Raw genomic sequence first — 56,796 nt, 5'->3', positions numbered from 1 at the left:
GTGATCGCGCCCTCCTGCACACCCCAGTTCTCGGTGATGGTCTTGTACTGCCCGTTCTTGATCAGATGGTTGAGTGCCGACTGGAGCGCCTTCGCCAGCGGCGAATTCTTCGGAACGGCCCAGCCGTAGGGGGCGGAGTCGAACACCGAACCCGCGGCCTCGATCTTGCCGTCACTCTTCTTGATCGCGTACGCCGTCACCGGGGAATCGGCGGACATCGCGTCGACCTGCCCGAGAACCAGCGCGTTGGTCGCGGCGCTCTGCTCGTCGAACGGTTTGATATCGATCGCGGGCTTACCCGCGGCGACGCAGGCATCGCTCTTGGCGGGCACCTCTTCGGTGTGCTCGATGGTGGTGGCCTGCACCGCGACCTTCTTGCCGCAGGCGTTGCCCGGGTCGACCGGCTTGCCGATCTGCTGCGCCCACTGGACGCCCGCCTTGAAGTAGTCGGTGAAATCGACCTGCTGTTGACGTTCCTTGGTATCGGTGATCGACGACATGCCGACGTCGTAGGTGCCCGCCTGGATCGCCGGGATGATCTTCTCGAACGCGGATTCGACGTATTCGACCTTCACGCCGAGGACGGAGCCGACGGCGTCCAGGAGGTCGACGTCGAATCCGACGATCTTGCCGTCGGCGTCCTTGTACTCGTTGGGCTGATACGGGACGTTCACGCCGACGACGAGTTTGCCGGACTGCGTGATCTTCTCGGGAAGTGTCGCCGCGATCGCGTCGACCTTGTCCACCGACACCTTCGGAACGGCCGGGCCGGATTCCTCGGTGTTGTTGCTACAGCCCGTCAGTATCAGCGCACCGCCCGCCACGACGCATACGGCCCGTAGGGCGCCCCTGCCAAGAACCGTTCGAACAGACACAGCAGCCCTCCACATTTCGGATAAGGGAAACCCGGGTGTCACCACCCGTTTCCGGAAATGTAGGCGACCGGATCGCTTCGCGCTGGACACTGGGCCCACAGCGTCACGAACTCGTTGCATGTCGTCGAGCGGCCGAAACACCGCACCCGCGCCGCCCCACCCCCGAACCTCACAGCCTGACCAGCGCGTTTGTGATATTCGATGCCCGAACCCGCGTCCGTGGCGTGCGCCGCGCCCCCTGAACGAGTTTTCCGGATAGTAACCGGACCGGTCTTCGATATCGGCCGCCGATCGCCGATCGGCGCGGCACGCCGAAGCGGTTTTCGGACAGGAAACGCCGTGCGATCCCGAAGATGAGCACCTATCGACGGCTCACGGGACAAAATGCTTCCGATGGTCACACGGCCCGAATCCGATCCCGCCGAGCAGCTGGACTGCTTGGTGGAATTGACGTGGCCCGCGAGCAGGCATCTGTGGTGGCGGGCGCGTCACAGCGGCACCGGCGCTCAGATCGCGGCAGCCCTCGACGAACTCGCGGTGCGCGTCGGCATCGACCCGCTGGCCCGCACGCTGCTGCTGCTCGAACGGGCGGGTATCGGATACAGCCTCGCGGTATGGGCGCAGGCGTGCGTCATCGAACACCGCGCCGATACCGTCGATCTGGCGGACCTGCCCGCCGCGCTGCGCGCGCACGCCGATTCGATTCGCGCCCGCGTGCACTGACATTCGATGCTCGACGACGGGTACCGGCCAGAGACCGGGACGTGGCTCCCGAGGCAGGTGCGGTAGGTGCCGATACATGACCGTCACCGTCGGTCGAGGATCACCCGAACGGATTTCCTCGTACACGAGCGAGAACCGCTTGCTGACCGTTGCGGAAGCACCGAGGTGACAGGCTCGGTGTCGTTGATCGTCGGCGGCAAGTCGCCGGGGGCCGGGTGGGTGCTCCCGAGGATCCGGAAAATGGCGATGCTCACCTACGGCAAGCCGGGTGAGCATCTCGAGAGATAGTAGCCCGCCGGGGTTTCGGGCAGTAGCGAATTTCCGAAACCCGGAGACGCCGAGATTCCCGGCGAAAACGCCTTCGCGCCGCCGTCTCGCTCGTGCGGAACAGCGATACCCGGTTCCGGCCCCGCCTCGGGTCCGGGTCCGATTTGCCGGATGCATCGAAATTGCATCGAATAGCGACTACCGTGGATGGTGCGGCGCCGGGATGCGTCGGCGCGGCACACCGATATCCGCATGATCGAGTTCCCGTGATCGCCGTGGGCGAGCGGTCCGCATCGGCCGATCCGTCGACCGGCGGGGTCGCGGGCAGGAGTTGCGATGAAGACTTCCCTCACCCGCCGAGGAGCTGCCGCGTTACTCGCCGCCGCCCCCGCGGCAATCGGCCTGTGTCTACTCGGCACCGCGACCGCGAACGCGGAGACCACGGCATGTCCGGCTCCCGGCACGAGCGCCACCGCGGCCGACGCCGACGGGGCCAGCTGTTCGGCCACCAGCGCGGGCGGCGCCGCGGCCGCGTACGGATTGGGCGGCGACGCCTCGGCCGACGCGGGCCCGACGAGCCTGTCGCTGGCTATCGCCCAGAACGGCGGCGTCGCGACATCGACGTCGACGATGCTGTCCGGCCCCGCGGCGATCGCGCTCGGCCCCGGCGCGACGGTGACGACGGCCGGCGTACGGCCCGGACTCGCCATCGGTATCGCGGGACCGGGCGCGACGGTGACGGTCCCCGGCACGGCCGCGCCGACCTGCACCGGCGGTGTGGGATTCGCCGGAGATTTCCAAACCTTGCAGGGCTGCCTGTCGGTCAGGTAGATACCGAAAGTCTTTGGTGACGTGGTTATTTCACGCAGCTGGTGCATCAAGTGACAGACGCGTCGCGCGACGAAAGCACCGACGCCTGCCTATCGGAAACCTGGCGGTCGCGGACGCACGACCGCCGCACTCCCTCCTCGGTGGCCGACGAACCGGATGACCGGTTCGTCGGCCGAGCGGGAACTCGACGTGTGCACCGAACCCGGTACGGCTTGGACCCGGCCCAGCGGTGCCGCAACACGAGCGCATCCCGAACACCCCGGCACGGCCCGGCGGACCAGCCGCCGAGGACTTCTCGCGGGACAGTAGGGGTACGTGGGTCGGCCGCTGCTCGAAGAAGCGCGCATGGTCCGACTGTGTCCTCGTCGGTCCGGTAGCGCCGAAGTACAACGTCGAGGCCGCGTGGGCCAACTGTTCAGAATCCGCCCGGCAGGTGCGGGCGTGTCCACGACCGCGGGTGCCCACGCCTCATATGACGCAATTTCGATGCACACCCCGGTAGCGACCACGTCCCGCCCTGCGGCGGGACGACTACTGGACGGGCGGCATCACCGGCGTGTTGTCGGTATACCCCTGGACCGCGCCGACGACGGCGCCCGCCGCCGCGCCGACGAGCATGAACGGCGCCGCGACCATGCCGTATCCGATGGCGGCGCCGACGGGTGTCAGCACGAACCATCCGGCGGGCGCGAACACGGTGCCCGCGATGAAACCGGAGACGGCGCCGATGACCGCGCCCGGCGCGGCGATCGGGCTGGCCAATGTCGAACCGACCGACGCGCCGATGGCCGCCGAACCGAGGACGTTCGCGGCGATGCGGTCCGACCGGCCGGGGTCGAAACCGGCCGAGTCGAGCACCTGGGCGAGCCCCGCCTCGGCGCCCGCCGCGGCGTCGTTGACCTGACCTATGGGCTCGGCGGGAATCCAGTCCGGCACACCGACCTGCATGGTCCCGATGCGGACCTGGCCTTGCGGCGCTTCGATCGGAGCGACGGGGGGCGCCATGGCGAAGATATCGGGGACGCGCAACTGGCCCGGGTCGACGTGGACCATCTCGAACGCGGACGGACCCTGCCGTTTGTGGGTGAGGTCGTTGCGCGCGGTCTGCGCGTCGAGCACCTGTTCGGCGACCGCGGTGTACGAGCCGTCCCGGGCGGAGGCCGATTCGTCACCAGATGTCAGGTAGGAGGTGCCCGCGCCCGGTCCCTCGATCGGCGCGGCCGTCGCCACGGAATGTGCGAGCACCGGCGCCACGCCGGCGAACGCCACGACCGCCGCACGAGCGGCCAATGTCCGGCGGGCCGCCGTGTCACGATTTCCCTGCATTACTCAACCTCTCTGATACATCGAAAAAATGGATCTGGTGGGTCGATATCCATGCATCCTCACCCCGTGCCACTCCGAACCGCCCTGTGCGGCACTGCGAAACGCTTCGGAATTCGGTAGCAAACCACCGGCTCCGACGAGGTAGGTCGATCGAACGCTGAAAGTGCGAGGGCGAATCACCGTTGCCACCCGATATCAGCGCGATCATGCTACCGACAGAGAGGGTTGGCGGACAGACTAATTCGCCGGTTGGAGATAATAGTTCTGCGCCCATTTGCTCGAACCGGCGGGAGCGTTGAGCGTGCTGAGCAACTCTACCGCCGCCACCACCATAACCGGACCACCGACGGCGATCGTTCCGAGTATTCCGCCGAGTCCCGCTCCCGCCGCCGCGCCCGCCAGGCATCCGAATCCGAACAGCGGCATGCCGAAGATACATCCGACGACGAGTCCGGCCGCACTGCCGACCATCGCGCCGATCGCGGTGGCGAGACCGAACCGGGTTGAGAACTCGTTCAACGCGGCGTTGTCCTCGAGCGGGGAAGCGACGGGTTCGACAACGGGCGTGGTGGAGGGCTTCGGCGCGCCGGGGACCAACCGCAATTCGGTTCCATTCGCACCCAGCGCCGGTTCGGCCGTCACCTCCCTGTCCCCCATCGTGAATCGCGTCGGCACGCGGACGACCGGCGCGCCGGTGCGATCGAGCACCGTGAAGGCGCGGTGGTCGTCTTCGATGACGAAGGTCCCGCCCGTAAGTGTGGTTTTCACAAGGTGATCCGACGAAGTGATCTTGTATTCGATGTCACGGTCGACGGATTCTTCCGCGTGCGCGGTCACCGGTACGACCACCGCGACCACAGCGCAAGCGACCGACGCGATACGCGAGATTTCGATCACGAAGTATCCTTCTCGATTTCGTGGTTGCGGCCCGAGACATCGGGCCGACGCAGTCCACGGCCGGGTTCGGCCGCTCCGAGCGACGACAAAACCACAGCAGTTATCGAGTGAACGGCTCGTCGGGGAGAAATAGGTGATCGGCCCGAGCAAACGTCGGGAAACGCGGACACTCACGTACCGAAAGTTGGCTTACCCCAAGTTATACGGCCGAACAGAAATCGGTGATACGACGCGAATCGGATGTGGATCCCCCTGCTACCTCGTGAAATGCCCGACTACGACACGTCGGTCAGGCGGGCCGTGTGCCGGAGCGTCGGCAGGTCGGCGTCGCCCGGCCGGATCCGCTCGGCCAGATCGGCGAGCATGGACAACGACGGTGAAGACAGGTCGATGGCCGCGAGCAGCAGCCGCCGCAGCGGGTAGTGCGAGACGGTCGCGACGGCACTGACATCGGTGCGCCGCTCCCCCCGGCGAATTCCGGTGCGGAGCCAGTGCGCGTCGGCGTCGAAGAATTCGGCGAGCGCCTCGACCAGTTCGGGCCGCGGATGGCGGCGGTGCCCGCGACGCAGCATCGATACGTAGGACGCGGAGGTCACCTGCCCCTTGTGCGCCAGCGCTTCGACCAGCGAACGATATTGGAGCGGGCGGCCGTGCCCCGACTCCCAGGCGGTGATCAGCCCGTCGAGACGGGCGGCGAATTCGGCGTCCTCCTGCGACGTGGCGCGTTCGCTCGCCTGCTGCTGGACGTACATGGGCGGCAGATCGGCCCAGGCTACCTGTTCACTTCTCATGCCGTACCTCCGTGAAGTTGCGGGAACACCTCCGCGATATCGCCTCGCGGATCGGTCGTCGCCGAGGCGGACGGGAGGAGGTTCCCGTTTTCGTATGCACGATCGCTCTGACTCTTCGACAGTGGCGCCGCACCGTTACACAGCGGCCACCACGACCACGGCTCTCGGTTGCCAGTGGATCGCACACGGAGGTGCCATCGCACGCGCCGCCATATCCGTCGGTCATAGCCGTGGACTCTAGCGAGCAGATCCATGCAGATCACGGATTTACCGGATTGATATCAATCAAATTTTTCGGCACACTGTTTCCGGTAGCCGATGCTTTGCGTCATGCCAACCGGTCGGTTATCAGCAACCGTTTCCGCGGATCCGCGAGGGACCGATCGAATCAGCCCTCAGGTCCACGACGACCGGACCGAACAGACTCGAATCCTGAAAATCGCGACTCGCACAAGGCGATTGCCCGCTGCACTCCCCCATTCGCTCCCCGGGCGTAACACCGCGCCCCACCTCGATCGACGTCTTGACGAGCACTCGTTCCACGATCACCGCCGATATTCGAGAGGGACGGCACACCGATTGCGATACCGACGGAATCCGAGCGCCACCGCGTTCCGGTGCCGGGATAAGCGGCACCGCTCGCGCATGGCGTACCTTCAACGCTGCACCGCGGGATTCGATCGACACTCGGAACTGTTGTCCGAGGAGATGTCACCGACAGGGCGGGTCACCTGAGCAATCCGTGACCGTGAGCCACGCGAACTACCCCCGAACACAGATAGACCGCTCCGATTTCCGAAGTCATGTCTCTGTACACGTCAGGAGTATTCATGCAGGGCACGGTGAAATGGTTCGACGAGACCAAGCATTTCGGCTTCATCGCCGCCGCGGACGGCAGCGCCGATCTGCTCGTCGAGAGCAAGGACATCCCCGACGAGTTCCGTCATCTGATCGAGGAGGGCTGCCCCGTCGATTTCCGGGTCGTCGTCGGCATGAAGGGCCCGCAGGCACAGCAGGTCCAGCCGAGCGGCGTGCGATTCCAGTCGACACCCACACCGCTGGTCACCGATACCGACGAAGCCGCGGCAGCGCAGGCGCGGTGCGCGTGAGCGCGCGCCCGTGCGCACCGGCGTGCCCGATCCGGTGACACTCCCGGGAACGGCTGGTCTCGATGTGGCGACCAGCCCCGCACCGGATTCCGAACCCGTCGATCGACGACTGGCGCTCATCGAGCGGAAGTTGATCGAGCAGTGGGAAGCGGCGCCGTTTCCCCGGCTCGCGGAAACCCCCGCCGACAACGGTGTCGGCGACCGCACCGCGGACGACCCGTACTGGCGGTTCCTGCGCCTGATGCCGCGCGCGGGTGTCGAACCGGGCGATCGCTGGGCCGTCGCGTTCAGTGATTCCGTGCGCGACCTGCTGGTACGCACCTACGCGTCGTCGATACCCTCCCCCGCCGACATCTCCTGGATCCGCGAGATATCGGCCGGGCACGATCTGCTCGAGATCGGCGCGGGCAGCGGCTACTGGGCGTGGCAACTGCGTCAGGCCGGAGCCGACGTGATCGCGGTGGACAACAAATCCGCGACGTGGGACCACATGTGGACCGATGTCGCGTTCGGCAATACCGCCGACGCCTGCCTGCACGCCCAGCGCGCGCTGCTGCTCGTCCATCCGCCGCGCGAGTCGGCCATGGCCCAGACCGCGCTGGACTTCTACGACGGCGATCTGCTGATCTACGCCGGGGACGAGACCACCGCCGCCTCCCGGGGCTTCCATGCCACGCTCACGCAGAAGTGGACCGAGATCGGCGCCGCTCCCCACCATCCGACCTATGTCGGCGTTCCCTGCCGACTGCGGGCGTTCCGACGCCGCTGAGGGTGTCAACCGGCCTTGTTCGACGCGTTCTCGTCGATCAGGTCGTGCAGCTCCGCGAGACTCCACGGCGGGGATTCCGCGTGGTCGCGGTAGCCGAGCACGGCGGTCTTGGGGCGTTTGAATCGCCCGATGAAACCGCCCGCGCCGATGAAGATCCTGCCGGTGACATCGGCCGCCTTCTCCGAGGCCAGGTAGAGGTAGAGCTGCGCGACGTGTTCTGCGGGCGGAGCATCGAGCGCGCCGCCCATCGCGACCTCGTCGAGTATGCCTCGGCGATACAGGTCCAGGATCCGCGCCTCGTAGGCGAGTCCGGACGACAGACGGGTCTTCGCGCCGGGACACACGATATTGGCCCGGATGCCGTACTCGCGCAGTTCGGCGGCCATCGCCAGGGTCAGGCTGGTCACCGCGCCCTTACCCGCCGCGTACCCGGTCCCGCCGTAGTCGCCGAGATAGGCGAACGAACTCGTGTTGATGATCGATCCTCGCCCCTGCTCGACCATGCGCGGCGCGGCGGCACGGCAGGTGTTGAACACCGTCGTCAGATGCGAATCGAGCAGCGCGCGCCATTCCCATGGTTTGACGGTGAGTATCGAGGACGCGGGCGGTTCGGCCGCTCCCGCGCAATTGACCAGGATGTCGATGGCGCCGAAGGTGGCGGCGCAGGTGCTCACCAGTTTGTCCGCGACGACCTCGTCGGCCGCCGAGCCCGCGACACCGACGACGCGGTTGCCCGACATGCGGATCGCGTTGGCCGCGCGTTCGACGGCGGCCTCGTTACGTCCGTTGACGACCACCCCCGCGCCCTGTTTGGCAAGTGCGGCGGCGACGGCGAACCCGATGCCGCTACTGCCGCCCACTACCACTGCCCCGCGCCCCCACAGCACACCTTGACCAGTCATTCGATCGTTCCACTCGATTCACACGGCAGCGTTCGGACAGCGGGGGTATGAACGGCTTTCGCCGACGATCCCGGCATGAACACTGTTCCAGACAGTTGTCCAGACACTATCACTCCGATGAGTTCGTGTCAGCCGTATCCCCTGGACCGGAAACAATTCGCGGGATCCCGCTCGGCTGTCGACCGAACAGGGGCGCCGGCCCTGTCGCCGAGTCAGAAACCCGAATCGACACCGGCGAAGAGAATCTCGAAGACCAGCGGGGTCTTCGGGCTGTTCACCGTCGGCGGCACGTACGGGGCGCCCTGATTCGTATCGGTGACCAGGTAGTCGGAATGGCTGCCGCGCACCGGATCCACGACGCCGTCGCAGTGCGGACCGCCGGTCGCGTTCACCTTGGGCAGGTCGTTCGGGTACTTGTACGACGGAGCGGGGAACATGAAATTGGTGTTGAACGCGGCACCCGGTTGCAGACCGCCGACGAAACCCTCGGCGTCCGGCATGACCTGCGCGATTCCGACGATGACGCACGTGAGCACCGGCGAGTAGGCGTCGAGCAGCGCGGCGGTCGGACGCAGCAGATCCAGCGCCGTGCTCGAGGAGCGCTCGTTCTCCGCGAGGACGCTCCCGCCGGTGTCGGCCAGTCCGATCAGATCGAGCAACAGCGCGTCCAGCCGCTGCTGGTTCTCGGCCACGGTCGCGCTCGTATACGTCGCGTTGTCGACCGTGCGCAGCAGATCGGTCGCGGCGTCGGCGTAGAGATCGCCGACCTGCCCGGTCGCGGCCAGATCCCGTTGCAACGCGGGCAGACTCGGATTGATCTCGCGCAGCACCGAATCCGCTCTGGTCAGCAATTCGCCGAGGGTGTCGCCCCGCCCTTCGAGCGCGGTGCCGAGGGCCGCGAGCGTGGCGTTGAGCCGACCGGGCTCGACCTGGGCGAGGACCGCCGACAATCGCTCGAACAGGGTGTTCCACTCCACCGTCACGGACTCGGCCCGCACCAGTGCACCCGGTCGCAGCGAGGCCGACGTAGGCGCGGGCGGCGCGACGAAATTGACATACTTCGCGCCGAACACGGTGGTGGAGCGAATCTCGACCAGCGCGTTGGCCGGCACCCTGCGCAACGCGTCGGGATCGATCGCCAGTCGCAGCGCGACCCGATCGGCCCGGTAGTCGATCGAGGCGACCCGGCCGATCTCGACACCGCGCATACGTACCTTCGCGTCCGGGTCGAGCACGAGACCGCTACGCGGCGCCTCGACCGTCACCGCGACCGTCGAGGTGAAACCGCCCGCGAAGGAGACCATCGCCAGCACCGCCACGGTGACGATGGTGAGGATCATCGCCAACCCGGCGAGTTTGAGCCGTAGTGCCGACCACAGCCATCGCGCCCACCCCTGCCGAGGCGGTGTCGACGGACGCGGACGCTCGACCTGCGTGTCGGACGCGATGTGCTGTTGTGAATTCACTGCTCACCTCTTGGAGAACGACGCGCGACGGGCTGTTTCGCGCACGCCTTCGGTTCGTTGGGGGGACCATCGATCCGTAGCGGGATCTCCCACGGTTCCCTTGCCCGCGCCCAGCCAGCCATAGTACTGTCCAGACACGTGTCCATCATATGTATGGACAGCAAGCTTGGGGAAGGAATCCAATGACTCTGCTGAAACCGAAGCGGGTGTCCGGAGGCGAGCACGAACACGGCCACCTCGAGGAATTTCGGGTCGACCCCATCGCCCTGATGCGTCGCGTCCGCGAGGAATGCGGCGACGTCGGATCCTTCGAACTCGCCGGTCGCCACGTGATCATGCTGTCCGGCGCGGAAGCCAACGAATTCTTCTTCCGGGCCGGCGACGAGGATATGGACCAGGGCGCGGCCTACCCCTTCATGAAACCCATCTTCGGCGAGGGCGTCATCTTCGACGCGCCACCGGAGCGGCGCAAGGAAATGCTGCACAACCAGGCACTACGCGCCGAACACATGCGCGGGCACGCCGCGACCATCGCCCGCGAGGTCGACCAGATGCTGGCGGGCTGGGATGACGAGGGCGAGATCGATCTGCTCGACTTCTTCGCCGAACTCACCATCTACACGTCCTCGGCGTGCCTGATCGGTACCAAGTTCCGCAACGAACTCGACGACCGGTTCGCGCACCTCTACCACGACCTCGAGCGCGGCACCGACGCACTCGCCTACGTCGATCCGTACGCGCCGATCGAGAGTTTCCGCCGCCGCGACGAGGCGCGCGTGGAACTGGTCGCGCTGGTCCAGGGCATCATGGACGCACGCAAGGCCAAGCCGCCCGCGACCAAGGCCGATCGCGACATGCTCGACGTGCTCGTGTCGGTGCCGGACGAGGACGGCAATCCGCGTTTCAGCGCCAGCGAGATCACCGGCATCTTCATCTCGATGATGTTCGCCGGGCATCACACCACCTCCGGGACCGCGGCGTGGTCGATCATCGAACTGCTGCGCCATCCCGAAGTGCTGGAGTCGGTGGTCACCGAACTCGACGAGCTCTACGCCGACGGCTCCGAGGTGAGTTTCAACGCGCTGCGCCAGATCCCGCAGCTGGAGGCGGTGCTGAAGGAGACCTTGCGCCTGCATCCGCCGCTGATCATCCTGATGCGCATCGCCCAGGGCGAATTCGACGTCTGCGGGCATCGGATCGCCCCCGGCGACATGGTCGCGGCCACCCCCGCGATCTCCAACCGGATCGCCGAGGACTTCCCCGAACCCGACCGCTTCGATCCGAGCCGCTACATCGATCCGAACCAGGCCGATCTGATCAACCGGTGGACCTGGATTCCGTTCGGCGCGGGCCGCCATCGGTGCGTCGGCGCGGCCTTCGCGCTCATGCAGCTCAAGGCGATCTTCTCGATTCTGTTGCGGGACTGGGAGTTCGAGATGACACAGCCGTCGGAGAGCTACCGCAACGATCACAGCAAGATGGTGGTGCAGTTGCAGAAGCCGTGCACGGTCCGTTACCGCCGCCGACGACGCACCGAGGAAGCCTGACCGATGTGCGACCGCGCGTCGCGGTCAGCGCCGACAGCGGTGATCGCCCTCCGAGAATTCTCGGAGGGCGACCCGCTCGGGTGACGATTCAGAGCAGCACCACCGAACGCAGCACGTCACCGTTATGCATCCGGGTGAAGGCGTTCTCGACCTGGTCGAGGCCGATGGTCTCGGTGACGAAGGCGTCCAGCGGCAGTCGGCCCTGGAGGAACAGGTCGATGAGCATCGGGAAATCCCGCGACGGCAGGCAGTCGCCGTACCACGACGATTTCAACGCGCCGCCGCGCTCGAACAGGTGCAACAGCGGCAGTTCCAGCGACATCTCCGGCGTCGGCACTCCGACCAGGACCACCGTGCCCGCGAGATCGCGCGCGTAGAACGACTGGGTGTAGGTTTCGGGCCTGCCCACCGCGTCGATCACGACATCGGCACCGAAACCGCCGGTCAGCGCCTGAATAGCGGCCACTACGTCCCCCGAGCCCGCGTGCACCGTATCGGTCGCGCCGAGTCCCTCGGCGGTCACCAGTTTTCGCTCGTCGAGGTCGACGGCGATGATCTTCGCCGCACCCGCGAGCGACGCGCCGAGGACCGCGGCCGCGCCGACACCGCCGCAGCCGATGACGGCCACCGAATCGCCACGCGAGACATTGCCGGTATTGAGCGCCGCGCCGAGCCCGGCCATGACACCGCAGCCGAGCAGACCCGCGACCTGCGGCGGAGCCGCCGGGTCGACCTTGGTGCACTGCCCGGCGGCCACCAGGGTCTTCTCGGCGAACGCCCCGATGCCGAGCGCGGGACTCAACGGCGTGCCGTCGGCGAGTGTCATCACGCCGGTGGCGTTGGCCGTGTCGAAGCAGTACCACGGGCGACCGCGCTTGCAGGCCCGGCATTGCCCGCAGACCGCGCGCCAGTTGAGGATCACGTAATCGCCCCGGGCCACCTCGGTGACACCGGGACCGACCGCGGACACGATTCCGGCCGCCTCGTGACCGAGCAGGTACGGGTAGTCCGTGCCGATCCCGCCCTCGCGGTAGTGCAGGTCGGTGTGGCAGACCCCGCACGCCTCGATATCGACGACGACCTCACCCGGCCCCGGATCCGGTACGAGAATCGTTTCGACGGAGACGGGTTCGCCCTTTCCCCGGGCTACCACTCCGCGCACTTCGTAGGTCATGTAGAGCCTTTCGTCTCGACGGCGGATCGGACGGGGTCACGCCGGGAGCGGTGCAACCCGGCCGCGGCACGCCCGGCCACCGGCGGCAGATCCAGATAGGTGCGCAGGCCGGGTTCGGCCGCGACGACGTAGGGAATCGCGTTGACGCAATGCATCGCGGTGGCGACGATGCCGGGATCGGTCGCGGTCGGATCGGACACGTGCCCGTGCATTCCGGTGAATGTCGTCGTCGATCCGGGATCGCCGACGATCTCGATCTCGTAGCGCTGGCCCGCCGGGCCGAAACTCCAGGGCGGATCGAGATGCTCCTCCCCCATGAACCAGTTCACCGCGGCGGTGATCACCGGTGTTCCGTCGACGGTGCCCTGCCAGCGGTAGCGTTGGGCCGCGACGTGACCGGGCGCTATCTCCCCGATCGGCGAGTCGATCGGTGCGGTGGCGACGGCGATGTCGTGCGTGACGGTCAGATCCGGATCGAGGTCGAACCCGAGTTCGTCGGCGATCATCCAGACCGATTGGCTGTAGCCGCCCGCGAGCATCTGGACCATCGGACTCGCCGCGGCCTTGTCGGGCGTCGCGCCGAACAGCATCCAGTCCCGCACCACCTCGGGCGCGGCGTAGGTGCGGATATCGGAGAACTCCTCGGCGCGCACCGCCGTCACCGAGCCGGACAGCGCCGAGATCACCAGCGGCAGCCGCTCGGTGATACCGCCAGGATGAATTCCGGTGCCGTGCAGCGTGACTCCCGCCTCACGACACAGCGAGTCGTACCGTTCGCGCTCCTTGGCGCGCGGATAGAACCAGCCGAGCGGGGTGACGACGTTCTTGCCCGAGGACAGGATCGCCCGCAGTACCGCGGGATCGGCCATGAAGGGGCTGTACAGCACACAGTCGGCGTCGATGGCGAGCAGTGCGTCGATATCGGTGGTCGCCCGGACTCCGATCGGCGCGCGGCCGATCAGTTCACCCAGATCGCGGCCGTCCTTGTGCGGGCTGTGCACCCACGCACCGACCAGTTCGAGGTCGGGGTGGTCGAGGACGGCGCCGATCGCGGCCTGCCCGAGGCCGCCGGTCGCCCATTGGATCACCCGTGGCATCAGTCCTCCCGGTGATCCGGCGGACGAGCGGCGACGTGGTTCCTGGCCCATCCGTAGTCGGGTTTGCCGCTGGGTGAGCGCACGATGGTTTCGGTGACCCAGATCTGTTTGGGCACTTTGTATCCGGCCAGATAGCGGCGCACGTGCGCGAGCACGGCCGCGAATTCGACGGGTTCGGCGCCGACCGGCGAGACCACCGCGGCGACCTGCTGCCCCCACCGCTCGTGCGCGACGCCGACGACCACGGCGTCGTAGATCGCGTCGTGCGATTTCACGACGCCCTCGACCTCTTCGACGAACACTTTCTCGCCGCCGGTGTTGATCACCATATTGCCGCGACCGAGCAGGGTGATCGAGCCGTCGAGTTCGGAGCGGGCCCGATCGTCGGTCACCACGATGCGCGCGCCGTCGACGGTTTTGAACAGGCGGTCGGTCTTGACGGGGTCCTTGTAGTACCCGATGGGTACCGCGCCCTTCTTGGCCAGCCAGCCCTCGGCACCCGGCTCGACCGGCACACCGTCGGCGTCGACGACCACGGCTCCGCGGCCGGTCTGCACACGCGGACCGCGCGCGGGATCGTCGTCCTTCTGGGCGAATCCGATTCCGCCGAAACCGGTTTCGGACGAGCCGATGGAATCGGAGACCACCGAGGACGGGAACTGTTCGAGCAGCGCGTTCTTCACCGGCTGCGACAGCAGTGCCGCGCCGGAGGCGATCGCGAGCAGCGAGGAGGTGTCGACCGGTTCCGCCGCGTAGCTGTCGAGCAACGGACGGGCCATCGCGTCGCCGGTGATCACCAGAACGTGCGCCCGATGGGTCGCCACCGCCTTCCAGACCGCTCCCGGCTCGAACCTCGGCGACAGGATCACCGCGTTGCCCGACCACAGCGCCGCGAAGGTCGGCATCATGGCCGCGGCGTGGATCAGCGGCGGCAGGACGAACCAGGTACTCGGGTCGCCCTGCGCACCGGTGCGCGACTGCTGGTATTCGTCGGCGACGGGTTCACCGGAGTAGAAGTCGATACCGCCGCCGAGTACCCGCCACATGTCCTCCTGACGCCACATCACGCCCTTGGGCATTCCGGTGGTGCCGCCGGTGTACATCATGAAGAGGTCGTCGCCGCCGCGGTCGATCACCGGACGCGCGGGTGACCCCGTCGCGATGACGGTCTCGTAATGCGCGACACCGGATTCCGCGTCGGGCACGCCCGCGCCGGAATCGTCGTCGACCTGGATCACGTAGCGCAGCAGTGGCGCCGCCGACCGCGCCTGCCCGACCGCCTCGCGGTAGCGGGCGTGATGGACGAGCACCGCGATATCGGAGTTCTCGTACAGGTAGGACAACTCCGCCGCGCCGTAGCGGTAGTTGACGTTGATGGGGACCGCCGCGAGTTTGAAGCAGGCGATCAGGGTTTCGATGGTCTCCACGCTGTTGTGCATCTGGAATCCGACGTGGGTGCCGTTGCCGACACCCACGCTCGCGAGGTGGTGTGCCAGCCGGTTGGCCCTGGCGTCCAGATCCGCGAAGGTGACCCGACGATCCTCGTGGATCAGCGCGATCCGCTCGGGCATCGCGTCGACGGCGTGTTCGAACAGATCGGCGAAATTCTCGGCCATATCACTTCATCTCCGGTCACACGACCGTCAGGGGCAGCGGGATACCACGATCGGTGAAGGCGAAATCGGCGCCGGTACTGAACCGGGTGATCGCCACCTCCGACGCCTCGCGGAAGGTTTTGTCGCCGAGGGTGATCTCGACGGTGAAACCGTCCGGTGACGCCGAGATGACCCGCGGCGTGAATCGCGGGTTCACCCCGCGCACCATCGCCTCGAGCGGGCCCGGGTGGTCCGGGGTGAGCATGGCGGGCCAGGTGCCGTCACGATGGGCGCCGGTGTCGTTCGGCACATGCAGTTGCACCGCACCGGGCGTATCGGTGATCTCGATTCCCGTGTAGGACAGCGGATTCAACGCCGGATGCAGGCGCAGCACCTGGACCAGCGCCGCGACGTCGTCACCGAGACGCAGGCTGTTGCGGATGCGTTCGGAGGCCAGTCCCGCGATGCCGGTGAACTGCTTGCGGCCGATCTCGGCGGCGGCATCCGCGTCGGCACGCGAGCGGACCGCGATCATGAACCCGAGCGTGAGCAGGTGCTGTTGCAAGCAGACCTCTTCGGCCATGCGTACCAGGGCGGACTGTGAGAAATCCGGGAAACGCAGATCGCTCAGCAGCGGGCCCGAGTAATCGGACATGCCCTCCGACGTGGGGTCGACGGCAGGCAATTCCACCCCGGCCGCGACCGACCCGGCGACCAGTTCCGAGTTGGGCGGAACCGGCGGCGGCACATGCGAATCGGAGATGATGACGGTCCACGCGCAGACCGGGCGCCGATCGGCGGGCCGACGCGGCGGCCGGTGGATCGGGCGGACCTGCGCGTACGGGTTGGTGGCGAGCGCGGTGGCGTCGAAAGTCGGATCCTCGATGTCGTGACACATCGAGACGACGAACTCCTCGCCCATCGGTTCCACATCGGCGAGCGCGCCGCAGTGATCGAGCCAGAATTCGCCGTGATCGTGATCGTCTACGCGGTAGCGGAAATCCATGAACTGCGGCGGGGCGCCGATATCGAGCTGGAGCCCCTTGAAGATGGTTTCCACACTGTCGCCGGTGAATTTCAGCGCCCGCTGCATGCGACGGGTGTAGACGGGGCTGGCGGTCTGCCATTCCTCGATCGCGATCTGGGCCATCCCCTCGCGACCGAACGCGCCGATCGAATGCGCCATGCCGGAGCGGTCGATGAGATGTCCGCACAGCAGCAGTTCGGGCACGAGAATCGCCAGGTCGGCCCGGGACAGGCCCTGGTATCTGCTGGTCGGCACGTTGTTCACCACAGCGCGACCGGCGCTTCACCGATGCGGTACCAGCCCGGCAGTCGCTTGGTCGACACCGAGCGCTCGATGCGCTTGTGCATCCCCGGTGACAGCGCGTTCGCCGTGATCATCTCCATGAACAGGGCGGAGACATTGCCGAAGTCGAAGAAGTCGCGCTGCCACGACCATTGGAAATCGCCGCCGTAGCGGAACCAGCTGCCCCCGATCCCGTCGACGGTGTAATTGCGCCCGTCGGGCCGCCGCGCGTCGGCGACCTGCTTCCACAGGCCGATCACGTTGCCGCTGCGCTCGTCGACGACGAAGTCCTGGTACGGGTAGGTCCAGCCCTCGAGTCCGTCCATTTCCTGACCGAGGGCGATATCGCGGATCTCGTCGCGGCCTACCGCCATGAACTCCTGGGTGGGACCGTAGTTCCAGCCGTAGGTGGCGTCGACGGTGTACATCTGCGCCAGCGGCTTCCAGTCACCTTTCTCCTCGCAGCGCTGATTCTCGGTGATCCAGCGCTGGATCATCTCGTCGAGTTCCGCGCGGTCGAAATCGGGCATCAGTCGGTACCTTTCGGGGAGGAGACGTCGCCGTCGTCGGCGAGTGAGAGAGCTTGGGTGGGGCAGTAACGGACGGCGTTCCCGACATCGGCGCTCAGCTCGGAACCCGGTGTGGCGTCGAGGATTTCGACGTGGCCGCGCTTGGGCACGGCGAAGACGGTCGGGGCTTCGGCTTGGCAGACCGCGTGGCCCTGGCACAGATCGGTGTCCACGGAGATCTTCACGACGGGGTCCCCACCGCTTCGGCGGGCGCGGGCGGTGTGACCCGTTCGCGCAGCGGAGCTTCCGGCTGGACTTCGACCAGGGCCATGTGCACGCCGCGCGCGGCGGTGACCACGGCGACGACGGCGGCCGCCATATCCGCGGCCCGCAGCAGATACGGGTGGCGCGCGAAACCCCAGTGCACCCAGTCCTCGAGCAGTGGACCGACGACTTCGGCGTCGGCCTGCATGCCCATGCCGGTCTGGGTGGGGCCCGGACGCACCAGCGAGGCGCGTATTCCGGTGCCTTCCAACTCCATCCGCAATTGCAGGCCCATGGACTCGACGGCCGCCTTGGACGAACTGTAGGCGCCGGTGCGCGGACGCGGGGTCGGGGCGCAGTCCGAGCTGATCAGCACGACGTCACCGCGTCTGCGCTCGAGCATGCCCGGCAGCACGCGGTGCGTCATCCGGTGCGCGCCGACCAGGTGCACCTGCACCTGGTGCAGGAACCGCTCGGGATCCATCGCCTCGATCAGCGAGAATTCGATATCGCCCGCGCCCGAGACCAAAATCTCGGTGGGTCCGTTCGCCGCTTCGGCGGCGGTGACGAACGCGTCGACGGATTCGCCGCTGGTGACATCGAGTCGGTGCGCGAACGCCTGGCCGCCGTCGGCCCTGATCCCCTCGGCGATCTGTTCGCAGACCTCCACCCGGCGCGCGCCGAGCGCGACGGGATGGCCGAGCGCGGCCAGCGCGACGGCGGTCGCGGCGCCGATGCCGGAGGACGCGCCCGCGACGAGGACCGGCCTGCGCGCGGGATGGGGTTCGAAACGTGGCATTACCCGGCCTCCATGGTGTACGGATCCTCGTGACAGAGGTGGTCGTGCGGGTCGACTATCGACGGCTCCGAGGAGTCGGCTGTCATCGCGCGCACCCCGATTCAGATAACACGTTCCCTACCGCGGACGTCCCGAAGAAACGCCCCAGAGACACGTAGCTGGACATGTGTCTGGACGGTATCACCGACCATGATCCAGGACAACGGGGATCAGTGGAGAATTTCCACGACCCGTCCGAATTCATCATGGAACAGGCACGGCCCTCGCGGACGAGAATTCACGGTGCCGCCCATGCCGATACGCTGCGCAACAAGAACATGTTCTTGCATACCCCTAAACGTCCGGACTATATTCCGTACACCTGTCCAGACACTGTGGGAGTAGTTCATGAGCCTTCTGACCGCCGATAGTTCGCAGCTCCTCATCGGAGGTGAGCTGCGGCCCGGGGGCGGCGGCACCTTCGAGACAGTGAATCCGGCCACCGAGGAAGTCCTCGGCCATGCCGCCGACGCCGACAGCGCCGACCTCGACGCGGCCATCGGCGCCGCCCGCACCGCGTTCGACGACACCGACTGGTCGCGCGACCACGCCTTCCGCGCCCACTGCCTGCGCCAACTGCGCACCGCGTTGCAGGCCAATGCCGAGGCGTTACGCGAGATCACCATCGCCGAGGTGGGCGCGCCGCTCATGCTGACGCGCGGCCCCCAGCTCGAAGGTCCGGTCGACGATCTCGAATACGCCGCCGGACTCGCCGAAAGCTACGCGTGGGAGACCGATCTGGGCACCGCGTCGCCGATGGGCATCAAGAGTTCGCGGGTGCTGCGACGCGAGGCGATCGGCGTCGTCGGCGCGATCACGCCGTGGAATTTCCCGCACCAGATCAACTTCGCCAAACTCGGCCCCGCCCTGGCAGCGGGCAATACCGTCGTCCTGAAACCCGCACCCGACACCCCGTGGTGCGCGACCTCGGTCGGCGCGATCATCGCCGAGTACACCGATATCCCGCCGGGCGTGGTCAACATCATCACCTCCTCGGCCCACGAGATCGGCAGCGCGCTGACCAGCGACCCACGGGTCGACATGATCAGCTTCACCGGCTCGACCGCCACCGGCCGCGCGGTCATGACCAACGCCGCCGCCACGCTCAAGAAGACCTTCCTCGAACTCGGCGGCAAATCCGCGTTCGTCATCCTCGACGACGCCGATATCGCCGCGGCCGCGGGATTCGCCGCCTTCTCGGTCTGCGTGCACGCCGGACAGGGGTGCGCGCTCACCACCCGTCTGCTGGTCCCCAGGGCCTCCTACGAACAGGCCATCGAGGCCGCCGCCGCGACCATGGGCGGCATCCGGCCGGGCGACCCCACAAAACCGGGCACCATCTGCGGACCGCTCATCTCCTCGGCCCAGCGCGCCCGCGTGGAGCACTACCTGTCGCTGGCCCGCGCCGAAGGCGGACGCATCGTGGTCGGCGGCGGGCGGCCCGCCGCACTCGACCGCGGCTTCTTCATCGAGCCCACCCTCATCGCCGATCTCGACAACGGGTCCACCGTGGCGCGCGAGGAGATCTTCGGGCCGGTGCTGGTCGTCATCCCGCACGACGGCGACGACGACGCCATCCGCATCGCCAACGACTCCCCCTACGGGCTGTCCGGTTCGGTGTGGGGTACCGATCCCGCGCGAATCGACCACGTGACCAGCCGCATCCGCACCGGAACCCTCGGCGTCAACGGCGGCATCTGGTATTCCGCCGACGCGCCGTTCGGCGGCTACAAACAGTCGGGCAACGGGCGTGAGATGGGTGTCGCCGGTTTCGAGGAGTACCTCGAAACCAAACTCATCGCCACCGCCGGATGAATCGCCACCGCCGGATGATCCGGCACTTCGCCACAGCCGGGTAACCGGCTCATCGCCGGGGTTCGTCCCGGTACGACCCATTCGTTCGCATCACCGATCAGCAGGAGCTGGTACATGTCTCGTTTCACCGGAAAATCCGTCATAGTCACCGGCGCGGCCCAGGGCATCGGGGCCGCCTACGCCGCTGCGCTGGCCGCCGAGGGCGCCAAGGTCGTCGTCGCGGATCTCAACGCCGAAGTCGGCACGGCCACCGCGGAGAAGATCGTCGCCTCGGGCGGCACCGCGGTCTTCGCACGGGTCGATGTCGCCGATCCCGAATCCGCGGTCGCGCTCGCCGAATTCACCGTCGCCGAATTCGGCGGCATCGACCATCTGGTCAACAACGCGGCCATCTACGGGGATATGAAACTCGATCTCCTGCTCACCGTGCCGTGGGACTACTACAAGAAGTTCATGAGCGTGAACATGGACGGCGCGCTGAACGTGACCCGCGCGGTCTGGCCGCATATGCGGAAGAAGGGCGGGTCGATCGTGAACCAGTCCTCCACCGCCGCCTGGCTGTACTCGGGCTTCTACGGACTGGCCAAGGTGGGCGTCAACGGGCTCACCCAACAGCTGGCCACCGAACTCGGCGGCAACAACATCCGGGTCAACGCCATCGCGCCGGGCCCCATCGACACCGACGCCACCAAGAACGTCACCCCGGGATCCATCGTCGACGACATGGTCAAACGCCTGCCGCTCAAGCGCATGGGCACACCGGACGACCTGATCGGCGCCTGCCTGTTCCTGCTGTCCGACGACGCGGGCTGGGTCACCGGCCAGATCTTCAATATCGACGGCGGACAGATCTTCCGCTCATGACCGACAACACGCCCCCAGAGATCTCCGAGGTCCGCAAGCGCGGACTCGCCAAGATGTCCCAGGTCTACGGCTGGGAATTCCGGGACGGGCCCGGCGAGCATTTCGCGGTCACCGCCGATCATCTCTTCGCCGACATCTGGTCGCGTCCCGCGCTGTCGGTGCGTGACCGTCGCCTGCTGCTGCTCGGCGCGCTCGCCGCGCAGGGGCTTTTCGATGTCGCCGATATCCAGGTGGGCGCGGCCTATCGCAACGGCGAACTCGACGAGACGCAATTGCGCGAGGCCGCCCTGTTCCTGTGCCATTACGTCGGCTGGCCGCAGGGCACCGCGCTCGACGGTGTCGTCGGCTCGATCGTCGGCAAGGAGAAGAAGAAGGTGCGCACCGGCGATCGGCTGCGCTACGGCATCGTGCTGTTCACCAGCGACCGCGGCATCACCCCGGCCGCGGCCGCCCGCGCGGCCGAGCAGACCGGTTTCCATTCCTTCTACGTCCCCGAGCACACCCATATCCCGGTGCGCCGCGACGCCGCCCACCCCCAGACCGGCGACGCGAGCCTGCCGGACGACAGGTATATGCGCACCCTCGATCCGTGGGTCGCGCTGTCGATGGCGGCGGCGGTGACCGATCGCATCGAACTCGCGACGGCGGTGGCGCTGCCGGTCGAACACGATCCGATCACCCTGGCCAAGACCATCGCCTCGCTCGATCACCTGTCCGGCGGTCGCGTCGTCCTCGGCGCGGGATTCGGGTGGAATACCGACGAGCTCACCGACCACGGTGTTCCGCCGGGTAAGCGTCGCACGGTGCTGCGCGAATACCTGGAGGCCATGCGCGCGCTGTGGAGCGAGGACGAGGCCAGCTATTCCGGGGAGTATGTCCAGTTCGGCCTCAGCTGGGCGTGGCCGAAGCCGCCGCAACGGTCGGTGCCGGTCCTGATCGGCGCGGCGGGGACCGAGCGCACCTTCCAGTGGATCGCCGAATCGGCGGACGGCTGGATCACCACGCCGGGCGAAACCGATGTCACAGCTCGACTCGAATCGTTGCAGCGTATCTGGCGTGAGGCCGGTCGGAAGGGGCGTCCGCGCGTGGTCGCGCTGGATCTCAAACCGGATAAAGCGCGCCTGTCGGAGTGGGCGGAGGCCGGGGTCACCGACGTACTGTATGGCTTGCCGGACAAATCCGATTCCGAAGTGCGGGCATACCTGGATCGGCTGTCGGGCAAACTGCCCGATATCGAGTTGCCCGCCGACGGAGGAACCCCCTAGTGCGCATTGCTTTGTTGTCCTACCGCAGCAAAGCCCACTGCGGCGGCCAGGGTGTCTACATCCGCAGGCTGAGCACCGGGCTGGTCGAACTCGGTCACGAGGTCGAGGTCTTCTCGGGTCCGCCCTATCCCGAGGATCTCGACGATCGGGTGCGGCTGACCCGGGTACCGAGCCTGGATCTCTACCGCGATCCCGACCCGTTCCGCACACCGCGCCCGAGCGAGATCCACGACCGGATCGATCTGCTGGAACTGGCGACCATGTGGACGGCGGGCTTCCCCGAACCGCGCACGTTCAGCCTGCGGGCCGCCAGGCTGCTGCGCGCGCGGGCCGGGGAGTTCGACGTCGTCCACGACAACCAGTGCCTCGGCTCGGGACTGCTCGACATCCAACAGCTGCTGCCACTGGTCGCGACCATCCATCACCCGATCACCAAGGATCGCGAGGTCGATCTGGCCGCCGCGATCTGGCGTAAGAAACCGCTCGTGCGCCGCTGGTACGGCTTCCTGGGGATGCAGCGGCGGGTGGCGACCCGGATTCCGGATCTGCTGACCGTCTCGTCGTCGTCGGCGGCCGATATCGTCGCCGATTTCGAGATCGCGCCCGAGCAGTTGAAGGTGGTGCCGCTCGGTGTGGACACCGAACTGTTCACCCCGGGCGCCGGGCCGCGCCATCCCGGGCGGATCGTCGCGGTGGCCAGCGCCGACAAACCGCTCAAGGGGATCAACCATCTCCTCCAGGCGCTGGCACGGCTGCGGGTGACCCACACGGTGGAACTGCAATTGGTCGCCAAACTGGAACCGAACGGGGCCACCGAGAAGGCGATCGCCGAACTCGGTCTCTCCGATATCGTCACCGTCCGCAGCGGGCTCACCGATCTCGAACTGGCCGAACTGCTCCGGTCCGCCGAAATCGCCTGTATCCCTTCGCTGTACGAGGGGTTCTCGCTGCCCGCGGTGGAGGCGATGGCCAGCGGGACACCGCTGGTCGTCAGCCGGACCGGCGCGCTGCCCGAGGTCGTCGGCGAACCGGGGGTGTGCGCCGAACTCATCGAGCCGGGCGACCACCTCGAACTGGCCCGCGCGCTCGGCGGACTGCTCGACACCCCGCAGCAGCGGGCCCGCATGGGGATCGCCTGCCGCGAGCGCGCGGTGTCGGTCTTCAGCTGGGAATCGGTGGCCGCCCAGACCGCGCAGGTCTACCAGCGGGCCATCGACCGTCGTTCGGCCCGCTCCGACGACACCGCAGGAGGACAGTCGTGCTGACCGTCGATTTCGATCGTCTGGGCATCGGCCCAGGGACCCGCGTCATCGACGTCGGCTGCGGCGCGGGCCGTCACTCCTTCGAGGCCTACCGCCGCGGGGCCGACATCGTCGCCTTCGACCAGGACGCCGAGGAACTGTCCGGGGTCGATCTGATGCTGCGGGCCATGGCCGAGGCCGAGGAGGTCCCGGCGGGAGCGGCGGCGCGGACGGTGTGCGGCGACGCGCTGGCCCTGCCGTTCGCCGACGGGGAATTCGACTGCGTCATCGCCTCGGAGATCCTCGAGCACATCCCCGAGGACGACGCGGCCATCGCCGAACTCATCCGCGTGCTCCGCCCCGGCGGCACGCTCGTGGTGACGGTGCCGCGCTGGCTGCCCGAACGGGTCTGCTGGGCGCTGTCGACCGAATACCACAGCAACGAGGGCGGTCACGTCCGCATCTATCGCGCCGACGAACTGCGCGCCAAGATCGGCGGGCGCGGTGTGCGTTTCGCCCATCGCCACCACGCGCACGCGCTGCACGCGCCGTACTGGTGGCTCAAATGCGCTGTGGGCGTGCGCAAGGACGACCACGTGCTGGTCCGCGCCTATCACCGACTGCTGGTCTGGGACATGATGGGCAGGCCGCGCACCACCCGGCTGGCGGAGAAATTGCTCGACCCACTGGTCGGCAAGAGCGTCGCGCTGTATTTCAGCAAACCGGTGGTCGACCGTGTCGCGGCGTGAACTGCCGTTCGTCCCCGGGGTGCTGAGCAGGCGGCAGAGTCTGCGGACCGGTGAATCCATCGCCGCCGAACAGGAACCCTCCGGCGCCATCCCGTGGTTCGGCGGCGGGCATACCGATCCGTGGGATCACATCGAATCGGCGATGGCGCTCAGTGCGACCGGACTCCTCGACGAGGCGAAAGCCGCCTACCGGTGGTCGGCCTCGACGCAGCGGCCCGATGGTTCCTGGCCGAGGCAGTTCCGGCTCGGGGTCATCGAGGACGCCGGTACCGAGAGCAATTTCTGCGCCTATATCGCGACCGGTGTCTGGCATCACCTGCTGTGCACGGGCGATACCGACTTCGCGCGCGAGATGTGGCCGACGGTGCGCGCCGCCATCGATTACGTCCTGGAACTCCAGGGTGAACACGGCCAGATCTATTGGGCGCGTGACGACAACGGAATCTTCGACGAGGCGCTGCTGACCGGATGTTCGAGCATGCACCACAGCATCGGCTGCGCGTCGGCGCTGGCCGGGGCGCTCGGCATCGAACGCCCCGACTGGGAATCGGCCCGCGCGCGACTGGGTTCGGTGATCCGGCAGCGCCCGGAGGTCTTCGCGGTCAAGGATCGCTACTCGATGGACTGGTACTACCCGATCCTCGGCGGGGCGATCACCGGTGACGCCGGTCGGGCCAGGATCGCGGCGCGGTGGCGGGATTTCGTTGTCGGCAATATCGGCATCCGCTGCGTCTCGGATCGGCCGTGGGTGACCGGGGCCGAAACCTGCGAACTGGTCATGGCGCTGGACTGCCTCGACGAGCGCGCACGCGCGCTGGATCTGTTCGCCGCCATGCAGCATCTGCGCGAAGCCGACGGTTCCTATTGGACCGGACTCGTGTTCGCCGACGGTAAACGCTGGCCGGAGGAGCGCACGACGTGGACCGGCGCCGCGGTCGTACTCGCCGCCGACGCCCTGTCGCGCGCTACGCCGGGCAACGGGATATTCCGCGACGCCGTCTTCCGGGACGCGGTCGCCGGGGTCGCGTCGACGGGCGCCGGATACGTCATCGCCTGAATCCGGCGCCCCGCTGGTTCAGGCCGGCGCGGGCGTCGCGATCCGTTCGAGAACGCGCAGCGAACCCGTGCGGGACATTTCGCGGAATTCGCCGCTGTCCAGCGCGCGCCGGTAGATGCCGTAGGGCGCCTGACCACCGTCGTTCGGGTCCGGGAAGACATCGTGGATGGCCAGGGCCGAGCCGAGGGCGACCCATTTCGCCCAGCCCTCGTAGTCACGTTGCGCGGCGATCTCGGTGTGGCCGCCGTCGATGAACAACAGCGAGATCGGCGCCCGCCAGATCGGGGCGACGCGCACGGATTCGCCGACGATCGCGATCACGGTGTCGTCGAGTCCGGCGCGGACCATGGTCCTGCGGAATTCGGTGACGGTGTCGAAGCGTCCGGTCACCTCGTCGACCAGCGCGGTGTCGTGGTATTCCCAGCCCGGCTGGTGTTCCTCGGAACCGCGGTGATGGTCGATCGTGAACACCTGCGCATTTCGTGAACGCGCGGCGGCGCCGAGCCATATGGCGGATTTACCGCAATATGTGCCGATTTCCACGATCGTCCCGTCTGCCGAATATCGCAGGGCCGCCTCGTAGAGTGCTTTGCCCTCCTCGAAAGGCATGAAGCCGGGAACATCCGCCGCCAGATCGGCCCACTGTGAAATATCCGACGATCGAACAGAACTCGACACCATGTCATCGACCTAACCCTAGGTCCCTGAGCACGGCATTCGCGAAATGTCGAACCGCGTCATCAGGGAAAATACGAGCGGAGCGTATTGCTCCCGACCAGGCATAACAGTATCATCCAGACACATGTCCAGAGGCGATTCCAAGACTGTCGAAGCCACCCGTAGGCGCTTGACGGGAAAGCAGGCCGACACCGTCGAAAAACTGACCAAGGCCGCGGTGGAGGTCCTGTCACGCGAGGGTTTCGCCGGCATGACCATTCGCATGGTCGCCACCGCGGCCGGGGTGGGCACGGCCACCGCGTACACCTACTTCTCGTCGAAGGAACATCTCGTCGCGGAGATATTCTGGCGCCGTCTGCGCACCACGGATTCGCCCGCTTCCGACGATGCCGACCCGACGGTGCGCGTGGTGGCGGAACTGCGCAGCATCGCCCTGCTCGTCGCCGACGAACAGGAATTGTCCGGCGCGGTGAACAGCGCCCTGCTCGGTCGCGATCCCGATGTCGAACATCTGCGCGTGCGCATAGGGGCGGAAATTCGCAAGCGTATTTCCCGCGCACTCGGAGAGGATCCCGATCCGGAAGTCGTCGAATCGCTGGAATTACTGTATGCGGGCGCGCTGGTCAGAGCGGGCATGGGTTACGAATCGTATTCGGATATCGCGGACCGCCTGGAGCGTTCCGCGTTGCTCCTGCTGAAATGAATGTCAGGTCGTGGCGGGGTCGGCGGACAGCGCGGGAAGTATGTAGCGGCGCACATGCCGCCGCACCGACCCGGCGTCGTCCGGATCGATGGCGGTGCTCGGCATCGTGCCGAGGCTGATCAGCAGCCGCGCGACCCATTCCGACACCTCCGCGAGGTCGTGCCCGGGATGGATCTCGCCGCGCGCCGCCGCGGCCTCGACGTAGGGACGCCAGAACGAGGCCAGGTCGGGGACGAAACCCGAGACGCCCGCACCGGCGCAGACCGCGAATTCCCCCGGTTCGTCCAGGCGCAATCGCATGAGCAGGGCGCCGGGGTCGTCGTAGGCGCCGCGGCCGATCCGCACACCGGCCGTGACCTGTTCACCGAAGGTGTCGAACGTGTCCAGCTCGGCGCGGGCGTCGGTCCAGAAGGCATCGGTCAGCCGGACGATCGCCGCGCCGAGCAGGGCCGTCTTGTCGGGGAAATGCCGGTAGAGCCAGGCACGCGAGACCCCCGCGGCCTCGGCGACCTCGCTGACCGTCGTCGCCCGGATCCCCTTGGTCGCCAACAACTTCTGCGCGGCGTCGAGCAGCCGATCCACCACCGTCGCCGTCGGTGCTTCGGTCACGCGCCTCGCTCTCCGGTTTCGGCGTTCCCGAGGGAACGACATCGAGTTTCCCGAAAACCCTAGCAAGTTGTGGACAGATCTGAGAATGTGACTACTAGTAGACACTCTTCAAATTCTGTCTACTACTCGGCTCGGAAGGATCGGGATATGTATCAACCGCGGACCGCGGTCATCGGCGCCGGTATCAGCGGACTCACCGCGGGAAAGATGCTCAACGACTACGGCGTCCCGTACGTGTGTTTCGAGTCGTCGGACCGGGTGGGCGGCAACTGGGCCTTCGGCAATCCGAACGGGCACAGCAGCGCCTACCGATCGCTGCATATCGACACGTCCAAACATCAACTGTCGTTCCGGGACTTCCCGATGCCCGAGAAGTTCCCCGACTTCCCACACCACACCCAGATCAAGCAGTACCTCGACGACTACTCCACCGCGTTCGGCCTCGGCGAGCACATCCAGTTCGAGAACGGTGTCGAACACGCCCGCCGCCTGCCCGACGGCGGTTGGGAGCTGCGCACCCAGCGCACCGGAACCCAGTACTTCGATCTGCTCGTCGTCGCGAACGGCCACCACTGGGATCCGCGCTACCCCAGCTTCCCCGGCGAATTCACCGGAACCACCATGCACGCGCACCACTACATCGATCCACGCACGCCGATGGACTTCACCGGAAAGCGGATCCTGGTGGTCGGCCTCGGCAACAGCGCGGCCGATATCGCCGTGGAACTGTCCTCGAAGGCGCTACAGAACACGCTGAGCCTGTCCACCCGCTCCGGCGCGTGGATCGTGCCCAAATACATCGCGGGCAAGCCTGCGGACAAGTACTTCCGCACCAGCCCGTACATCCCCTATTCGTGGCAGCGCAAGTTCATCCAGCTGGCAAGTCCGCTGACCTCGGGCAAGCCGGAGAACTACGGCCTGCCGACGCCCAATCACAAACTCTTCGAAGCACATCCGACCCAGTCGGTCGAACTGCCGCTACGCCTCGGATCCGGCGACGTGCTCCCGAAACCCGATATCGCGCGTTTCGACGGGCAGACCGTGCATTTCACCGACGGCACCGCCGACGATTTCGACGTCATCATCTACGCCACCGGCTACAACATCACCTTCCCGTTCTTCGATCCCGAATTCCTCAGCGCGCCCGACAATCGGATCGACCTGTACAAGCGGATGTTCGTGCCGGGTATCGAGGACCTGGTCTTCGCCGGGTTCGCCCAGTCGACGCCCACGCTGTTCCCGTTCGTCGAATGCCAGGCGCGGCTGATCGGCGCCTACGCGGTCGGCCGGTACCGGCTGCCCGAACCGGAGCGGATGCGCGAGGTGATCGTCTCCGATCAGCAGCACTACACCGGGCATATGCTCGACCGCCCGCGCCACACCCAGCAGGTCGACTATTTCCTCTACGAACACGATATGCGAACACGCGAACTGCACGCGGGCGCGCAGAGATCCCGTGTCCTCGGGCCGCCGAAGTGGGCAGCTGTGAGCGACACGGTGACGAACACGGGAGTGCGACAGTGACGAAGGACTACCGAGAAGTCTCGTTCGACTCACACGGAACCAGGTGCGACGCCTGGCTTTTCGGTGCGGACGGCGCCGACCGTCGCCCCGTGGTCGTCATGGCGCACGGTTTCGGCGGCACCAAGGATTCCGGTCTCGCGCCGTTCGCCCGACGGCTCGCGGCAGCGGGTGTCGCGGTATTCGCCTTCGACTACCGCGGTTTCGGCGCCTCGGAGGGCGAACCGCGACAACGGGTCTCGATGACGGCGCAGGTTCAGGACTACCACGCCGCCATCGTCGCGGCCGCGCGGCAACCGGGCGTCGACCCGAAGCGCGTTGTGCTGTGGGGCATCTCGCAGTCCGGCGGCCACGCGCTGACGGTGGCGGCGGACCGATCCGATATCCACGGCGTCATCGCGATGGTGCCGCTGGTCGACGGACTCGCCGCGGGCCGCACCGCGCTGACCCAGATCGGCGCCGCCGCGATGGCCCGATCCACGGTGACCGGGGTGCGCAGCGCGCTGGCCGGGCGGTTCGGCCGCACCCCGACCATGATGCCGCTGGTCGGCCGACCGGGCGAACACGCCGCGCTCACCGCCGACGGCTACTACGAGAGCTACCTCGCCCTGGCGGGTCCGACCTGGCGCAACGAGGTCGACGCCGCGGTCGGACTCGAACTGGGCGGATACCGGGCCGATCGCAAGGCCGACCGCATCACCGCCCCGGTTCTCGTGCAGATCGCCGATTTCGACCGCGCCGCACCACCGCATTCCGCGGCGAAGGCGGCCTTCAAGGCGAAGGCCGAAGTCAGGCACTACCCGTGCGACCACTTCGACCTCTTCTCGGGCAATCCGTATTTCGATGCCGCGGTCGACCATCAGGTGCGCTTCCTGCGCCGTCATCTGCGGCTGGACACAGCCGTTCCAGCGATCGAGGAGTCGGTATGAACGCCATTGACGGAAGCGCGGACAAGCGCTCGGCGCTGGTGATCGGCGGCGCGTCGGGCATCGGTTTCGCCACCGCGCGCACCCTGGCGGCGGAGGGTTATCGGGTGGTGATCGCCGATGTGAACGAGGCGGGCGCTCGGGACGCGGCCACCCGGCTGGGCGGCGAGGTGACCGCGATCGCCATGGACGTCACCGACGAGGCATCGGTGCAGCGAGGATTCGAGGCCGAACAGGGCATGCACGCCGTGGTCGACTGCGCCGGACTCTCCATGCCGGGCACACTCACCGAACTCGAACTCGCGCACTGGCGCACCACCATCGACGTCTGTCTGACCGGTACCTTCCTCGTCCTCAAACACGCGGGCAGGCAGATGGCCGACGGCGGCAGCATCATCTGTATCGCCTCGCTCAACGCACGCCAGCCCGGCACCGGCATGGCCGCCTACTGCGCCGCCAAGGCGGGCGTGCTGATGCTGGTCGAGGTCGCCGCACTCGAACTCGCCGAACGCGGTATCCGCGTCAACGCGATCTCCCCCGGCCTGGTCGACACCCCGCTGGTCGCGGGGGCCGCGCTGGTGCCGGGCCTGATCGAGGAATACCTGGAGAACACCCCCCTCGGCCGCAGCGGACAACCCGAGGAGATCGCCGACGCGGTGGCCTTCCTCGCGTCGAGCCGAGCGTCCTGGATGACCGGGTCAACCATCGATCTGAACGGCGGCGCGCACCTGCGCAGATACCCCGACGTCGTCGGCCGGGTGAAGGCGATGATGGAGCAGGCCACGCCATAACGGCAGAAGATACCCACCGATGTCCGGCGGCTGACCCGCGGTTCCGAGGACGGTGACTACTGTGTTCGTGGAATATCCCACGACATCGAGGAGAGTCATGTCCGACGACGGCAGTGTCGATCCGACGGCCGGGCCGGTGGTGGTCGAGGTGGGCGAGGTGGTGACGGCGATCGTTCGGGGTGAGGTGGCGGTGAGCGGGCTGCGGGACTTCTTCGACTCGTCGTTCCAGGTGCTGCCGCAGGTCATCGGCGAGCAGGGGGCGACGATCGTCGGGCCCGCGTACGCGCTGTTCCGGTCCATCTCCGAGGAATCGTGGGATCTCGATGTGGGCTTCGCCGTGGATCGGGAGTTGCGGCCGCAGGGTGAGGTCGTCGCGGATCGACTGCCCGCGGGGCGGGTCGCGCGGGTGGTGCACGTCGGTGGCTTCGACGGACTCGGTGACGCGTGGGATCGGCTGGGTTCGTGGATCGAGGAACAGGGCGCCAATGCCGGGCCGGTGCGGTGGGAGGTCTACCACACGCGGCCCGCCCCCGATATGGATCCTTCGCTGTTGCGCACGGAACTGAACTGGCTGATCAGTCCCTCCTGAGGCGACGGGTCAGTGCGGGACGGGTTCGCCGACCTCGTAGGTGGTCGACCGGGATTCGCGTCGCCAGAGCGTTCCTCCCTCGCCCGCGGTCGCGCCTTGTTGGACGAGTGCGCGTTTGAGGATTTTGTTGGTGGCCGTGGTGGGTAGGTCGGTGGCCAGGCGGACGAATCGCGGCCAGGCCTTGGGTGAGAGGTCGGCTTGCTCGCCGAGGAAGGCGGTCAACTCGCCGGGTGTGAGAGAAGCGTTGTCGCGCAGGACGATCGCGGCCATGACCGCGTCGCCGACGTGTTCGTCGGGTACGGCGTAGACCGCGACTCGACTGACGGCGTCGAGGCGTTGCAGGATCCGTTCGATGGGTCCTGCGGCGAGGTTCTCTCCGTCCACGCGCATCCAGTCCGCGGTGCGTCCGGCGAGGTAGATGTATCCGGCGGTGTCCTTGTAGGCCAGATCACCGGACCAATACAGGCCACCGCGGGTGCGTTCGGCGGTGGCGGCCTCGTCACCGTAGTAGCCCATGAACAGGCCGGTGCCGTCGACGTTGACGAGTTCGCCGATGGACTCGTCGGGATTGGTCAACGCGCCGTGTGTGTCGAAGACCGCGGGCGGGCACTCGGTGACGGTGTGCGAGTTGTACACGGCCACACCGGGATAGCCTTTCCCGATCGACCCGGCCGGGGTGCCGGGTTCTCTGGTGATGATGATCGCCAGTTCGGTCGAGCCGAATCCGTCCCATACCGTGCACCCGAAACGGCGGGTGAATTCGTCGATGTCGCGGTCGGTGGCCTCGTTGCCGAACGCCACCCGCAGTGGGTTGTCGGCGTCGTCGGGTCGCTGGGCGGTGGCGAGGATGTAGGCCAGGGGTTTGCCGACGTAGTTCATGTAGGTCGCGCCGTAGCGGCGGATGTCGTCGAGGAAGGTCGAGGCCGAGAATTTGGCCGGTGCCATCGCCGCGCCGCTGACCAGCGCGACGCAGTAGCCGCCCAGGATCGCCGCGGAATGGAACAGCGGCATCGACAGGTAACAGACGTCCTCGGCGCCGATTCCGAATCGGTCGACCAGCGGCGGGCCCGCGAAGGGCACCATCATGTGCGCCAACCGCACCGGTTTCGGGTTCCCGCTCGTGCCCGAGGTGAAGATCAGCATGAACGGGTCCGTCGCGCCCGGCACACTGTGCGGGGTCAATTCCCCCGCACCGGCCAGCGATTCGGTCCACTCCGGGGAAGACAGGTCCAACACGGTGACACCGTCGAGGTTCAGCCCCTCGAGCAGCCCACGATGCTCGGCGTCGGTCAGCAGGATCTGCACATCGGCGCGCCGGATATCGTCGGCCAGGGCCGCACCCCGACGGGTGTTGTTGACCCCGACCGTGACATACCCACCCAACGCCCCGGCCGCGAGGCTGGTCAGCATGTCCGGGGTATTGCCCAGCAGCACACCCACGTGCATCGGGCGCGTGGGATCGGCGACCGACAGGATCGCGGCAGCCCGCCCACGCGCCTCGGCGATGTGCTCACGCCAGGTCCAGGTCCGTCCGGAATAGGTGATCGCGAGGCAATCGTCGTCGGCTCGCGCGAGCAGAAGTTCGGTGACCGTTGCAGCCATGGGCACAATCTAGAACGGGTTCCAGGAATCTGTATACAGATTCGAAAAATTGTCTACTGCCCCGCGTGACGGTCACTTCCCGGGCGCGTCGCCGTAGACCACCAACCAGATCGCCCGGCCCAACGCGGCGGCCAGCGCCTCGTCGGCGATTCCCGAGGACGGCGCGAACGCGACGGTGATCGACCGCTCCACCATCGACGTCAACACGATCGCGGTCGCCGCCGGATCGACCGAGGCATGGATCAGGCCACGTTCGCGATCCGATTCCAGGCGCGCGCGAACCATGTCGACGAAAGTGGCGACCCGCTCCCGCCAGTACGCGCCGACGTCACGGTCGTAGGCGGCCACCTCGCTCAGCGCGAGCAGCAGATACCGATGCTGCCGAAAGCCCGCGATCATCGCGCCGATCGCCGCGACGACCCCGGATTCGTGGTCGGCGTGCTCGGTCTCCCACCACTGCTCCGCGGCGGCGAACAGATCCGCGGTGGCCAGGTCCGCCATGCGGATCAACAGTTGACTCTTGTCGGGAAAGTACCGGTAGAAGGTCGATCTGGCGGCCTGCGACGCGACCGCGATCTTCTGCACCGCGATCTCGGTGTAGGGCGTGCCGTCCGCGAGCAATTCCTCGACGGCGCGCAGCACGCGCTGCTCGAAATCGGCTCGGCGATCGTCGGACTGCTTGCGCGACGCCCGTGGCACGCGGGTCAGCGACGACATTCGCAGTCCACTGGCCACCGCCCGGCCGCTGCGCGCGGCGATCGTCCGATCGAAGGGTCCATGGGGCCCATTGTGCCGTGACCGTTTCGTCGTTGACATTCGACAGCCTTCGAAACACCATGTATCGGACATAGTGTCCGATACAAGTTTCAACGAGGCGATGACGATGAACGACTCCCCCGTTACCCGCGCCGAGGACACCGATGTCGTCGTGGTCGGCGCGCGCTGCGCCGGATCAGCCACTGCGATCGCGCTTGCCCGCGCGGGCCGTCGCGTAATCGCCCTGGACAGCGCCGTTTTCCCGTCCGACACGCTGTCGACGCATCTGCTGTGGCCCGCCGGGGTCGCCGAACTCCAGCGACTCGGCGCGCTCGGGCGAGTCGAGGACGCGGGCGCGCCGCACCTCACGCGGGCACACGCGGACGGAGCGGGCCACGTGATATCGACAGCGTTCACCCCCGTAGACGGAATCGGCTACGCGATGTGCGTCCGTCGCGTTCGCCTCGACGCCGCGCTGGTCGCGACCGCCCGCGCGGCGGATGTCGACATCCGTGAGAAATGCCTTGTCCTGGAACTCATCTGGGAGCGCGGACGCTGCCGTGGGGTCCGCTATCGCGACCCCGAAGGCGAGATACGCGAGGTGCGCGCCGCTCTCGTCGTCGGCGCCGACGGACGGCGCAGCACGGTGGCGCGACTGGTCGGCACGCGAGAACCGTTCGCGGACAAGCCCAGTGGGCGCGACTGCTATTTCGCCTACTGGCGCGACAGCGAGAACGCGCAACGCCACATCGCGGCACAGTGGCGCGCGGGCACCGATCTCGGCACCGCGTTCCCCTGCGACGACGGCCTGGTCCTGAGCCTGGTCCAGCCGCCCGCCGAGCCGGGGCCGCTGCGGCCTGGCGACGCCGAGCGGCGCTACGAGCAGGCCATCGCACGACTCCCCGGCCTGACCGCACGTCTGCGCGGCGCGACACGCGTCGGCCGCGTGCGTTCGGCGACGAATCTGTCCTCGTACTTCCGTCGTTCCGCCGGTCCCGGATGGGCATTGGCGGGCGACGCCGGACATTTCAAGGATCCGATCACCGCGCAGGGCATCCGCGACGCGCTGCGCTACGGGCGGATTCTGGGCGAACGGGTCGCGCCGGTGCTCGGAGATCCCGTCGCACTGGACCGCGCGCTGCGCGAATGGGAACGGCTGCGCGTGCGCGAATGCGAAGGCCTCTACCAGTGGACGAATCGGCTCGCGCGCGGAGAAGCCATGCGGCCCTGGGAGATCGAGCTGTACCGCACGGCCGCCGGGGATCCGAGGTTCGCCTCGGCGGTGACCGACCTGTTCTCCCGCATCACCGAACCCGGCGACCTGTTCACTCCCTACCAGGCCCTGTCGATCTCGACACGTGCCCTGTGGCACTCGCGGGCACATCCGGTCGCGGTGGTTCGCGACGCCGCGCGCGAGGTCCGCGATATCGCCGCCGACCGGTTGGAGTCGTGGCGCACGCTGCGCGCCGAGCACCTACCCCGGCCGCGGCCCGATACGCGGACGACCTCCCCTACCTCCAGCGCCCGACCGGTCACCAGTTGCCCAGGAGATCACCATGTTTGAACCCCAGCCGAATCCGACAGCGTTCGGACGACGAGATCTGCTGCGCGGCGCGTTGGCGGGCGCGGCGCTGACCGGCGCGGCACTGTCCGCGACACCGCTGTTCGGCGCACCCGCAGGCGCGAGCGAACCACGACGCACCCCCGCACTACACACCGGCGGGCGGACCGTCGCGATTCTGGGCGGCGGCATGGCCGGGCTCAGCGCCGCGCACGAACTCGTCGAACGCGGTTACGAGGTGACCGTCTACGAGCCGGACTACCTCGGCGGCAAGGCGCGCAGCATGGGCGTTCCGAACACGGCGGCGGGCGGCAGGCTCGACCTGCCGGGCGAACACGGATTCCGCTTCTTTCCCGGTTGCTACCAACATGTTCCGGATACGATGGCGCGAATCCCGTTCCCCGGCAATCGCAACGGGGTCGCCGACAATCTCGTGCGCGTCGAGGGGGCGGTGGCCGGATTCCGTGGCAGGCCACCGATCTTCGCGCCGGTGGAAGCGGGATCACTGGACCAGTTGACACCGGAACTGTTGCAGAACAGCATCATCGGCGCGTTCAGCTTCATCCCGGAGTTACCGCCCGCCGAGCTCGCGTTCTTCGCCAAACAGATGATGGTGTGGTTCACCTCGAGTCCCGAACGCCGTTTCGGGCAGTGGGAGTACGTCACCTGGGAGCAGATCATGCACGCGAACGGCAAGTCGCGCGCGTATCAGGACTACCTGGTCAACGCGCTGACCCGCATCACGGTCGCCGCGAAACCGCATCTCAGCTCCGCGCGCACCATCGGCACGATCGGCGAGGCGCTCGTGCTCGCGGCGACGGGACTCATCCCCCAGTTCTCCGGCGGTGTCGACCGCATCCTCAACCGCCCCACCAACGAGGCCTGGATCGATCCGTGGGTGGACTATCTCGGCGGGCGCGGGGTCCGATTCGTCCTCGGACAGCGGGCGACGGCACTACGGCTGCGTGACGGCGTGATCGGTTCGGCCACGGTCGTGGATTCGCGTGGGGTCACCTCCACGGTCACCGCGGACTGGTTCGTCTGCGCGATTCCGGTGGACCGGGCCGTGGACCTGCTCGGCGACGAGATCATCGACGCCGACCCGCGACTGGCGGGTATGCGCGAACTCCAGACCGATTGGATGGTCGGGATCCAGTACTACCTGACCTCGCCGACCGAGATCCCCGAAGGCCATATCGCCGCGCTCGGCACGCCGTGGGCACTGACCGCGTTACGGCAGGCCCCCATGTGGGTCGGCGATTTCGCGGCGCGCTACGGCGACGGCTCGGTCCGCGAATGCCTGTCGGTCGACATCTCCGACTGGGATTCGCCGGGTATCCTGTACGGCCGGTCCGCGAAACAGTGCACCGCGACCGAGGTCGCCGCCGAGGTCTGGGCACAGCTGTCGGAATGGCTCAACACCGGAACCGATTGGCTGCGGCGCGAGGACATCCATTCCTGGCATATCGATCCCGGTATCACCTGGTCCGGCGGGACGACGCACAACGCGACGCCGCTGCTGGTGAATACGGTCGGGTCCTACGATCACCGCCCCGACGCCCACTGCGCGATCCCGAATCTGTTCTTCGGCGGCGATCACGTCCGCAGTCATATCGACCTGGCGACGATGGAGAGCGCCAACGAATCGGGACGGGCGGCGGCCAACGCGATACTCGACGCCGCCGACGATCCGGCCGAGCGCGCGGCGATCTTCCCGCTCGTGGCGTTGCCGATATTCGAACCAGCCAAACGGATCGACGCCGATCGGTTCCGGGCCGGGCTTCCCCACCTCTTGGAGGGTTGAGCCCGGCCTGTCGGGATCCGGGTCGGATCTAGCTCGCGGGAAGGAGCGCGGCGAGCCTGCGGATATCGCGCGCGGTGGCGCGGGCCGTCCAGATGGTCTCGGTGTGGGCGGCGGCGTCGACGACGAGTCCCGCCGCCCGCATGGCGCACGAGGTGAACGCGCGGGCCGCCACGCTCACCCGATGCCGCGTGGTCTCGGTGGCGTCGTCGAATTCCACCGGCAGTTCGTCACCCCAGAACATGGTCCTGGTCGCGCCGCGTTGCATACAGTCGAGCACCCCGTCACGCACCCGGTCGTCGAAGCTGTAACTGCTGGTCGCGACGGCGATGGTGTCCGCGTGCAGTTCGTGCAGCGGAGCGTCGAGCACCTGGTCGAGATCGACCACGAGCAGGCCGAGGATCTCCAGCGAGCGGATATCACGGTGGTCGGCGACGGCGACGGTGACTTCCCATCCCGCGGTGGTCATATCGAACATCCACCCGCCCAGATCGCGCACGGCATCGGCCGCGGCGGGGGCGATGACGACGAGTCTGCGGCGCAGCGGACGGCGGTCGATGTCGGCCCGCCAGTCGGCAACGGATCGGAAGCCGATGCGGCGATCGACGGATTCTGCGATGTGTCGAGCCATAATTCTCATTCCGTTCTCGTGCGATCACGACAGACCTGCCACCGAAGCGCTCCACGCGCGGCGACCGTCGTACGGCATCGAGGCAGCACGAAGTCGGTGCCGCGGTCGCGGCGGGGTTCGGATGTCAGGCCGAGGGACATACGCGCGATGCTGAGGACTGGGGGTGCATCGGCTTCCTCGGACGCCTGTCGAAGCCAACAGTAACTGGGTTATCGGCTCTGATCCAGTCGTCGCGCACATCACATGTGTGATACATGTCACACATAGCGGAGAGATAGCAGAACGAGGTCAGTGATTGTACGGGGACGAGTAGTTGGGGTCGATCTCGTGGGTCCGGCTTCCCGAACGTGCCGCGGTCGCGTCGACCGTATTGTCGTTGGTCAGGCGAAACACCGCCCGTTCCAGGGTCGGCAGGATCTCGGTGATCTCGATCTGCTTGTCGACGAATCGGCCGATCAGCGCGAAGGACATATTTGCCAGCACGAGGCCGACATCCTCCGCGTAACGCGGATCAGCGGCCTCGAATAGCGGTATCGCGATCGGCATGACCGCGCTCACACCCTGGTTGTCCAAGCCGTCGCCACCCGCCCCGTGGCGCGCGCGGTAGTACGCCTCCAGCATCTTGGGGTTGCCCTCCCACGGGGAGAAGATGTAGGTCAGCAAGCGCATCATGCCGTCGTAGAGCGACTCGTTCGGACCGGGCGGCTTCACCGCCGAATACGCGTTGACGGCCATCCAGCGCCCGACGGCGGCCACGAGCAACGCGTCCCTCGTGGCGAAATGCTTGTAGACCGTCGCCAACGACATGTGGGCCCGCTTGGCCACCTCTCTCAGCTGGACGGCGTCGTAACCGTCCGACTCGAGCAGTTCGATCACCACGGCGATGATCTGCTCGCATGTCGCCTCGTCCCGTTGCCGACTCACGCATTCACCCTAAACGGCAGGTCACAGTAACTGCATTACTCTGGGCGAATTCGGTCGGCCGAATTCGCACCCCACGCCCACATCACGCCGATCCGGTCAGAACCGCGCGCAGTCGCAGCGTGTCGGCTTCGCTCCAGCCCGCGGGCGCGAGGATGGCGGCCCAGGAATCGGCGATCGCGGCGTGGAAGGTGTGGCCGTGGCCGTCCGGGACATCGACCGATACCGACATATCGGCGGATACCTGAAGGAAGGTCACGACGGGGTACCAGCGCGTCGCGGGCAGGACGTCGTCGCCGCGTGGTTCGCGCAGCCAATCCGGTTCGCGGAACAGCAGTTCCGGTGTCCACCAGGTGATCGGATCGGAGGCGTGTTGGAGATAGACCACGCGCGGCGACGGCCACTGCGACGCGGGCCGCCCCAGATCGGGTGCGCGCGCGACGAAGCGCACGATGCGCCCGTCCCGATAGATCGGGAGCCATTCGGGTGAACCCGAGTCGCGGCGCGCGGTGACGTCACGCCACACCTCGTTGCTCGCGGTGGGACCGACGAACAACACGCCGTCGGTGCGCACGGCCATGTCCTGGACACCGGAGAAGGCGGCCTCACCGCCGAACGAGCCGAGACTCTCACCGAAGACGACCAGTTTCGGCCTGGCGTCCACCGCGAGCGTCGACCATCGCGCGTAGACCGCCTCGAACAACGCGCGACCGGCCCGGCGCGCGCGTTCCTTGTCGACGACGAAGGAGATCCAACTCGGCAGGTACGAGTACTGCATACTCACCAGCGCGGAATCGCCGTTGTAGAGGTATTCCACTGCCGCGGCGGTTCTTTCGTTGATCCAGCCGGTGCCCGTCGTCGTCGCGACGCCGAGCACGGCCCGCTGGAATCCGCCCGCGCGCTCCAACTCGGCGACCGCGAGAGCGGCCTCCTCCTCCGGTGTCGGCGCCGACGCCAACCCGGTGTAGACGCGCACCGGCGTGCTCGCGGGTCGGCCGCTGAAGGTGGCCAACTGCGCGGCGGTGGGCCCGCCCGCGACGAAGATGCGGCCCTGCCGTCCGAGCGATTCCCAGGTCACCAGCGACCCGGGTCCACCGGAACGCTCCGGCCCCTCCGGTGCGTCGATCTCGACGCCGATCTCGTTGTTCACGTTCTTGAACAGGTCGTTGAGCAGCGTCATCCCCGCGTCGGCGACGACACCGTTCAGAATGCCGACCGTCCCGACCACCACGACCAGGCACGCGGCCACCACCGCGACCCGATCCGGCAGCACCCGGCCGAGCACACCCGCGATCGCGCGCGCCACCCACACCACCGCCCTCGCGGTCAGCAGCAATGCCGCGAAGATGATCACCGCGACGATCACGATGGTCGGATAGGCGCGCCAGGACAGACCGTCGACCTCCATGAGGGTGCGTAGATCCCGCTGCCAGCGGGCGAACCACACGAAAACTCCCACCGAACCCGCCACCGCGAGCACCGCCAGTCCCGACCACACCGCCCCGTTGGGGCACGGGGGTCGGCGGCGCACCATCCAGAACGCCACGGCCGCGAGCAGTGTCCCGAGGCCGTAGCCGACGAACGCCGCGGCGCCCGACACGATGCCCTGGAACAGCGGTCCGCGTGGCAGCAGTGACGGCGTCAGCGAGATCCACGCCACGAGCAGGGCCAGCACCATTCCGGTGAACGACAGGCCGTGCGGATCCCGTGGTGGCCGGGCGGCCTCGGACTCCGGTTCGGTCGGCGAATTCCGCACGCTCGGTCCTGAATCCATTCGCATTCCTTTGCGATTCGACCGGTCTCCCGCGCGACCGGCACGTCAGCGGGATATTCGCCACAGATCCGCGAGCAGGTTGCCACATGGTCGCCGCTGCGGACCGCCCGCGCAAGCACCCCCGCCGGTGTCGTCACCGCGTGGTGCCCGGCCATCCTCGTGGTGCGTCGGCGACACACCGGGTATCCGCCCTACCATCGTTGTTCGAACGCGAAGGAGTAGATATGCCCGAGGGCAGCGCACACGCCGGGTCGGTTTTCGACGCTTTCGTCGCGGGTGCCGACTACCCGGTCCTCGTGGTGACCACCCGCAAAGGGCCACTGCGCGCCGGATGCCTGGTGGGGTTCGCCACCCAGGTGAGTATCGACCCGCCCCGTTTCCTCGTCGCCCTTTCCAAGAAGAACCACACCTACACCCTCGCCCGCGAGGCCCATCACCTCGCGGTTCACCTGCTCGACAGCCGACAGACCTCGCTGGCGACCCTGTTCGGCGCCGAAACGGGTGACGACATCGACAAATTCGCGCACTGCGACTGGCACCCCGGCCCCGCCACCCTGCCGATCCTCGACGCCGCCGCGGGCTGGTTCTGCGGACGGATCCTCGACAAACACGATCTCGGCGACCACGTCGGCTTCGTCCTCGCGCCGGAAGCCGGTTCCGCTCCGGCACCCGATATCACCGCCCTACGTTACGACCGGGTGGCCGCGCTCGAGCCCGGTCACGAAGCCTGATCCGGTCCGCCGGGGTCGGCGGTCGCGGTGCTCGGATGTTTGCCCGCCCCGAACCGGGCTATGCGGTAGGAGACCGGTCGACACCCAGACCGGTTCGCCTCAGGAAAGGGGATCTTCGTGAGCACCACCGACAAGGCGAAGAACAAGGCCGACGACATCGCCGGTCAGGCCAAGGAGAAGTTGGGCCAGGTCACCGGCGACGACGAGAAGCGCAACGAAGGCAAGGCCGACCAGGCCAAGTCGAATCTGAAGGACGCGGGCGAGAAGGTCAAGGACGCGTTCCGCCACTGATCCACCGAAGACATCGCGGGCGCGCGGGTACAGGTCATCCGGACCTGCGCCCGCGCGTCGTTCGTTTGGCTCGGGCACGTTCCCGGTCATCGACGCGCTGATGGAGGAGGTGCGAGATGCCGAAGGAATGTGCGCAAGGGTCACGGACGAAAGGGGTGCGAACCGGATCGGTTCGCACCCCTTGTCGCGGGTATCGCGGTCAGTTGTCCTTCTGCTTGGCGGCCTGCCGCGCCTCGTTCAGGTCGGCGGCGGCACGCGCGGACTCCGCTTCGGCTTCCTTGCGGGCCGCCTCGCGCTGCGACGCGGCCTTGTCCTGCTGGGCCGAACCCTCGTCCTTCAGATCGCGGTCGCCGGTGACGGCGCCCGCCGCCTCCTTGGCCCGACCCTTGATGTCCTCGATGACACCTTCGACGGCCTCTCGGGGCCCACTCGCATGTTCGGACACATCTACCTCCGGGTCTCGGAACGGCTTACTCCGGTCGCATACCCGGTGGGCCGGGTTCAAACATGGGCCGTCACGGCACCGCACCGCCGAAATCGGCCCCTACCTGCACCGACAGCTTCGCCCACGGTGAGGACCACCACCTTCGGGCCAGGGTGCGGCCGGGAACACAGCCGCCGGGTGACCACGGTCAACGGCGGTGCACTCTGGCGCAGACCTGTTCGGTGAATTCGCTCGTCGACGCCGACCCGCCGAGGTCGGCGGTGGCGATCCCCGCCTCGAACGCCGAGGCGACGGCATGCCGGATACGGTCACCCGCGTACCCGTAGAGCGCGTCGCCGTCACGGGTGCCGAGCCAATGCAGCAGCATCGCCGCCGACAGTTGCAACGCGACCGGGTTGGCGCGATTGTGCCCGGCGAGCCCGGGGGCGGCCCCGTGCACGGCCTGGGCCATCGCCCTGGTCGCCGAGCAGTTGAGCGAGGCCGCCATGCCGAGCGATCCGCTCAGTTCCCCCGCCAGGTCGGAGAGGATGTCGCCGAAGAGGTTCTCGGTGACGATCACATCGAAATCGCCGGGTGCGCGCACCAGATGCGCGGCGGTCGCGTCGACATGTTCCTCGAGTACCTCCACCCCCGGGTAGGCGTGTCCGACCTCGAAACACACGTCGCGGAACAGTCCCATGGTCATCGGCAGCACATTGGCCTTGTGCACGATGGTGACCCGTTCGCGCCGGGTGGCGGCGAGCCGGAACGCCTCGTGCGCGATCAACTCGCAGGCGCGGCGGGTCACCACGCCGACGGCCATCGCGACATCCGGGGTCGGCCGGAACTCCCCCGATCCGGCGTACATATTGCGATCGGCGTAGAAACCTTCGCTGTTCTCCCGCACGATCACCAGATCGATATCGGGCGCGAGCGCTCGCACGCCGGTGAACGCCCTGGCCGGGCGGATATTCGCGTAGAGGCCGAAATGTTTGCGAATGGCCCCGCCCGGTGCGACACCGCGCCGGTGTTCGTCCGGGTAGGAGACATTGTCGTGCGGTCCGAGAATCCAGGCGTCGAGATCCTCCAGTGCCCGCAGCGTCCGCTCGGGGACCGGATCGCCGTATTCGGCGATCGCGGCGTGGCCGACCAGCAGCGGCACCCATTCGATCGCGGGCGCGCCGACCGCGACCAGCGCCTCGTCCACCGCCGACCGGGCGGCGCGCACCACCTCCGGGCCGATACCGTCCCCCTCGATCAGGCCGAGTCGTAGCGGTTCACTCACATGGTTCACCCGGTCATCCTGCCGCCGGGGCGCGTATGCGATTCGAACCGCCCCGCTGACACGCCGGGAGCGCTAGTTTCGGAAGACGATGGTGCAATCGGTCGAACTGCTACTGGACGACGCGGCCGACGCCGAGATCCGGCGGCAGTGGGAATCACTGGCACAGGCGGGCGTCACCGGCCCGTCCGCGCATCGCCGCGCCACCGATAGACCGCATATCACCGTGGCGGTGGCGCACGAGATCTGGCCGCGTATCGACCGCGCGCTCGAACGCTGCGACTTCGCACCGATCCCGGTGCGCCTCGGCGGATTGCTGATCTTCGGGAAGCGGCGCCCGATCCTGGTCCGCCACGTCGTGCCGACCGAATCGTTGCTCGCGCTGCACCGCCTGATCCACCGGACGGTCGCGCCGTGTCCCGGGGTGCCCGCGAATGTGCGGCCCGACGAATGGACCCCGCACGTCACCCTCGCGCGCCGGGTTCCGGTCACGGGACTGGGCGAGGCGATCGACGCCGTCGCCCACGATCGTGATTTCCCGGCGACCGTGGTGGGTATTCGGCGTTGGGACGGTGAGCAACGGCGGGCATGGCTCGTCGCCGACGCGACGGGCCGTACCGGACCGAGCACGCGCGAGGACGTGGAAGATAAACAGTGAGCCGGGCGTTGGAATCTGGCGACACACGAAACGAGAGGACGTCATGGCCACCCAGACGCTGACCCAAAAGAACTTCGATGAGGTAGTCACCGGAAACGACGTGGTACTCGTCGATTTCTGGGCATCGTGGTGCGGTCCGTGTAAGAGCTTCGCACCCACCTTCGAGGCTTCCTCCGACCAGCATCCCGATGTCGTGCACGGCAAGGTGGACACCGAGGCGGAGCAGAGCCTGGCCGCCGCCGCGAATATCCGCTCCATCCCGACCATCATGGCCTTCCGCGAGGGCGTGCTCGTCTTCGCGCAGCCGGGCGCTCTTCCACCGGCGGCGCTGGAGGATCTGGTCACCCAGGTCAAGGCACTCGACATGGACGATGTGCGCAAGCAACTCGCCGAGCAGCAGGCGACCGCCGAGTAATCGGCGTCCGAACAGCCCGACGGGCCCGTGAAGCAGATGCTTCGCGGGCCCGTCGGCGTAGGTGACTCCATGTTCGACCGCCCGGGAGAACCGGGGCGGACGGACGGGACTAGGAGCGGTTGTCGAGGCGGTTGATGCTCGAAATCATCGCCCGCACAGTGGATTCCCCGCTGTCGTCGGCGAGGGCGGCGCCCCAGCCGCGCTTGCCGTCGAACTCGCACCGCACGAACGTCGCGGTGCCGTCGGCGGTACGGCGCTGATGGAATTGCAGGATCTCGACCGGGTAGCCCTCGTCGTAGAGCGCCGAGGTCAGTGCGGCGACCGGACTGCCCGTCGTCGCGACCGATCGGAGGTGATCGTCGAATTCCAGGGTCGCGGTACATTCCGAGCCGTGGCCCGCGCCCGCCCAATCGGAGAGCCGGACCGGCCCGGACTGCACGCAGTACCGGTCGAAGAATTCCGCCGAGGTCAGCTCTGTGGTTTCCGCGCGCAGCCCCTTGGGGGCGGCGGCGATGAACGTGGTCGTATCGAGAGTCAGGATCGTCATTGCAGTAGAGGTCTTCCCGAAGAATGTCGGTGTAAGGGGACCAGCATCAACAATCAACGGCCCGCAGCGAGGGGGCCGGTCCGAATCAGACCCCGCTGCGGCGGGCTACTACGAGAAGTCGCGCCTGCGCCACCTTCGCGGTTAGCGAAGGCACCACGCGGTCGCGGTCTGCGACAGTCAGCGCGGTGCTGCGGCTCTGGGCGGGATTCGGCACGCGTCCGAGAATAGGCATATCGCAGCGCGATAGCAACCTTATTCGATACCCGTTTTCCGCTACTCGCGCGTACCATCGCCGCAGCTCACGCTGTACGCCGTTCGATCGTCGCCGCGACAGCCCACTCGAGTACCGTGGATCACATGGGTCTCCTCGTGGCCATGACCATTCCCGGCCTCGCCTGCCTGCTCATCGCGCTGGCATTCGCCGAGGTGCTCTGGAATCGCCTCACCGGCAGTCGCGTGCTGCCCTGGTCCCGGCGCGCGGGCCGCCCGGTGGCCGCGGCGGGCTTCGAAGAGGTCACCGCGCTGTTCCAGGGGTCCAAGCACCACGAGTTCGAACAGCGACAGACGGCGTTGATGCACCGCGAGGATCTCTCCGACGGCGCGCCGCCGCGTGACGAGATCGACCTGGGCGTCGGAGCGGCGCGATTGCTGCGCCGCTCCGAATAACGCTGCCGCGCCGGGCGAGTCGCGCTTCGAGCGCCTCGCACCACCGACGACGGTCAGCGGGTTCCTGCGGTCGAGCCGAGACATCGTCGCACCGGACAGGCCACCGCCGGGGCCGCGCTCACACGTGGCTCAGCCCGCGACCGACGTCGCCAACACTTTCGGCGGCTTCACCTCGCCGTCGGCGGTGCGGTGCAGGCCGCGACGGTCGTAGGTCAGCGTCGCCGCCACCCCGAGCACCAGCCCGACCGCGAGACCGACGGCGGTCATCCAGACCCCGTGGGACAGACCGGCTTCCGCGTCGCCGTCGAAGAACATGATGGCGCGCACGGCCAGGTAGATCTGATGCATCGGTTCGAAGCGCGCGAGGACGGCGACATAGCCGGGCACCGCCTCCAGCGGTACCGTCGCCGCCGACGACGGCAATCCGAGCACCACGAACAACACCAGATTGACCAGCAGTCCCGCGGTACCGAAGGTGGCGAGTACCGCCAGCGCCGTGACGCCGACCGCGAGGATGGCCAGCGTGCCGTAGAGCCACAGCAGCAGCGGGCCGGGCACCGGCACGTCCAGCAGTCGCGCGACACCGAGGAATATCGCCGACAGCAGCGGCGCGGCGAGGCCGACGACGGCCCATTTGATCAGCAGCGTCCGGAACCGGCTGATACCGGTGGCGGGTTGGTGCACGAACCACGGACCGTATTCGGTCGGGATGAATCCGAGGAGCGAGTCGACCAGGGTGTGGATGATCATGGCGCCGGTGAATCCGGCCAGGAGCAGGATCAGCGTGTAGAAGAACGCGACCAATCCCTGTCCGGCGCCGTCGTCGAGCGGACGGTAGGGCGCTTCGATCACGTCGATCGGATCGGCGATCATCAGCCGCGCCGCGCCGCTGATCGGGTCGCCCGCTGGAGCGGCGGGACCGGCCGCGAGCGTGGCCTCGACCCGCTCGGTGAGACTCTTGCCCACGGTGTCGTCGACCTGCCCGAGGGCGGTGTCGGCGATGCGCTGCATGATCCCCGTGGTGTACGGACCGACGCGGGGATTGGTGTGCACCGTGATGACCGGACGTTCCATCACACCCGGTACGACCGCGCCCGCACCGAGGATGACCAGGCGTTTGGTGAAATCCGACGGGATCACGATGGCCCCGTACACCCGGCCCGACTTCAATTGCGCTCGGGCTTCGGAGATTCCGAGGACGCGCAGATCGACCTTGTCGGCGGGAACGCGTTCGACCAGCGCCGCGGCGATCTGGTCGCCGAAGTTCTCCCGCGCGCCGTCGACCGTCTCACCGACGTCCTGATTCACCAGCGCGACCGGGAAGTCGTGCAGATTCTTCTCCGTATTGCTTGCATAGCCGAGGTACATGGTGGCGAGCAGCGCCGCGAAGACCGCGAGCAGCGCGATCGGGGCGGTGAAGATCCGGACCGTCATGAACCTGAATGTAGGCAGTGCCTACAAAGTAGTCAACGCCTACATCTTGTTATCCTGCACTCACGATGTCACTGACCCGTGCCCGCTCCTATCACCACGGCGACCTGCGCGCCGAGCTACTGCAACGCGCGGAGACCACGCTGCGCGAATCCGGTGTCGACAGGCTGTCGCTGCGACAACTCGCCCGCGACGTCGGCGTCAGCCATGCCGCCCCGACCCGGCATTTCCGGGACAAGCAGGCGTTGCTCGACGCGCTCGCCGTCGCCGGATTCGAACGGCTCGGCGCGTCCTTCGACGCGCTCACCCCCGCCGAATCGTTCGCCGAGCCGATGCGCGCGATGGCGCTGACCTACCTCCGGTTCGCCACCGAGAACTCCGCGCTGCTCGCGCTCATGTTCGCCCGCAGGCACAGCCCGGTCGCCGGTGACGAGATGTCACGGGCCGTCGACCACGCCTTCGCGCGGCCGGTCTCCCTGATCGCGAACGCCCAGACCCGCGGCGAGATCATCCCCGGCGACCCGCGGCGCATCGCGCTCACCGCCGTCGCGGCCCTCCAGGGTCTGGCCACCTTCCTCGGTTCCGGACTGGTGTTCCCGGAAGCCGCGGACGCCTGGCTCGACGACACGGTCACCCATGTCATGCTCGGCCTGCGCCCGCGGCCGTAGCGACCGCTAGACGGTCACCTCGTTCAGCTTGCCGGTGGCGACGTCGAAGACGAACCCGCGAATGGAATCCTTGTGCGGGATGAACGCGCTGTCGACGATCCGCGCGATCGATTGGCGCACATCGGTTTCCAGATCGGAGAAGGCCTCGGCGGCCCATTCGGGTTTGATACCGGTCTCGGCCTGGATGGCGGCCTTGAAATCATCGTCGGTGAAGGTGAGCATGCCGCAGTCGGTGTGGTGGATCAGGATGATCTCCCTGGTGCCGAGCAGGCGCTGACTGATGGCGAGCGAGCGGATCTCGTCGGCGGTGATCACGCCGCCGGCGTTGCGGATCACGTGGGCCTCGCCCTCGGCGAGTCCGAGCACCCCGTAGACGTTGATTCTGGCATCCATGCAGGCGACGACGGCTACCCCCTTCGACGGCGGCAACGGCAGCGGTCCGGCGAAGGTGCTCGCGTATTCCGCGTTGTTCTCCAGGTACTGATCGGTGACGGTCATGTCGTTTCATCCCTCGGCGATCGGTATGCGTGCATGCGAATTCGGTGATCCGAACGCTAGTGCAGCAATGTGCGAGCTATATGATTCGACTCACGGTAATTTCTTTGGTGGACAGTCCGATCCACCGATTTTCCCCAGCATCGCTCCGGTAAATTCCGGCCGAATCCACCGACGGCGACCCTCGCCGCGGTGGATTCGTTGCCATACAGCTATTTTCACGCGCCCGACCGTCAGTGGGCGGCGGAATCCCAGCTGCGGCCGGTCCCGACGGAGACGTCGAGCGGCACCGAGAGGGCGATGGCCGAGGACATGCGTTCCCTGGCGAGGGTTTCCAGCGCCTCCCGTTCCCCGTCGGCGACCTCGAAGACGAGTTCGTCGTGGATCTGGAGCAGCATGCGCGAACGCAGACCGGCCTCGCGCACGGCACGGTGCACGTCGATCATCGCCACCTTGATGATGTCGGCGGCGGTGCCCTGGATGGGCGCGTTCAGCGCCATGCGCTCGGCCGCCTCGCGGCGCTGCCTGTTGCTCGAGTCCAGATCGGGCAGGTAGCGGCGGCGACCGAAGAGGGTTTGGGTGTAGCCGACCTTGCGCGCCTGTTCGACGACTTCGTAGAGGTAGTCGCGAATCCGGCCGAAACGATCGAAGTAGACGTCCATCTGCTCCTTCGCCTCACCGGTGCTGATCTTCAGCTGTGCCGCGAGACCGTAGGAACTCAGTCCGTAGGCCAGACCGTAGGACATCGCCTTGATTCGGCGGCGCACTTCGGGGGTGACCTCGGAGATCGGGATGTCGAAGGCCTTGGACGCGACGAAAGTATGCAGGTCCTCGCCGGAATTGAAGGCTTCGATCAAACCCTCGTCGCCGGAGAGGTGCGCCATGATCCGCATTTCGATCTGGCTGTAGTCGGCGGTCATCAGTTCCGAGTAGCCGGGACCGACGACGAAGGTGTCGCGGATCTCGCGCCCGGTGTCGGTGCGGATGGGGATGTTCTGCAGATTCGGCTCGGTGGAGGAGAGCCTGCCGGTCGCCGCGATGGTCTGGTTGAACGTGGTGTGGACGCGGCCGTCGTCGGCGACCGATTTCAGCAGCCCGTCCACGGTGACCTTGAGGCGGGTGGCGTCGCGGTGTTCGAGCAGGTGCGCCAGGAACGGGTGCTCGGTCTTCTCGAACAGCGATTCCAGGGCGTCGGCGTCGGTGGTGTAACCGGTCTTGGTGCGCTTGGTCTTGGGCATGTCGAGTTCGTCGAACAGCACCACCTGCAACTGCTTCGGCGAGCCGAGATTGATCTGCTTGCCGATCACCCCGTACGCGGCGTTCGCGGCATCGGCGACCTTGTCGGCGAACCGGCGCTGCAAGGATTCCAGCTGCGCGACATCGACCGCGATACCCGCGTCCTCCAGTTCGGCGAGCACGCCGAGCAGCGGCAGTTCCATCTCCGCGAGCAGGGGGGTGGATTCGATCGTGTCGAGTTCGGTGTCGAGCGCCCCGGCCAGATCGAGAACGGCTCTGGCACGCAACATCTCGGTCTGCGCGAGTTGCGCGTCGACGCTGTCCTCGTCGTCGAGCAACGACAACTGCTGGGTCTCGTCGGTTTCCGCGCGCAGTTCCCGGTGCAGGTAGCGCAGCGAGAGATCGTCGAGATTGAAGGTGCGCTGTCCCGGCCGCACCAGGTAGGCGGCCAGCGCGGTGTCACTGGTCAGGCCGTGCAGCGACCAGCCGCGACCGCGCAGCGCGTGCACGGCGGATTTGGCCTCGTGCAACGCCTTGGGCACCGCGGCGTCGGCCAGCCACGCGCCGAGCGCGGCCTCGTCCTCGGGCGTCAGCACCGTGACGTCGATATAGCCGCTCTCGCCGTCGCCCGCCGCGATCGCGAGCGCCTTCACATCACCGTCGACCGGCGTGCCCGTGCCGACCACCGACACACCGTGTCGGGTCCCCGCGACGGCGTGCTCGGCCAGCCAGTCCGCGACGGCGCCCACTTCGAGTGCGCCACCGCTGATATCGAATCCGGCCTCGGCCTCGGGCTCCGGCGGCGCCAGGGTCTCGAAGAGACGATCGCGCAGCACCCGGAATTCCAGATCGTCGAACAGCTGGTGGATCTTGTTGCGATCCCACGGCTGCTGGGCCAGCTGCTCGGGGGTGTAGGGCAGCGGCACATCCTTCACCATCTCGGTGAGCTGACGGTTGAGCACCACGCTGCTGAGATTGGCGCGCAGCGAGTCGCCGACCTTGCCCTTGACCTCGTCGACCTTGTCGACCAGCGTCGCCAGATCGCCGAATTCGCGCACCCACTTCGCCGCGGTCTTCTCCCCCACCCCGGGAATGCCGGGCAGGTTGTCACTCGGATCGCCGCGCAGCGCCGCGTAATCGGGGTACTGGGTCGGGGTGAGACCGTATTTGGTCATCACCTCGTCCGGGGTGAACCTGGTCAGATCCGAGACGCCCTTGCGCGGGTAGAGCACCGTGACATCGTCGTTGACCAACTGGATGGCGTCGCGATCGCCGGTGACGATGAGGATGCGGAAACCCTCCGACAGCGCCTGGGTGGTGAGTGTGGCGATCACGTCGTCGGCCTCGTAACCGTCGATCGCCATCACCGGAATCCCCATCGCGCCGAGGACATCCTTGGTGAGTTCGACCTGGCCGCGGAATTCGTCGGGCGTCTGGCTGCGATTGGCCTTGTATTCCGGATACGCCTCGGTGCGGAACGTCTTGCGCGAGACGTCGAACGCGGCGGCGACGTGCGTCGGTTTCTCGTCGCGCAGCAGGTTGATCAACATCGCGGTGAATCCGTAGACGGCGTTGGTGGTCTGCCCGGTCACCGTTTTGAAGTTCTCCGCCGGTAGCGCGAAGAACGCGCGGTAGGCGATCGAATGCCCGTCCAGCAGGAGCAGAGTCGGCCGGTCCGCACCGGCGGAGTCGCTGGAACCGGAGCCGGTGGCTGGACGCTGCGCAGTCGTGGGTGAACTCACGCCCCCGAGTCTAGGGACCGGCACCGACAAGGCACTACGCCGACACCCGGGCGGGCCGCGCACCGCTCAGTCGACGTTCACCTGGGCGGCGTACCAGGTGTTGCACTCCCAGGTGTCGCCCTTGTCCGACCCCCACTTCCACCAGCCCCAGGCATTGGCGTCGGTGCCGTACCCACGCGGTTCGCCCGGCCGGTCACCGACGGAGCGGTTGACGCGGGCGGCCTCCTCCCAGGTCTGTTCGTCGATATCGCCGCGATCGAAACCGGTGCCGAGGAACATTCCGGAGAAACATCCCGCCTGCAACTCCCAGCGCCTGCCCTGTTCCTGGCCCGCCGACGAATTCCAGCCGAGCGCGGCACGCTTGTCGGTGTAGGCGTGGGTGAGCCCGATGATGGTCTGGATGTGGTGGCCGTATTCGCGCGCGACGACCGCCAGTTGCGCGCCACGGCGTGAGCCGACGGCCAGCGGGCGCACCGTGTCGAACGGCAGCAGAATGGTCTCGTCGGTCGCGCAATAGGAACCCCCGCGGATCTCGGAGGCGTTCGGCGCGCACGGACTGCTGACCGATCCGGCCTGTTGCGGCGCGAGGAGTCGCGGGGTGCGGAACGGCAGGCCCGCCCCGCGTAGCGTCGGCTCCCAGGCCGCGTCGAGGCAGCCGATCGCCGCTTTGTAGAAATCCTGCGCGGCCAGCGCGTCGTCACGCCAGCGCGGCAGCGCGCAGTCGATCCGCTCCAGCCCGATGTGCTGCGCGAAGAGCGGATGATCGACCAGCGCCGAGACCGCTCGGCTCGACGCGAGCGGCGGGACGCCCACCCGCGACACACCGGCCAGCGGACCGGACGCGATCGGCGGGGCGCCGTCGCGCGCCGGATTCGGATCCTCGGTCACCGTGCCCTGGAATCCGGGCACCCCCTCGACCGCGGCGGCATGGTGCGTACTGCGCGGATCCTTGGGCTCGAGCGTTCTTCCCGCGGCGACCAGCGCCGCCGCGGCCAGAATTCCGACCACTCCGAATGCCACCAGGATCGGGAATCGTCGACGACGCCGCATCCGCAGCCATCGAGTCGTCAGCGGCGTGTTCATGACTATTCCCTGACCCAGCTTCGTCGACGCATCGTGTTCCATCATGTCGTGCGGGGTCCGGCACGGTTTCGCGTGCCGGACCCGACCACTCAGCCGACGCCGAGATAGGCCGATTTCACCGCCGAATCGGTGAGCAGTTCACCGCCGGTACCGGTTTTGGTCACCTCACCGGTTTCCAGGATGTAGGCGCGATCGCTGCGGGCGAGGGCCTGCTGCGCGTTCTGCTCGACCAGTAGCACCGTGGTGCCCCGCTGGTTGATCTCGCTGATGATCCGGAAGATCTGCTGAATCACCATGGGCGCCAACCCCATCGACGGTTCGTCGAGCAGCAGCAGGCGCGGACGCGCCATCAGCGACCGGCCGATGGCCAGCATCTGCTGCTCGCCGCCGGACAGCGTGCCGCCGACCTGTTTGCGCCGCTCCGAGAGCCGAGGGAACAGTTCGAAAACCCAGTCCAAGGTGTTGGAGTACTCGGCTTTCTGTTTGAATCCCCGGCCATAGCAGCCCATGTCGAGATTCTCCTGCACCGTCATGCCGGGGAAAACACCCCGGCCTTCCGGCGCCTGGATCAATCCGCCGATCACCCGTTCGTGGGCCTTCAGCTTGGTGATGTCGCGGCCCTCGAACAGGATCCGCCCCTTGGTCAGCGGCAGCAGGCCCGACAGCGCGCGCATGGTCGTGGTCTTGCCCGCGCCGTTCGCCCCGAGCAGGGTGACCAGCTCACCTTCGGCCACCTTCAGCGAAATCCCGTGCAGTGCCTGGATTCTGCCGTAGTTGACGACCATGTCCTCGACTTCGAGCAGCGGGGGCGCCGCGCTGAAGTCGCGGGTGGCGCCGGTGACCGGCTGCTCGCCGGTCGACACCGGCGGCGGACCCTGGCCCGGCTGCACGATCGGCAGTTTCTGCGTCGGCTGATCGACGGTGAAGAACCCACCGGCCTGCGGTTCGGGCGCGGTGTCCTCGGGTTCGCCGCTCGGCGTGGCGATCTCGATCCCGGCGTCGGCCGCCGCCTGCTCGACCTCGTCGTCGGGCACACCGAGGTAGGCCGCGATCACCGAGGGATCCTCGCGGATATCGGCGGGCAGTCCGTCGGCGATCTTGCGGCCGAATTCCAGGACGACGATGCGGTCGGTCACGCCCATGACCAGACGCATATCGTGCTCGATGAGCAGCACCGTGAACCCGTCGTCGCGGATCTTGCGGATCAGATCCATCAGCGCCGCCTTCTCGCTGGGATTGAATCCCGCGGCGGGTTCGTCCAGGCACAGCAGCTTCGGCTCGGTGGCCAGCGCGCGGGCGATCTCGAGTCTGCGCTGATCACCGTAGGACAGATTGCGCGCCTTCTCCACGGCATGCGGTGCGATACCGACGAATTCGAGCAGTGCCATACCGCGCTCGATGGCGTCGTGTTCCTCGCGGCGGTGCCGCCGGGTACGGAACACGGCACCGGGCACCGAGGTCTTGTGCCTGGCGTCGGTGCCGACGACCACGTTCTCCAGCGCCGTCATCTCACCGAAGAGCCGGATGTTCTGGAAGGTTCGCGCGATGCCGAGGCGGGTGATCTCGTTGCGCGAGGTCTTCGTCAGCGGTTTGCCGTCGAAGAACACCGTGCCCGCCGAGGGTTGGTAGACGCCGGTGATCGCGTTGAAACAGGTGGTCTTTCCCGCGCCGTTGGGTCCGATCAGGCCGAGGATCTCGCCGCGGCGGATCTCGAAACTGACCTTGTTCAAGGCGGTCAGGCCGCCGAACTGCACCGTCAACTCGTCGGTTCGCAGCAGCGGCGCACCGATCTCGGTGTCGATGGCCCGATTCGTCGCGACGACCTCGGCGACGGTCTCGGCATCGCCGAGGGCCGGGATCACCGCGGTGACGTCGACCATGCCCGCGCTGCCGACCTGTTCCTGTTCGGCGTATCCCGCCGCCATGTCCTCGTTGTCGAAGAGCGCGCCGCCCGGGCCCGGCCCGGTCATCGGCCCGCTCCGACAGCCACCGGCTCCGGCGCCGGACGGCGCACCGCCCGATACACCTGCCGACCGTAGGCCAGCAGTTTCTGCCGAGCCGGGAACAGACCCTGCGGACGCAGAATCATCATCACCACCAGCGCTATTCCGAAATACAGATATTTGAGGTCACCGAGCGACTGCGCGCCGCCCTTGCGGAACAACAGCACACTACCGAGCAGCAGCAGACCCATCACACCGGTGAAGACCGTCGCGGTGATGACGCCGCGCTGGATCCACGGACCCATGTGCTGCACCCGGTAACGCCACGCGACCAGCAGACCGACGAACACGGCCACGTCCAGGGCGAGGAGCACGTACCCCGTCGATTCCTCGGAAACCAGTTGCACCGACTGCAACCGCAGCGGCAGGTAGGCGATCAGGAACGCGCCGACGATCACGCCGAGTTTGTTGCCCTTGCCGCCGAGGACCACCGCGCACAGGAACAGCATCGAGGTGATGATGTCGAATTGGCGCGGATTGACGTAGGTCACCTGCCCGGCGTACATCGCGCCGGACAGACCGCCGACGGCCGCGCCGATGGTGAAGGCCCACAGTTTGAATTTGAAGGTGGGCACGCCCATGATCTCGGCGGCGTCCTCGTCCTCGCGGATGGCGACCCAGGCGCGTCCGACCCGGCTGCGCTCGAGGTTGCCGACGATCAACAGGACGATGATCACCAGCACCAGGCCGAGCCAGAACCACCAGGTGCCGTTGTTGGCCCGCACGAACGGATTCCAGCTGCTGGTGTCACCGAGATTGCCCGGCGAGAAGACCCCGCCCGGCCGGGTCTCGGATTCGCCGAGCTGCGGGTAGGCGATCTGCGAGAGTCCGAGACTGCCGTTGGTGACCTCGCCGAGATTGTCGGCGAGCAATCGGACGATCTCACCGAATCCGAGGGTGACGATGGCGAGGTAGTCGCCGCGCAGCCGCAGTGTCGGGGTGCCGAGCACCAGGCCCGACAGCGCGGTCACCGCGATCGCGAGCGGTACGCAGGCCAGCCAGGCCCAGCTCGGATTCAGCCAGCCGCCGTCTGTTTGATTCCACGGACTGTTCGGGCTGGTGAGCAGGCCGACGGTGTAGGCGCCGACCGCGTAGAAGCCGACGTAACCGAGGTCGAGCAGACCCGCTTGGCCGACAACCACATTCAGTCCGACGGCGATGAGCGCGTACATGGCGAACTGCGCCATCACACCGCCGAAACTCACGGCGGGGGTGTCGAGCAGCGGCGGCGGATACAGCGGGAGCAGCGCCAGCGCGATGATCGCGGGCACGCCGACGGCCCATTGCGCGGGCCGGGACAATCCGCCCCACCAGTCGCGAATCGTGTCGCCGAGACCGGCTTTCGACGGCGCGGCGGGTTCTGCGGAGGGGTCTCCGGTGGGTTCTTTGATCACGTCGGTCATGCGCGTGCCCTTCCGAGGCTTTCACCCAGAATGCCGGTCGGCCGGAACATCAGCACGGTCACCAGCAGGACGAACGCGACCACGTCGCGCCATTCGGTGCCGAACAGGATCTGGCCGTACTGTTCGGCGATTCCGAGGATCAGCCCGCCGAGCAGCGCGCCGCGCAGATTGCCGATGCCACCGAGCACCGCGGCGCTGAATGCCTTGATACCGAGGATGAATCCGCCGGAGTAGATGATGCCGGTCGGCACCCGCAGGGTGTAGAGCAGCGCGGCCGCGCCCGCGAGCACACCGCCGATGAGGAAGGTCAGCATGATGACCCGTTCCCGCGAAACACCCATCAGCGTCGCGGTATCGGGATCCTGGGCCACGGCGCGAATGCCGCGCCCGAATTTGGTCTGGTTGATCAGCACTTCGGTCACGATCGCGAGGAAGACCGCGGAGACCACGATCACGATGGCGACATTGGTGACGTCGGCGCCGAGAAAGCTGAACTGCACCTTGGGATCGACGAGCCGGATGCCGGTCTGGGCGTTGGTGCCGCCGAGACCCGGTTTGATCTTGGGCAGGATGTAGTGCACGAATTCCTGGATCACGAACGACATACCGATCGCGGTGATCAGGAAGGCGAGGGGTTTCGCGCCGCGTTTGCGCAGAGGTCGGTAGGCGACACGCTCCAAACCCACCGCGGCCGCGCCGGAGACCGCCATTCCGAACAGCATGGCGAGCCCGAGAAAGACGATGGTCATCACCACGCCTTGGGAATACACATCACCACTCGGTGCGAAGCCGAGTAATTCCAACCCCACGTAGGAGCCGAACATACCCAACATGAATATTTCCGAATGGGCGAAATTGATCAGCCGCAGCACACCGTAGACCAATGTGTAGCCCACGGCGACGAGGGCGTAGATCGACCCGTAAGTCAGTCCGTCCACGGTGAGGCGCCAGAACTGGTCCACCACCCCGGAGACATTGAAGTCGATCGACCCGTTGGCAAGCAGGGCCACGCCGACCGAAGCGGTTGAAGGCATTCGTATCTCTCGCGTCGGGAAACGGCGTGTGCGGGTCCTCGCGGGACCCGCACACGCCGCTCATACTCGTAGTCGAACTACTTGACCTGGTACATCCAGATCTGGATGTTCGACAGTTCCCCGGTCTCGTTCCACTTGTACTGACGGGCCACACCGGTGCCGTCGTAGGTGCGCACATAGTCGACGAGATCCGCGCGGGTCACCTTACCCGCGGCGATACCCTTCAGCACGATGGTGGTGAGGTCGTAGCCCTCGACCGAGTAGACGCCGGGCGCCTGACCGTTGAGCGCCTTGTACTCCGCGGTGAACTTCTCCGGGGCCGGGCTGCACGGGCACGACAGGTACGCGTCCTTGGCCGAACCGCCTGCCTGGCGGACGAATTCGGGATCGTTGCTGCCGTCGGCGGACGCGAACGTCGCCGTCACGCCACCGGTGCGCAGCTGCTGCACGAACGGCGCCGACTCGGCGTAGTAGCCCGAGTAGAAGATCGCGTCCGGCTTGGCGGCGGCCAGCTTGGACACCGCGGCGGAGAAGTCCTTGTCGC

Annotated in this window: 56 protein-coding genes and 2 pseudogenes (2 of these 58 cut by a window edge); 26 read left to right on the top strand and 32 right to left on the bottom strand. The window is 67.3% G+C overall.

Features of this window, described 5'->3' with window-relative positions; genetic code table 11:
- A protein-coding gene (locus JZ792_RS10395) for an ABC transporter substrate-binding protein (RefSeq protein WP_216909331.1) crosses the window boundary here: on the bottom strand, positions 1-890 show its 5' portion. The gene continues 31 nt to the left of window position 1, outside the view; 890 of the gene's 921 nt are visible here — the first part of the coding sequence; the start codon lies at positions 888-890; the stop codon falls past the left edge of the window.
- Positions 891-1,268: 378 nt separating this feature from the next.
- Here JZ792_RS10395 and JZ792_RS10390 point away from each other — a divergent pair, with 378 nt between their 5' ends.
- From JZ792_RS10390 to JZ792_RS10385, 3 genes are all read left to right on the top strand, one after another.
- Positions 1,269-1,598, top strand: a complete 330-nt coding sequence (locus JZ792_RS10390) for a hypothetical protein (protein WP_157978895.1) — start codon at positions 1,269-1,271, stop codon at positions 1,596-1,598.
- 165 nt (positions 1,599-1,763) lie between these two features.
- Positions 1,764-1,886, top strand: a complete 123-nt coding sequence (locus tag JZ792_RS42625) for a hypothetical protein (protein WP_256461402.1) — start codon at positions 1,764-1,766, stop codon at positions 1,884-1,886.
- Positions 1,887-2,201: 315 nt separating this feature from the next.
- On the top strand, positions 2,202-2,696 hold the full coding sequence (locus JZ792_RS10385; protein WP_216909329.1) for a DUF6764 family protein: 495 nt from the start codon (positions 2,202-2,204) through the stop codon (positions 2,694-2,696).
- A gap of 531 nt (positions 2,697-3,227) precedes the next feature.
- Here the strand turns inward: JZ792_RS10385 and JZ792_RS10380 are convergent.
- From JZ792_RS10380 to JZ792_RS10370, 3 genes are all read right to left on the bottom strand, one after another.
- Positions 3,228-4,022: a hypothetical protein gene (locus tag JZ792_RS10380; protein ID WP_216909327.1), complete on the bottom strand. Its 795-nt coding sequence runs from the start codon at positions 4,020-4,022 to the stop codon at positions 3,228-3,230.
- Between the two features lie 237 nt (positions 4,023-4,259).
- Positions 4,260-4,919: a DUF8020 domain-containing protein gene (locus JZ792_RS10375; RefSeq protein ID WP_216909325.1), complete on the bottom strand. Its 660-nt coding sequence runs from the start codon at positions 4,917-4,919 to the stop codon at positions 4,260-4,262.
- Between the two features lie 275 nt (positions 4,920-5,194).
- Entirely contained in the window at positions 5,195-5,710 is a 516-nt protein-coding gene (locus JZ792_RS10370) for a hypothetical protein (protein WP_216909323.1), read from the bottom strand.
- Positions 5,711-6,540: 830 nt separating this feature from the next.
- Here JZ792_RS10370 and JZ792_RS10365 point away from each other — a divergent pair.
- Both JZ792_RS10365 and JZ792_RS10360 read left to right on the top strand, forming a co-directional pair.
- Positions 6,541-6,819: a cold-shock protein gene (locus JZ792_RS10365; RefSeq protein WP_216909321.1), complete on the top strand. Its 279-nt coding sequence runs from the start codon at positions 6,541-6,543 to the stop codon at positions 6,817-6,819.
- A 10-nt stretch (positions 6,820-6,829) separates the two neighbouring features.
- Positions 6,830-7,588: a class I SAM-dependent methyltransferase gene (locus tag JZ792_RS10360; RefSeq protein ID WP_216909319.1), complete on the top strand. Its 759-nt coding sequence runs from the start codon at positions 6,830-6,832 to the stop codon at positions 7,586-7,588.
- A 5-nt stretch (positions 7,589-7,593) separates the two neighbouring features.
- Here the strand turns inward: JZ792_RS10360 and JZ792_RS10355 are convergent, their stop codons facing one another.
- Together JZ792_RS10355 and JZ792_RS10350 are read right to left on the bottom strand one after the other, a co-directional pair.
- On the bottom strand, positions 7,594-8,490 hold the full coding sequence (locus tag JZ792_RS10355; protein WP_216909317.1) for an SDR family NAD(P)-dependent oxidoreductase: 897 nt from the start codon (positions 8,488-8,490) through the stop codon (positions 7,594-7,596).
- Positions 8,491-8,702: 212 nt separating this feature from the next.
- Entirely contained in the window at positions 8,703-9,830 is a 1,128-nt protein-coding gene (locus tag JZ792_RS10350; protein WP_216909366.1) for an MCE family protein, read from the bottom strand.
- A 308-nt stretch (positions 9,831-10,138) separates the two neighbouring features.
- Between JZ792_RS10350 and cyp51 the strand changes: the two genes are divergently transcribed.
- Complete coding sequence (gene cyp51 / locus JZ792_RS10345) at positions 10,139-11,503, top strand: lanosterol 14-alpha demethylase (RefSeq protein ID WP_216909315.1); 1,365 nt, start codon at positions 10,139-10,141, stop codon at positions 11,501-11,503.
- 88 nt (positions 11,504-11,591) lie between these two features.
- On the opposite strand, the gene JZ792_RS10340 is transcribed toward cyp51, so the two are convergent.
- From JZ792_RS10340 to JZ792_RS10310, 7 genes are read right to left on the bottom strand one after another with little or no spacing between them, the layout of a single operon-like run.
- Positions 11,592-12,677 (bottom strand): S-(hydroxymethyl)mycothiol dehydrogenase, encoded by a 1,086-nt coding sequence (locus JZ792_RS10340; protein ID WP_216909313.1) that lies wholly within the window; start codon positions 12,675-12,677, stop codon positions 11,592-11,594.
- On the bottom strand, positions 12,674-13,774 hold the full coding sequence (locus JZ792_RS10335; protein WP_216909311.1) for an NAD(P)H-dependent amine dehydrogenase family protein: 1,101 nt from the start codon (positions 13,772-13,774) through the stop codon (positions 12,674-12,676). The genes JZ792_RS10340 and JZ792_RS10335 overlap by 4 nt, the downstream gene beginning before the upstream one ends.
- Positions 13,774-15,390: an acyl-CoA synthetase gene (locus JZ792_RS10330; protein WP_216909309.1), complete on the bottom strand. Its 1,617-nt coding sequence runs from the start codon at positions 15,388-15,390 to the stop codon at positions 13,774-13,776. The genes JZ792_RS10335 and JZ792_RS10330 overlap by 1 nt, the downstream gene beginning before the upstream one ends.
- Before the next feature lie 16 nt (positions 15,391-15,406).
- Positions 15,407-16,651 (bottom strand): hypothetical protein, encoded by a 1,245-nt coding sequence (locus JZ792_RS10325; RefSeq protein WP_308165240.1) that lies wholly within the window; start codon positions 16,649-16,651, stop codon positions 15,407-15,409.
- Positions 16,652-16,656: 5 nt separating this feature from the next.
- Positions 16,657-17,208, bottom strand: a complete 552-nt coding sequence (locus JZ792_RS10320) for a Cif family virulence factor (RefSeq protein WP_216909305.1) — start codon at positions 17,206-17,208, stop codon at positions 16,657-16,659.
- On the bottom strand, positions 17,208-17,432 hold the full coding sequence (locus tag JZ792_RS10315) for a ferredoxin (protein WP_216909303.1): 225 nt from the start codon (positions 17,430-17,432) through the stop codon (positions 17,208-17,210). Before JZ792_RS10315 ends, JZ792_RS10320 begins: the two co-directional genes overlap by 1 nt.
- Positions 17,429-18,250, bottom strand: coding sequence for an SDR family oxidoreductase (locus tag JZ792_RS10310; protein ID WP_216909301.1), 822 nt, complete (start codon positions 18,248-18,250; stop codon positions 17,429-17,431). The genes JZ792_RS10315 and JZ792_RS10310 overlap by 4 nt, the downstream gene beginning before the upstream one ends.
- Before the next feature lie 387 nt (positions 18,251-18,637).
- Between JZ792_RS10310 and JZ792_RS10305 the strand changes: the two genes are divergently transcribed.
- The 7 genes and pseudogenes from JZ792_RS10305 to JZ792_RS10280 all read left to right on the top strand — a co-directional run bounded on the left by JZ792_RS10305 (position 18,638) and on the right by JZ792_RS10280 (position 25,280).
- Entirely contained in the window at positions 18,638-20,104 is a 1,467-nt protein-coding gene (locus JZ792_RS10305) for an aldehyde dehydrogenase (RefSeq protein WP_216909299.1), read from the top strand.
- A gap of 114 nt (positions 20,105-20,218) precedes the next feature.
- The gene (locus JZ792_RS10300) at positions 20,219-20,968 is read left to right on the top strand and encodes an SDR family oxidoreductase (protein WP_216909297.1); all 750 of its coding nucleotides are present in this window, start codon (positions 20,219-20,221) and stop codon (positions 20,966-20,968) included.
- A pseudogene (locus JZ792_RS41930) lies at positions 20,965-21,279 on the top strand (carboxymuconolactone decarboxylase family protein); the annotation flags it as partial. The gene JZ792_RS10300 and the pseudogene JZ792_RS41930, both read left to right, overlap by 4 nt.
- Positions 21,280-21,360: 81 nt before the next feature.
- Entirely contained in the window at positions 21,361-22,233 is an 873-nt protein-coding gene (locus tag JZ792_RS10295; RefSeq protein WP_254189618.1) for an LLM class F420-dependent oxidoreductase, read from the top strand.
- A complete protein-coding gene (locus tag JZ792_RS10290) occupies positions 22,233-23,498 on the top strand; it encodes a glycosyltransferase family 4 protein (RefSeq protein WP_216909293.1) in 1,266 nt (421 codons plus the stop codon). Before JZ792_RS10295 ends, JZ792_RS10290 begins: the two co-directional genes overlap by 1 nt.
- On the top strand, positions 23,492-24,223 hold the full coding sequence (locus JZ792_RS10285; RefSeq protein ID WP_216909291.1) for a class I SAM-dependent methyltransferase: 732 nt from the start codon (positions 23,492-23,494) through the stop codon (positions 24,221-24,223). Before JZ792_RS10290 ends, JZ792_RS10285 begins: the two co-directional genes overlap by 7 nt.
- On the top strand, positions 24,210-25,280 hold the full coding sequence (locus JZ792_RS10280) for a glucosidase family protein (protein WP_216909289.1): 1,071 nt from the start codon (positions 24,210-24,212) through the stop codon (positions 25,278-25,280). Before JZ792_RS10285 ends, JZ792_RS10280 begins: the two co-directional genes overlap by 14 nt.
- An 18-nt stretch (positions 25,281-25,298) precedes the next feature.
- Here JZ792_RS10280 and JZ792_RS10275 read toward each other — a convergent pair whose 3' ends face one another.
- Positions 25,299-25,961 carry a class I SAM-dependent methyltransferase gene (locus JZ792_RS10275; protein ID WP_216909287.1) on the bottom strand — a complete coding sequence of 221 codons (663 nt, stop codon included), beginning with the start codon at positions 25,959-25,961 and terminating at the stop codon, positions 25,299-25,301.
- Positions 25,962-26,082: 121 nt separating this feature from the next.
- On the opposite strand from JZ792_RS10275, the gene JZ792_RS10270 reads away from it, so the two are divergent.
- A complete protein-coding gene (locus JZ792_RS10270) occupies positions 26,083-26,661 on the top strand; it encodes a TetR/AcrR family transcriptional regulator (protein WP_216909285.1) in 579 nt (192 codons plus the stop codon).
- A gap of 3 nt (positions 26,662-26,664) precedes the next feature.
- On the opposite strand, the gene JZ792_RS10265 is transcribed toward JZ792_RS10270, so the two are convergent.
- Positions 26,665-27,270: a TetR/AcrR family transcriptional regulator gene (locus tag JZ792_RS10265; protein ID WP_308165239.1), complete on the bottom strand. Its 606-nt coding sequence runs from the start codon at positions 27,268-27,270 to the stop codon at positions 26,665-26,667.
- 147 nt (positions 27,271-27,417) lie between these two features.
- Between JZ792_RS10265 and JZ792_RS10260 the strand changes: the two genes are divergently transcribed.
- The 4 genes from JZ792_RS10260 (at position 27,418) to JZ792_RS10245 (ending at position 31,097) form a co-directional block, all read left to right on the top strand.
- On the top strand, positions 27,418-28,794 hold the full coding sequence (locus tag JZ792_RS10260; protein WP_216909280.1) for a flavin-containing monooxygenase: 1,377 nt from the start codon (positions 27,418-27,420) through the stop codon (positions 28,792-28,794).
- The gene (locus JZ792_RS10255; RefSeq protein ID WP_216909278.1) at positions 28,791-29,720 is read left to right on the top strand and encodes an alpha/beta hydrolase; all 930 of its coding nucleotides are present in this window, start codon (positions 28,791-28,793) and stop codon (positions 29,718-29,720) included. The genes JZ792_RS10260 and JZ792_RS10255 overlap by 4 nt, the downstream gene beginning before the upstream one ends.
- Positions 29,717-30,508, top strand: coding sequence for an SDR family NAD(P)-dependent oxidoreductase (locus JZ792_RS10250; protein ID WP_216909276.1), 792 nt, complete (start codon positions 29,717-29,719; stop codon positions 30,506-30,508). Before JZ792_RS10255 ends, JZ792_RS10250 begins: the two co-directional genes overlap by 4 nt.
- A gap of 97 nt (positions 30,509-30,605) precedes the next feature.
- Positions 30,606-31,097, top strand: coding sequence for a GyrI-like domain-containing protein (locus JZ792_RS10245; protein ID WP_216909274.1), 492 nt, complete (start codon positions 30,606-30,608; stop codon positions 31,095-31,097).
- A gap of 9 nt (positions 31,098-31,106) precedes the next feature.
- Here JZ792_RS10245 and fadD1 read toward each other — a convergent pair whose 3' ends face one another.
- Positions 31,107-32,699, bottom strand: coding sequence for a fatty-acid--CoA ligase FadD1 (fadD1, locus tag JZ792_RS10240; RefSeq protein ID WP_216909272.1), 1,593 nt, complete (start codon positions 32,697-32,699; stop codon positions 31,107-31,109).
- A 72-nt stretch (positions 32,700-32,771) separates the two neighbouring features.
- Positions 32,772-33,416 (bottom strand): TetR/AcrR family transcriptional regulator, encoded by a 645-nt coding sequence (locus JZ792_RS10235; RefSeq protein ID WP_216909270.1) that lies wholly within the window; start codon positions 33,414-33,416, stop codon positions 32,772-32,774.
- Positions 33,417-33,582: 166 nt separating this feature from the next.
- Here JZ792_RS10235 and JZ792_RS10230 point away from each other — a divergent pair, with 166 nt between their 5' ends.
- Entirely contained in the window at positions 33,583-35,019 is a 1,437-nt protein-coding gene (locus JZ792_RS10230; RefSeq protein WP_216909268.1) for an NAD(P)/FAD-dependent oxidoreductase, read from the top strand.
- Entirely contained in the window at positions 35,012-36,820 is a 1,809-nt protein-coding gene (locus tag JZ792_RS10225) for a hydroxysqualene dehydroxylase (protein ID WP_216909266.1), read from the top strand. Before JZ792_RS10230 ends, JZ792_RS10225 begins: the two co-directional genes overlap by 8 nt.
- A 28-nt stretch (positions 36,821-36,848) precedes the next feature.
- On the opposite strand, the gene JZ792_RS10220 is transcribed toward JZ792_RS10225, so the two are convergent.
- The 3 genes from JZ792_RS10220 to JZ792_RS10210 all read right to left on the bottom strand — a co-directional run bounded on the left by JZ792_RS10220 (position 36,849) and on the right by JZ792_RS10210 (position 40,143).
- Positions 36,849-37,448, bottom strand: a complete 600-nt coding sequence (locus JZ792_RS10220; protein WP_216909264.1) for a hypothetical protein — start codon at positions 37,446-37,448, stop codon at positions 36,849-36,851.
- Between the two features lie 288 nt (positions 37,449-37,736).
- Entirely contained in the window at positions 37,737-38,372 is a 636-nt protein-coding gene (locus JZ792_RS10215) for a TetR/AcrR family transcriptional regulator (protein WP_308165238.1), read from the bottom strand.
- An 82-nt stretch (positions 38,373-38,454) separates the two neighbouring features.
- Positions 38,455-40,143, bottom strand: coding sequence for an alpha/beta hydrolase (locus tag JZ792_RS10210; protein ID WP_254189597.1), 1,689 nt, complete (start codon positions 40,141-40,143; stop codon positions 38,455-38,457).
- 224 nt (positions 40,144-40,367) lie between these two features.
- Here JZ792_RS10210 and JZ792_RS10205 point away from each other — a divergent pair, with 224 nt between their 5' ends.
- Together JZ792_RS10205 and JZ792_RS10200 are read left to right on the top strand one after the other, a co-directional pair.
- Positions 40,368-40,874 carry a flavin reductase family protein gene (locus tag JZ792_RS10205; protein ID WP_216909260.1) on the top strand — a complete coding sequence of 169 codons (507 nt, stop codon included), beginning with the start codon at positions 40,368-40,370 and terminating at the stop codon, positions 40,872-40,874.
- A gap of 117 nt (positions 40,875-40,991) precedes the next feature.
- A complete protein-coding gene (locus JZ792_RS10200) occupies positions 40,992-41,165 on the top strand; it encodes a CsbD family protein (RefSeq protein WP_216909258.1) in 174 nt (57 codons plus the stop codon).
- Between the two features lie 199 nt (positions 41,166-41,364).
- Here the strand turns inward: JZ792_RS10200 and mbp1 are convergent, their stop codons facing one another.
- Together mbp1 and JZ792_RS10190 are read right to left on the bottom strand one after the other, a co-directional pair.
- Positions 41,365-41,610, bottom strand: coding sequence for a microaggregate-binding protein 1 (mbp1, locus tag JZ792_RS10195; protein ID WP_216909256.1), 246 nt, complete (start codon positions 41,608-41,610; stop codon positions 41,365-41,367).
- 187 nt (positions 41,611-41,797) lie between these two features.
- Positions 41,798-42,883: an isocitrate/isopropylmalate dehydrogenase family protein gene (locus tag JZ792_RS10190; protein WP_216909254.1), complete on the bottom strand. Its 1,086-nt coding sequence runs from the start codon at positions 42,881-42,883 to the stop codon at positions 41,798-41,800.
- 79 nt (positions 42,884-42,962) lie between these two features.
- Between JZ792_RS10190 and JZ792_RS10185 the strand changes: the two genes are divergently transcribed.
- Positions 42,963-43,529: a 2'-5' RNA ligase family protein gene (locus JZ792_RS10185; RefSeq protein WP_216909252.1), complete on the top strand. Its 567-nt coding sequence runs from the start codon at positions 42,963-42,965 to the stop codon at positions 43,527-43,529.
- Positions 43,530-43,572: 43 nt separating this feature from the next.
- The gene (gene trxA / locus JZ792_RS10180) at positions 43,573-43,944 is read left to right on the top strand and encodes a thioredoxin (protein WP_216909250.1); all 372 of its coding nucleotides are present in this window, start codon (positions 43,573-43,575) and stop codon (positions 43,942-43,944) included.
- A gap of 109 nt (positions 43,945-44,053) precedes the next feature.
- Here the strand turns inward: trxA and JZ792_RS10175 are convergent, their stop codons facing one another.
- Positions 44,054-44,491 carry a 2-isopropylmalate synthase gene (locus JZ792_RS10175; protein WP_216909248.1) on the bottom strand — a complete coding sequence of 146 codons (438 nt, stop codon included), beginning with the start codon at positions 44,489-44,491 and terminating at the stop codon, positions 44,054-44,056.
- A 357-nt stretch (positions 44,492-44,848) separates the two neighbouring features.
- On the opposite strand from JZ792_RS10175, the gene JZ792_RS10170 reads away from it, so the two are divergent.
- Positions 44,849-45,157 (top strand): DUF6191 domain-containing protein, encoded by a 309-nt coding sequence (locus tag JZ792_RS10170; RefSeq protein WP_216909246.1) that lies wholly within the window; start codon positions 44,849-44,851, stop codon positions 45,155-45,157.
- Between the two features lie 129 nt (positions 45,158-45,286).
- Here JZ792_RS10170 and JZ792_RS10165 read toward each other — a convergent pair whose 3' ends face one another.
- A complete protein-coding gene (locus JZ792_RS10165) occupies positions 45,287-46,591 on the bottom strand; it encodes a YhgE/Pip domain-containing protein (RefSeq protein WP_216909244.1) in 1,305 nt (434 codons plus the stop codon).
- 65 nt (positions 46,592-46,656) lie between these two features.
- Between JZ792_RS10165 and JZ792_RS10160 the strand changes: the two genes are divergently transcribed.
- A complete protein-coding gene (locus tag JZ792_RS10160) occupies positions 46,657-47,256 on the top strand; it encodes a TetR/AcrR family transcriptional regulator (protein WP_216909242.1) in 600 nt (199 codons plus the stop codon).
- A gap of 6 nt (positions 47,257-47,262) precedes the next feature.
- Here the strand turns inward: JZ792_RS10160 and JZ792_RS10155 are convergent, their stop codons facing one another.
- The 8 genes and pseudogenes from JZ792_RS10155 to JZ792_RS10125 all read right to left on the bottom strand — a co-directional run.
- Entirely contained in the window at positions 47,263-47,754 is a 492-nt protein-coding gene (locus JZ792_RS10155; protein ID WP_216909240.1) for a beta-class carbonic anhydrase, read from the bottom strand.
- 230 nt (positions 47,755-47,984) lie between these two features.
- Positions 47,985-50,729, bottom strand: coding sequence for a DNA polymerase I (gene polA / locus JZ792_RS10150; RefSeq protein WP_216909238.1), 2,745 nt, complete (start codon positions 50,727-50,729; stop codon positions 47,985-47,987).
- Positions 50,730-50,795: 66 nt separating this feature from the next.
- The gene (locus JZ792_RS10145) at positions 50,796-51,812 is read right to left on the bottom strand and encodes a neutral zinc metallopeptidase (protein WP_216909236.1); all 1,017 of its coding nucleotides are present in this window, start codon (positions 51,810-51,812) and stop codon (positions 50,796-50,798) included.
- Between the two features lie 89 nt (positions 51,813-51,901).
- Positions 51,902-52,597 carry an ABC transporter ATP-binding protein gene (locus tag JZ792_RS41925; protein WP_254189611.1) on the bottom strand — a complete coding sequence of 232 codons (696 nt, stop codon included), beginning with the start codon at positions 52,595-52,597 and terminating at the stop codon, positions 51,902-51,904.
- Positions 52,598-52,771: 174 nt separating this feature from the next.
- Positions 52,772-53,782, bottom strand: a pseudogene (locus JZ792_RS41920) (ABC transporter ATP-binding protein); the annotation flags it as partial.
- Positions 53,779-55,218: a branched-chain amino acid ABC transporter permease gene (locus tag JZ792_RS10135; RefSeq protein WP_216909232.1), complete on the bottom strand. Its 1,440-nt coding sequence runs from the start codon at positions 55,216-55,218 to the stop codon at positions 53,779-53,781. The pseudogene JZ792_RS41920 and the gene JZ792_RS10135, both read right to left, overlap by 4 nt.
- Positions 55,215-56,252, bottom strand: a complete 1,038-nt coding sequence (locus tag JZ792_RS10130; protein ID WP_109529810.1) for a branched-chain amino acid ABC transporter permease — start codon at positions 56,250-56,252, stop codon at positions 55,215-55,217. Before JZ792_RS10130 ends, JZ792_RS10135 begins: the two co-directional genes overlap by 4 nt.
- Before the next feature lie 77 nt (positions 56,253-56,329).
- Positions 56,330-56,796 carry the end of a branched-chain amino acid ABC transporter substrate-binding protein gene (locus JZ792_RS10125; protein WP_405180505.1) on the bottom strand. The gene runs 760 nt beyond the window's last position, so 467 of the gene's 1,227 nt are visible here — the last part of the coding sequence; its start codon lies off the right edge, out of view; the stop codon is at positions 56,330-56,332.

Origin of the sequence: Nocardia noduli, assembly GCF_019038455.1 — a bacterium.
GTDB lineage: Bacteria > Actinomycetota > Actinomycetes > Mycobacteriales > Mycobacteriaceae > Nocardia > Nocardia noduli.
The sequence above is the reverse complement of the archived record's forward strand: the minus strand, read 5'-3'. Positions and strand labels throughout refer to the sequence as shown.

Coding starts and splice junctions, on each gene's coding strand:
- JZ792_RS10250 (WP_216909276.1), top strand. CDS start 29,717: ATGAACGCCATTGACGGAAGCGCGGACAAGCGCTCGGCGCTGGTGATC.
- JZ792_RS10175 (WP_216909248.1), bottom strand. CDS start 44,491: ATGACGATCCTGACTCTCGATACGACCACGTTCATCGCCGCCGCCCCC.
- JZ792_RS10160 (WP_216909242.1), top strand. CDS start 46,657: ATGTCACTGACCCGTGCCCGCTCCTATCACCACGGCGACCTGCGCGCC.
- JZ792_RS10185 (WP_216909252.1), top strand. CDS start 42,963: ATGGTGCAATCGGTCGAACTGCTACTGGACGACGCGGCCGACGCCGAG.
- JZ792_RS10270 (WP_216909285.1), top strand. CDS start 26,083: ATGTCCAGAGGCGATTCCAAGACTGTCGAAGCCACCCGTAGGCGCTTG.
- JZ792_RS10340 (WP_216909313.1), bottom strand. CDS start 12,677: ATGACCTACGAAGTGCGCGGAGTGGTAGCCCGGGGAAAGGGCGAACCC.
- JZ792_RS10145 (WP_216909236.1), bottom strand. CDS start 51,812: ATGAACACGCCGCTGACGACTCGATGGCTGCGGATGCGGCGTCGTCGA.
- JZ792_RS41925 (WP_254189611.1), bottom strand. CDS start 52,597: ATGGTCGTCAACTACGGCAGAATCCAGGCACTGCACGGGATTTCGCTG.
- JZ792_RS10260 (WP_216909280.1), top strand. CDS start 27,418: ATGTATCAACCGCGGACCGCGGTCATCGGCGCCGGTATCAGCGGACTC.
- JZ792_RS10230 (WP_216909268.1), top strand. CDS start 33,583: ATGAACGACTCCCCCGTTACCCGCGCCGAGGACACCGATGTCGTCGTG.
- JZ792_RS10305 (WP_216909299.1), top strand. CDS start 18,638: ATGAGCCTTCTGACCGCCGATAGTTCGCAGCTCCTCATCGGAGGTGAG.
- JZ792_RS10205 (WP_216909260.1), top strand. CDS start 40,368: ATGCCCGAGGGCAGCGCACACGCCGGGTCGGTTTTCGACGCTTTCGTC.
- JZ792_RS10385 (WP_216909329.1), top strand. CDS start 2,202: ATGAAGACTTCCCTCACCCGCCGAGGAGCTGCCGCGTTACTCGCCGCC.
- trxA (WP_216909250.1), top strand. CDS start 43,573: ATGGCCACCCAGACGCTGACCCAAAAGAACTTCGATGAGGTAGTCACC.
- JZ792_RS10170 (WP_216909246.1), top strand. CDS start 44,849: ATGGGTCTCCTCGTGGCCATGACCATTCCCGGCCTCGCCTGCCTGCTC.
- JZ792_RS10390 (WP_157978895.1), top strand. CDS start 1,269: ATGGTCACACGGCCCGAATCCGATCCCGCCGAGCAGCTGGACTGCTTG.
- JZ792_RS10310 (WP_216909301.1), bottom strand. CDS start 18,250: ATGCCACGTTTCGAACCCCATCCCGCGCGCAGGCCGGTCCTCGTCGCG.
- JZ792_RS10210 (WP_254189597.1), bottom strand. CDS start 40,143: ATGGATTCAGGACCGAGCGTGCGGAATTCGCCGACCGAACCGGAGTCC.
- JZ792_RS10365 (WP_216909321.1), top strand. CDS start 6,541: ATGCAGGGCACGGTGAAATGGTTCGACGAGACCAAGCATTTCGGCTTC.
- fadD1 (WP_216909272.1), bottom strand. CDS start 32,699: ATGGCTGCAACGGTCACCGAACTTCTGCTCGCGCGAGCCGACGACGAT.
- JZ792_RS10130 (WP_109529810.1), bottom strand. CDS start 56,252: ATGCCTTCAACCGCTTCGGTCGGCGTGGCCCTGCTTGCCAACGGGTCG.
- JZ792_RS10380 (WP_216909327.1), bottom strand. CDS start 4,022: ATGCAGGGAAATCGTGACACGGCGGCCCGCCGGACATTGGCCGCTCGT.
- JZ792_RS10370 (WP_216909323.1), bottom strand. CDS start 5,710: ATGAGAAGTGAACAGGTAGCCTGGGCCGATCTGCCGCCCATGTACGTC.
- JZ792_RS10135 (WP_216909232.1), bottom strand. CDS start 55,218: ATGACCGACGTGATCAAAGAACCCACCGGAGACCCCTCCGCAGAACCC.
- cyp51 (WP_216909315.1), top strand. CDS start 10,139: ATGACTCTGCTGAAACCGAAGCGGGTGTCCGGAGGCGAGCACGAACAC.
- JZ792_RS10330 (WP_216909309.1), bottom strand. CDS start 15,390: ATGGCCGAGAATTTCGCCGATCTGTTCGAACACGCCGTCGACGCGATG.
- JZ792_RS10335 (WP_216909311.1), bottom strand. CDS start 13,774: ATGCCACGGGTGATCCAATGGGCGACCGGCGGCCTCGGGCAGGCCGCG.
- JZ792_RS10225 (WP_216909266.1), top strand. CDS start 35,012: ATGTTTGAACCCCAGCCGAATCCGACAGCGTTCGGACGACGAGATCTG.
- JZ792_RS10320 (WP_216909305.1), bottom strand. CDS start 17,208: ATGCCCGATTTCGACCGCGCGGAACTCGACGAGATGATCCAGCGCTGG.
- JZ792_RS10350 (WP_216909366.1), bottom strand. CDS start 9,830: ATGATCCTCACCATCGTCACCGTGGCGGTGCTGGCGATGGTCTCCTTC.
- JZ792_RS10165 (WP_216909244.1), bottom strand. CDS start 46,591: ATGACGGTCCGGATCTTCACCGCCCCGATCGCGCTGCTCGCGGTCTTC.
- JZ792_RS10300 (WP_216909297.1), top strand. CDS start 20,219: ATGTCTCGTTTCACCGGAAAATCCGTCATAGTCACCGGCGCGGCCCAG.
- JZ792_RS10245 (WP_216909274.1), top strand. CDS start 30,606: ATGTCCGACGACGGCAGTGTCGATCCGACGGCCGGGCCGGTGGTGGTC.
- JZ792_RS10220 (WP_216909264.1), bottom strand. CDS start 37,448: ATGGCTCGACACATCGCAGAATCCGTCGATCGCCGCATCGGCTTCCGA.
- JZ792_RS10355 (WP_216909317.1), bottom strand. CDS start 8,490: ATGACTGGTCAAGGTGTGCTGTGGGGGCGCGGGGCAGTGGTAGTGGGC.
- JZ792_RS10155 (WP_216909240.1), bottom strand. CDS start 47,754: ATGACCGTCACCGATCAGTACCTGGAGAACAACGCGGAATACGCGAGC.
- JZ792_RS10235 (WP_216909270.1), bottom strand. CDS start 33,416: ATGTCGTCGCTGACCCGCGTGCCACGGGCGTCGCGCAAGCAGTCCGAC.
- JZ792_RS10275 (WP_216909287.1), bottom strand. CDS start 25,961: ATGGTGTCGAGTTCTGTTCGATCGTCGGATATTTCACAGTGGGCCGAT.